This is a genomic window from Arthrobacter sp. P1_H7, from assembly GCF_056405215.1.
Map to the genome: position 1 here is coordinate 225,476 of NZ_JBFUCO010000005.1, position 57,042 is coordinate 282,517.

Sequence of the window (57,042 nt, forward strand, 5' to 3'; positions counted from 1 at the left end):
CGTAGGCCCAGTGCCGGGCCACGGGGTGGTCGAACTTGCCCAGCAGGTCGGCGGTGCTGGGCAGCGATTCGGGGTCCGGGATCCCGGCGGGCATCTCGGACTGGTGCTCGATCCCTTCGTCCTCGGCCTGGAAGGACGCGATCATCGACAGGATGGGCATGCCCTCCTGATAGGCGTGGACCCGGCGGGCCGAGAAGGACCGCCCGTCGCGCAGGCGCTGCACGCCGAAGGTGATCGGCTTGTTGGCGTCTCCTGGCCGGAGGAAGTAACCGTGCATGGAGTGCACGCTGCGGTCCGGATCGACGGTGCGGCTGCCTGCTATCAGGGACTGCGCCAGCACCTGGCCGCCAAAGACGCGCTGCTGGGGCTGCTGCTGGGAGGGACCCATGAAGATGTCCTCGTCCGTCCGGGCGCCCTCGAGCTCGCCGAGGTTGAGGAGTTGGATGAGCGAGGAGGTGGGGTCCTGGGTCGGGAGCCCCAACAGTCCGGCTTCGGCTTCAGTCATGGTTTGACTCTAGACGGCGCCCGGCGCCGCTCCAAAGAAGCGCAGCCGGTAGAGTCAGTAGTGTGTCTGATGTCCTAACCCAGCCCCTGCAGTTCACCGATCCCCGCGACCTCGACGACCTGCGCACCTTCGCCACCCGCGCCAAGTCCATTGACGACGGCGCCATCCGGCTTCAGGCCGCGGGCCCGGTCCTGGCCGCCTACGTCTGCGTGCTGCGGCCCCGGCTCCTGGGCGAATCCACCCCCACCATCCTGGGCCTGCGGACCATGGCGCTGGCACAGCCGGCGGACACTGACGTGACGGTGCCGCTGTCCGCGGTGCTGGACCGTTTGGCGCGGGCGGGGGAGCACGACGTCGAATTTCCCGTCCCGCCGGTGACCGTCAGCGAGTCGTGGGCCGGGATCGGCGCGCCGCGGGCCGGCTGGGAACTGCTCGGCACCGTCGAGGACGCCGCTCTGCGGACCGCAGCCGAGGCCGGCATCAGGGAGATCGCCGCGATCATCCCGGACAAGCCCGGCGCGTTGATCGTGAACAACGCCAGGGCAACGGTCTGGGGCCGGGAACTGCCCGACGCCGGCGGCCTGCCGGCCGGGGCCGCGTTCGCCGCGCTCACCCTGGGCTTCCTGGCAGAGGGCGAGCAACGGCTCTACCGGGCCGGGCGCTGGTTCCGGCTCAGCGGCACCCGCGGCCACGTGCTGGTCCGGACCGGTACCGGTCTCTAGGACGCTTCCGGCACCCTCCGCGCCCAGTCCTCCGCGCTCAGGCCTCCGACGGGCTGTTCACCATGGACAGGGCGGCCCGCTCCATGTAGTCCCAGAGCGTCCCCTCGTACAACGGCGGCAGCTCCAGGGCATCCACCGCGGCGCGCATATGGTACAGCCAGCGTTCCTTGGCCTCCGGCGTCACCCGGAACGGCATGTGGCGCATCCGCAGCCGCGGATGCCCGCGCTCCTCGCCGTACGTCGTCGGCCCGCCCCAGTACTGTTCCAGGAACATCAGGAAGCGCCGCTTGGCCGGGCCCAGGTCCTCTTCCGGGTACATGGCGCGCAACAGCGGATCTGTTGCGACGCCGTCGTAGAAGACATCGATGAGCTTCACAAAAGTCTCGTGGCCGCCCACGGCGTCATAGAAGTTGTCCGTGTAGCCGGGCTGGCTGAACGGATCGTTCTGCAGCAATTGCCTGGGCTGGCTGGGTTCGCTGGCGCTGGGAATCGTCATTTCACTATTCTCCGGCCTTCTGCTGAGGTGTGCTGTCGGCCTCGTCCGCCGGGGACGTCTCGGGCGGAATGTACGTGCCCTGGGAACGGTTGCCCACGCGCAGGATTTCGCCGTTGCGCAGGTACCAGATGGTGCCGTCGTCGGCCCGGACCCGGGTGATCCGCAGGTTCATGGCCTCGACCGTGCCCACCACCTCGGAAGTCTCGATGATGTCGCCAATGCCGTACTGGTCCTCGAAGGTGATGAAGATGCCGGCGAGGAAGTCGCGGATCAACTGCTGGGCACCGAAGCCGATGGCCACACCGAGGATCCCGACGCTCGTCAGGATGGGTGCCACGTCAACGTTCAGGTATTTGAGCACGTACACGATGGTGAGGACGGCGATCAGGACGCCGACCACGCTGCGGAGCAGTGCGCCGATTGTCTCTGCCCGCTGGACGCGGCGTTCGTGGTCCAGGGCGCGGAACGCCGGAGCCACCCAGCGGAAGTGTGACTTCTTGAAAAGTGTGCTGCCCGCCGCAACCCGTTTGGTGATTCCGGTGATCACGAAGGATGCCACCAGCCACACGGCGACGCCGATACCCAGGCTGATGAGGCCACCTGGCAGGTTGACGGCCGAGATATCCGGCGCGGTGATGGGTTCGATGGTGGTCAGGCTGATCATCGGTAAGGGAAAACTCCTTGTTTACTGCGTCCCTGCTGCTGGCGGCGGCAGGGCTGGTCGTCCGGACAGGCGGCCGGCGTTCGCCGGGCGCATAACACTCTGGTCTACTTCAACATTAGCGCCGTAGCGTGGCCCCATGCGCATCCTGGTCCTCGGCGGGACGGTCTTCCTGTCAGCAGAAATAGCCCGGCAGGCCCTGGCCGCCGGCCACGACGTCACCTGCCTGGCCCGCGGCGCCGCCGCCGCACCGCCCGACGGCGCCTCCTGGCTGCGCTCTGACCGCTCGCAGGGGAATGCCGCCTACGAGGCAGCCGCCGGCGGCGGCCGGTGGGACGCCGTCGTCGACGTCTCGCGGGACCCTGACCAGGCCCGGGAGGCCCTCGAGATGCTGGCCGGCTCGGCCCGGCACTGGACCTTTGTCTCCAGCTGTTCGGTCTACGCGGACAATTCCGTGGCGGGCGAGGCCGAGGACGCCCAGGTGCTCCCGCCGCTGGCTCCGGGCACGGAGCTGACCATGGAAAACTACGGCGAAGCCAAGTCCGCGATCGAACACCTGACCCGGGAACTGGCAGGGGACAAGGCGCACCTCTGCCGCGCCGGCCTGATCGGCGGACCCGGGGACGGCTCCGACCGCTACGGGTACTGGCCGGCCCGTTTTGCCCGCGACAATGATCCCGTCCTTGTCCCGGACATCCCCGCCGACGCCACCCAGGTCATCGATGTCCGCGACCTCGCAGCCTGGATCCTCACCGCCGCTGAAAACGGCACCACCGGGGCGCTGAACGCCGTCGGTGAGCCGGTGCCGTTTGCCGCCTACCTGGGGGAAGCGCGCCAGCTCGCCGACGCCGACTCCGAGGTTGTTGTCGCCCCCGAGGACTGGCTGGCGTCTCACGGCGCGAACTACTGGGCCGGCCCGGACTCGCTGCCGCTGTGGCTGCCGCCCGGCCACGAGGGCTTCGCGACCCGCAGTAACGACGCTGCCCGGACCGCCGGGCTGCGGCTGCGGCCCTGGATGGACACACTGCGGGACACCCTGGCGGATGAACGCCGCCGCGGACTTGGCCGTGAACGCAAGGCCGGGATGAGCCCGGAGGCGGAGCGCCGGATCGTATCGGCGTACCGGTCAGGGGCATCGTCCGGCCCGGCTGACGGCGCCGCCTGAATTATTCAGTCCGCCTGGCCCTCCACCACAGCCGTCGGCTCGTGCAGTACCGGGAAGTTGACGCTGCGGGCGATGAAACAGACCTTGTTGGCCTCGACGTGGAGTTCCTCGAGAACATCCGGTGCCGCCGGTTCCGCCACCGTCACCCGGGGCTTCAGCGTGACGGATTCGAACTGCCCGCTGCCGTCCCGGTTGGTCCGCATCAGGCCCTCGGCCCGGTCCTCGTAGGCCGTCACCACGATGCCGTGCTTCACGGCCACGTGCAGGAAGGAAAGCATGTGGCACTGCGAGAGGGCGGCCAGGAGCAGCTGTTCGGGGTTGTAACGCCCGCGGTCCCCGTGGAAGGTCGGATCGGCTGAGCCGTGCAACACCGGCAAGCCGGGGATCTCGACGTCGTGGTCGCGTGAGTAACCGCGGTACGTGGACGTCCCGGCCCCGAGGTTCCCGGTCCAGCGGACGGTCAGCGCATAGCGGTGTTCGTCAAGGTTCATGTCTCCAGCCTAGAACGACGGAACCCCGGCGCCGCACAGGGGCGGTGCCGGGGTTCCAGGCTGCCGGGGGTCCGGTGCCGCGGTCGTTAGCCGACGTCGGCCTGGCGGGCCCGCAGGGCACGGGCAACGCCGTCACGGTTCTCCAGCATCATCCGGCGCAGCGCCGAACTGCCCTCGGGCAGCGAGGCCAGGAACTCATCCGTGCGGTCCACCGTGGCCTGCGTGGTCAGCTGGGCCGGGTAGAGCCCGACGACGATCTGCGAGGCCAGCGCGTGGGTGCGGCTGGCCATGATGCCCGGGACGGCCTCGAAGTACTTCTCGGCGTACGGCTCGAGCAGGGACGTGTCCAGGACACGGGTGAAGCCGGTCACCGCGGAGCCCTGCAGGGCGTTGGAGAGATCGCCCTTGACCACAATCGATTCCCAGGCCTCGGCCTTGGCCTCCGGCGTGGGGATGGCGGCCTTGGCCAGGGCCGCCGCGTTCTGGCCGTTGGAGGTGTTGTCGTGCTCCAGTTCCTCGTCGATCCGCTCCTGCCCGGCGCGGCCGCCTGCCACGAGGGAGGCCAGCAGCTCCCACCGCAGGTCCTGGTCCACGCTCAGCCCGTCGAGGGTGAGTGAGCCGTCCAGCAGCCCGGATACCGTGTCCAGCTGCCCGGCGCTGCGGGCCAGCAGGGCGTAGGACTTCACGAACTGCAGCTGGGCGTCCGAGCCGGCAGGCACCGCCGAGGCGAGCTCCCAGAGCTTGTCGGCAGCGGCCACGGCTGTGGCCTCCTGGTGTTCCTCGGCCACATAGAAGGTCAGCGTGGTGGCCAGCTGCCGGAGCTGGACCAGGATCACGGAGGAATCGGATTCCTCGGCGATGTTGGCGAGGATCAGCTCCACGTACCCGCGGGCCGGGGATTCGCCGTCGCGCGCCGCGTCCCAGGCTGAGCCCCACACGAGCGTGCGGGGGAGGCTCTGGCTGAAGTCCTTCAGGTGCGCCGTTGCGGTGGCGAGGGACTTCGGATCCAGGCGGACCTTGGCATAGGCGAGGTCGTCGTCGTTGAGCAGGATCAGGTCAGGCTGGGCAAGGCCGGCCAGGGCCGGAACCACAGTGCGCTCGCCGTCGACGTCGAGCTCCTCGCGGTGCACCCGCTCCAGCTTGCCGGCGCCGTTGAGGTTGTAGAAGCCGACCGCGAGGCGGTGCGGGCGCAGGGTCGGCTCGCTCTCGATCGCCGACTGCACAATGGCGAACGACTCGATGGTGCCGTCCGCGGCCGCCGAGATTTCCGGTGTCAGGGTGTTGACGCCGGCGGTCTCCAGCCAGAGCTGCCCCCACCGTTCCAGGTCGCGGCCGCTGGCCTTCTCGAGTTCGGCCATGAGGTCGCTGAGCTCGGTGTTCTGCCAGGCGTGCTTGCTGAAGTACTCCCGCACCCCGGACATGAATTGCTCCGGGCCCACCCAGGCGACGAGCTGGCGCAACACCGAGGCGCCCTTGGCGTAGGTGATCCCGTCGAAGTTCACCTCGACGTCCTGTAGGTCGTTGATCTCGGCGAAGATCGGGTGGGTGGTGGGCAGCTGGTCCTGCCGGTAGGCCCAGGACTTCTCCACGGAGGCGAACGTGGTCCAGGCGTGGCCGAACTCGGTGTTCTCCACGGCGGCCAAGTGGGACATGTATTCGGCGAAGGACTCGTTGAGCCAGAGGTCGTTCCACCAGCGCATGGTGACGAGGTCGCCGAACCACATGTGCGCGAGCTCGTGCAGCACGGTGATGGCGCGGCGTTCCACCTGGGCGTCGGTGACCTTGCCGCGGAAGACGTAGCCTTCCAGGATGGTGACGGCCCCGGCGTTCTCCATGGCGCCGGCGTTGAACTCCGGCACGAAGAGCTGGTCGTACTTCTCGAACGGGTACGGGCAGCCGAATTGGGCCTCGAAGAACTCGAAGCCCTGCCGGGTGAGCTCGAAGATGTTGTCCGCATCGAGGTACTGCATGAGCGACTTGCGGGCGAAGATGCCCAGCGGGGTGACCTTGCCTGCCGCCGACGTGACCTCGCTGCGCACCGACTGGTACGGCCCGGCGATCAACGCGGTGACATACGAGGACAGCCGCGGAGTCGGCGTGAACTCCCAGACAGAGCGGGCGCTCCCATCCGCGCCGGGGATGGTCTCCACCGGCACCGGGGTGGGGGAGTTGGACACGACATCCCAGTGCGAGGGTGCGGTGACGGTGAACGTGAAGCTGGCCTTCAGGTCGGGCTGTTCGAAGACGGCGAACATGCGCCGCGAATCCGGGACCTCGAACTGGGTGTACAGGTAGACCTCGTTGTCCACCGGATCCACGAACCGGTGCAGGCCTTCGCCGGTGTTCATGTACGGGGCGTCGGCGACCACGATCAGGTGGTTCTCGGCTGCCAGGTCCGGGAGTTGGATCCGGACGCCGTCGGAGACCTCGGCCGGATCCAGTTCGCGGCCGTTGAGGCTCACGCTCTGCACGGCGTGGGTCACGGCGTCGATGAAGGTCGACGAGCCGGGCTTGGCGCGGAACTTCACGGCCGTGGTGGTGCCGAAGACCTTCTCGCCGCGGGTCAGGTCCAGGCTGACCTCGTAGGAGTCGACGTCGATCAGGGCGGCGCGCTCGCGGGCTTCGGCGCGGGTCAGGTTCATACCGGGCAAAGGGGCCTCCAGAAGAAGATGGATACTGCCGGCCGGCCGCAGCCGCCGGCGATACTGTGAAATTATTCTTTCACGTCAGCCGCCCTTGGCAAGTTAGCCCGATCACAATGTCCGACCCCAAGGCCTCTGCACGCAGTCCACGATTTGCCACGAATGGCCCCTGAGCCGATGCCCTTAGCGGCCATTCGTGTCAGATGGGTGCGGTGTGGGCGGGCACGTCCTGACCTGCGCGCACGTCCCCAGATCCCTCAAGGTGCGTCCGCGGTAGCGTTGGAGCATGGGAAAGATCCGTGACTCCGTCGATGCCAGGGCGCTGCGCTTTGCCATCGGGTTCCCCCTGATGCTGGCGGCAGGATTCGTGGTGTGTGCGCTTCTGGTGCGCCGGGATCTGCCCGAGCCGCTCGCCGTCCGCTGGACCGCCGCCGGTGCCGCCGACTTCGCGCCGTTCGGCACGGTCGTGGGAGCCGGGGCCTCGCTGATCGTGGTAATCGGCTGGGCCGTGCTGCTGCAGGCCGTGCCGCTGTCCCGCCCCGCAATGATGCGCCGCATCATGATGGGCGCCGGCTTGTCCATGAGCCTCTTCGTCACCACCGTCCTCGCCGCCGTGCTCGTGGGCCAGTTGGGCCTGCCCGATGCGCGGGGATCGCATGTGGACGCCTCGGTCCTGGCCCTCGGCAGCGGCGCGGCCCTCGGCCTGGGCATCGTGATGGGTTTCGTCTTCAAAGCCGACGAGCGCTGGTCCGTCGATGACGACCTCGCCGTCCGGCAGGCGCTCGAGCGCGAACAGGATCCGGATTTGGCCCGGGACCGGGTCAGCCTCTGGGTCCACGCCCGCAGCTCGACCTTCGTCATGCTCGGCATCGCGACGCTTCTGCCGGCCGCCCTCCTGACCATTGCCGTGCCGTGGCTGTCAGTCCTCCTGGTGGCGGCGGCCCTGGTGGCCGCGGCGTTCCTGGTGGCCCGGATCCGGGTTGACCGCAACGGCCTGCACGTCTTCGCGGCAGGCTTCGTCCGGGTCATGGAGGTTCCGGCCGCGGCCATCGACGCCGCGACGCCTAGGGACGTCACGGCGGCGGACTATGGCGGGTGGGGCTACCGGATCCACGGCAACACCACGGCCATGCTGGTCAGCAGCGGCCCCGCGGTGGTCATCGACCGCTCGGACGGGCGCCGGCTGGCGGTGAGCGGCGGAAGCGCCACCGCGGCCGACAACATCGCCCAAACACTGTCCCGGGTGGCGGACAGGGCCCGGCGGAACGGCGGGACCCCCGCCATATAGCGCGGCGGTGTCGCTCCGCGGTGTAGCACGGCGGTGCCGGTCCAAGGTGGAGTACGACAGTGGAGTACGACGGCGTGACCGGCCCGTGTAACACGACCGTCCAGTGCGGCGTCCGGCCCGCTGCAGCACCGTCCCGGAAGACCCGGCCTAGTACGCTTGGACCAGACCCCAACCGCCCCCGGCCGCCGCCCGGCGCCGCAACCGAACGGAACTGCCGTGACCATTTCTGACCTGCCCCGCGTGCACATTGCCACCGACCACGCCGGAATGGAGCTCAGCGCCCACCTGGTCAGCCACCTCAGCGCCAAGGGCTACGAGGTGGTGGACCATGGACCCAAGGTTTACGACGCCCTGGATGACTACCCGTCGTTCTGCATCAACGCCGCCCTCGCCGTCGTCGCGGACCAGGAAGCCGGAACCCACGCCCTCGGCATCGTCCTCGGCGGCTCGGGCAATGGCGAGCAGATCGCCGCCAACAAGGTCAAGGGCGTCCGTGCCGCGCTGGCCTGGAACCTGTCCACCGCTCAGCTGGCCCGCGAGCACAACGACGCCAACGTCGTAGCCGTCGGCGGCCGCCAGCACAGCGTCGACGAGGCCACGGAAATCATCGAGGCGTTCCTGGCCGAACCCTTCAGCAACGATGAGCGCCACGTCCGCCGGATCGGCAAGATCGCCACGTACGAGCGCACCGGCGAGGTTATCGACTAGTGCCGGAGGGGCATTCCGTCCACCGGCTGGCCCGCCAGTTCGGGGACGTTTTCACGGGGGAGCGGCTCGAGGTCTCCAGTCCGCAGGGCCGGTTTGCCCAGGGCGCGGCGCTGCTGGACGGCCACACCCTCGTCGGTTCCGTGGCGCACGGGAAGCACCTCTTCCTGGAGTTCGGCCACGGGCTTCTCTTGCACGTCCACCTGGGGCTCTATGGCGCCTGGGATTTCGGCGGCGACGCCACCTTCCGCGGCGCGTCCAGCATCGGCGCGCCCCGGAAGGTGGGGGAGCGGGAAGTCTATGACGACGGTGATGCGGCCGGTCCCGCCGCGTACGGGGGCCCGCCCGCGCCGGTCGGGGCCGTCCGCGTCCGGCTCGCCGGCGTGCACGGCTGGGCCGATCTCCGCGGCGCGACCACCTGCGAGGCGATCACGGACGCGGAAGCGGCGGCCGTACTGGCGCGGCTCGGCCCGGACCCGTTGCGGAACCTTCCGGGCGACCGGGAAGCCTTCACCGCCACCGTGGCGGGCAAACGTACACCGCTGGCTGCCCTGCTGATGGACCAAAAGGTGATTGCCGGCGTCGGGAACGTCTACCGGGCCGAACTGCTGTTCCGGCAGCGGCTCAACCCCTGGCTGCCCGGCGCTGAACTGTCACCGGACGCGGCCCGCCGGCTCTGGGACGACACCGCGGCCATGATGTCCGACGGCGTCCGGGACGGACGGATCATCACCACGACGCCGCAGTACTGGAACGGGGCCGGAGCCGGCGAAGCCCGCGGCGTGCTGCCCGCCCCGGAGGAGGCCCACTTCGTCTACCGGCGGCACGGACTCGACTGCCGCGACTGCGGAACACCGGTGGCGCTGACCGAGCTCGGCGCCCGGAAGCTTTACTGGTGCCCCGCCTGCCAGCAGGCCTGAGCCCGGACTGGTTGCCGGCGGTGTGAAGAAGCGTGAAGAAGGGCGTTGGTACGTCGGCACCGCCGGGGCCCGGAAGGGCATGAAAAAAGCCCCTCCGCGGAGGGGCTTTGTTTCGTCATATTTCCGAGGGGACGACGGGAATCGAACCCGCGTAATCAGTTTGGAAGACTGAGGCTTTACCATTAAGCTACGTCCCCGGGATCTCACTGGAACTCCAGTAAAACTTCCGGGCGGCTGTTCAAGCCGGATACAACTAAACCCAATTCAGGGCCCCGGTGTCAAATGTGCAAATCAGCACAGTATGACCGTAGACTGTTCTGTGCACTTACGGGGTGTAGCTCAGCTTGGCTAGAGCGCCTGCTTTGGGAGCAGGAAGTCGCAGGTTCAAATCCTGTCACCCCGACTCTGCAAGCACTGCCAGCACGTGGCAATGCAGAACCCCATACCCCCCACACCAGGAGTACTTAGACTGTGAAGAGCGCTGTCGAGAACCTCACCCCCACGCGGGTCAAGCTCAATGTTGAGGTCCCTTTTGAGGAATTGAAGCCCAGCATCGCAGAGGCATACAAGACTGTTGCTTCGCAGATCCAGGTCCCCGGTTTCCGCAAGGGCAAGGTCCCCTCCAAGCTCATTGACCAGCGCGTTGGCCGCGGCTACGTCCTGGAGACGGCCATCAACGAAGGCCTCAACGGCTGGTACCAGGCCGCCGTGCAGGAAACCGGCATCCGCCCCCTGAGCCGTCCCGAGGTCGAGATCACCGAGGTTCCGGACCCGTCCGCCACCGACGGCGAACTCAAGTTCCACGCCGAGGTTGACATCCGCCCCGAGATCGAACTGCCCGACTACGCCGGCATCAAGGTTGAAGTCGCCGCCGCCGAGTCTTCGGACGCCGACGTCGACAAGGCCCTGGACGAGCTCCGCGGCCGCTTCGGCACGCTGAAGTCCGTGGACCGCCCCGCCGCCGATGGCGACTTCCTGACCATCGACATCGCAGCCTCGATCGACGGCGCCGATGTTGACTCCGCCTCCGGCCTGTCCTACCAGGTTGGCGCCGGCACCATGCTCGAAGGCCTCGACGAGGCCGTCACCGGCCTCAGCGCCGACGAAGACGCCATCTTCGACACCACGCTGGTCGGCGGCGAGCACGCCGGCGAGTCCGCTCAGGTCAAGGTCACCGTCAAGGCCGTCAAGGAGCGCGAGCTCCCCGTCGCCGACGACGACTTCGCCCAGCTCGCCAGCGAATTCGACACCCTGGCCGAACTCCGTGAGGACCTTGCCAAGCAGGCCGCCGAGTCCAAGGTTGTTGACCAGGGCGTCGAGGCCCGCGACAAGGTCCTGGACAAGCTCGTTGAGCTCGTCGAGGTTCCCGTCCCGGCCTCGATCGTCGAAGAGCAGCTTGAGCAGCACTTCAACGCCGAAAACGCCCACGGTGAAGGCGAGCACGACACCGAGGAACACCGCGCCGAGGTTAAGGCCAACACCGAGCGCGCCTTCCAGAACGAGATCATCCTCGACGCCATCGCTGAGAAGGAAGAAGTCAACGTCAGCCAGAATGAGCTGATCGACTACATCGTCACCACCGCCAGCCAGTACGGCATGGACCCGAACCAGTTCGCCCAGATCATCGATCAGAGCGGCCAGGTGCCCATGATGGTTTCCGAGGTCCGCCGCCGCAAGGCACTGGCCGTTGTGCTGGGCCAGGCCGAGGTCACCGACTCCGAGGGCAACAAGGTTGACCTGAGCGACTTCGTCCGCCCCGGCGACGAGGCTGCCCCGGCCGCCGAGACCGTGGAGGACGAAGCAGCTTCGGAAGAAGCCACCACCGAGGCCACGCCTAGCGATGACCCCGCAGCAGTGAAGTTCTAGCAGTCCCTGAGACTTAGAACAGTCGGCCCCCGGATCACCGATCCGGGGGCGGCACGGTTGGTTCGGGGGCCACGAACGCCCCGCATCCGGGACCCGGCGCGAGGGCTTCCGGCAATCGTGCGCCGTCAGCGAACAGCCCGGCGCCAGCGAACAAAGCGGGCGTGAAAACGGTTAGTGTCGCTGTAGGAAAGTTCAGTGATGTCGTCCAGTGGCGTCACCGTCGCCAGCGAGAGGTAAGTACATATGTCACAGCAAGCAGGGGCGCCCCGGATGGCCACGGTCGATCCGGCAGCCCAGGATAACTACATTTACAACCGCCTGCTGAAAGAGCGCATCATCTGGCTCGGCTCCGAGGTCCGCGACGATAACGCCAACGCGATCTGCTCCCAGCTGCTGCTGCTCTCGGCGGAGAATCCTGAAAGGGACATCTACCTTTACATCAACTCACCCGGCGGCTCCGTCACCGCCGGCATGGCCATCTACGACACCATGCAGTTCATTCCGAACGATGTTGTCACGGTTGCCACCGGCCTCGCCGCGTCCATGGGCCAGTTCCTGCTCTCCTCCGGCACCAAGGGCAAGCGCTACGCCACCCCCAACGCCCGCATCCTCATGCACCAGCCTTCCGGCGGCATCGGCGGCACGGCATCGGACATCAAGATCCAGGCCGAACTGATCCTGCACATGAAGAAGGTCATGGCCGAACTGACCGCCGACCAGACCGGGCAGTCCGTGGAAACCATCCTCAAGGACAACGACCGCGACAAGTGGTTCACGGCCCCGGAAGCCCTCGAATACGGCTTCTTCGACAAGATCGCCGCGCACGCCGGATCCGTGGCCGGCGGCGGCGGAACCAACGCCAACGGCTCCGGCAACAGCGGCGGCGCTGCGACAGCCACCGAGAACTGACCGGCAGGTAGACAGCAATGAATTCAGGAGCAATGAACATGAACTACAACTTCGGTTCGACTGCCGGTAACCTGCCGAGCAGCCGCTACGTGCTGCCCCAGTTCGAAGAGCGCACCCCCTACGGCTTCAAGCGCCAGGACCCGTACACCAAGCTGTTCGAGGACCGCATCATCTTCCTCGGCGTGCAGGTCGACGACGCCTCGGCCGACGACGTCATGGCCCAGCTGCTGGTGCTCGAGTCCACCGACCCGGACCGCGACATCACGCTGTACATCAACTCGCCGGGCGGCTCCTTCACCGCCATGACCGCGATCTACGACACCATGACGTACATCCGGCCTGAGATCCAGACCGTCTGCCTCGGCCAGGCGGCCAGCGCCGCCGCCGTGCTGCTCGCGGCGGGCACGCCGGGCAAGCGACTCGCCCTGCCGAACGCCCGCGTACTGATCCACCAGCCCTCACTGTCCGGCGGCCAGGGCGGGCAGGCCTCGGACCTGGAGATCCAGGCCGCCGAGGTCATGCGCATGCGCTCCTGGCTCGAGGACACGCTGGCCAAACACTCCGGCCGCACGCCGGAGCAGGTCAACAACGACATCGAGCGGGACAAGATCCTCACGGCCGCCGAGGCCATGCAGTACGGCCTCATTGACCAGGTCCTGGATTCCCGCAAGATCAAGCCCCAGGCAATCTCGCGCTAATCAGCAATGCGTGGCGCCGGTGCGGCATTCTTACTTGGCCGCACCGGCGTCCGCTTTCCACCCAACGGGCCCAAAGTGACCTAGAGTGGAACATGTCACAGCCAGCAGCAAGCTACTAAAGGGGTTCACACATGGCTCGGATTGGCGAGAGCACAGATCTGCTGAAGTGTTCTTTCTGCGGAAAGAGCCAGAAGCAGGTCCGCAAGCTCATTGCCGGGCCCGGCGTCTACATCTGCGACGAGTGCATCGAACTCTGCAACGAGATCATCGAAGAGGAACTCGCGGAAGTAGCTGACCTGGGCAGTTTCGAGTTGCCCAAGCCCCGCGAAATCTTTGATTTCTTGCAGGAATATGTGATTGGCCAGGAGCCCGCCAAGCGTTCGCTCGCCGTCGCGGTGTACAACCACTACAAGCGGATCCAGGCCGGCCACGCGCCGAAGAGCGGCAGCCTCGCCGACGGCGTGCACCACGACGACGTCGAGATCGCCAAGTCCAACATCCTGCTGATCGGCCCCACCGGCTGCGGCAAGACCTACCTGGCCCAAACCCTCGCCCGCCGCCTCAACGTCCCGTTCGCCGTCGCCGACGCCACGGCCCTGACGGAGGCCGGCTACGTCGGGGAGGACGTGGAGAACATCCTCCTCAAGCTCATCCAGGCCGCCGACTACGACGTCAAAAAGGCCGAGCAGGGCATCATCTACATCGATGAGATCGACAAGATTTCACGCAAGAGCGAAAATCCGTCCATCACCCGGGACGTCTCGGGGGAGGGCGTGCAGCAGGCACTCCTGAAAATCCTCGAGGGCACGGTGGCCTCGGTCCCGCCGCAGGGCGGACGCAAGCACCCGCACCAGGAATTCATCCAGATCGACACCACCAACGTGCTGTTCATCGTGGCCGGCGCGTTCGCCGGGCTCGAGGACATCATCGGTTCGCGGTCCGGGCGCAAGGGCATCGGCTTCGGCGCCCCGCTCAACGAGGTCAAGAACACCACGGATTCCTACGGCGAGGTCATGCCGGAAGACCTGCTCAAGTTCGGGCTGATCCCGGAATTCATCGGCCGGCTGCCCGTCATCACGACCGTCTCGAACCTGGACCGCGCCGCCCTCATCCAGATCCTGTCCACGCCGAAGAATGCCCTCGTCAAGCAGTACCAGAAGATGTTCCAGCTCGACGGCGTCGAGCTCATCTTCGAGGACGAGGCCCTCAACACCATTGCCGACCAGGCGCTGGAGCGCGGCACCGGAGCCCGAGGGCTCCGCGCCATCATGGAGGAAGTCCTGCTCCCGGTCATGTTCGACCTCCCCAGCCGCGACGACGTCGCCAGCGTCGTGATCACGGAAGAGGTCGTGACCAAGAAGGCCGCGCCCACGATGATCGCCCACGACGAGGTCAAGCGCCGCAAGTCGGCCTGATCCGGAATATAAACGCGGCCAAGGTCGCTGTAATCTTTTGCGCGCCGTGTGTGTGATCTGCCCCGGCGCTGTCCCAAGCAGACTTTTTAAGGAGAACACCTGTGTCTGAAACCATGACCAACAAAGCCGACTTCTGGTTCGACCCGATGTGCCCCTTCGCCTGGGTCACCTCCCGCTGGATCGGCGAAGTCGAAGAAGTCCGCGACATTAAGACCGAGTGGCATGTGATGAGCCTCGCCGTGCTCAATGAGGGCCGCGAGGAACTGCCCGAGCAGTACCGCGAGTTCATGAAGAAGGCGTGGGCTCCGGTCCGCGTCATCACCGCCGCCGCTGAACAGCATGGTGCGGAATACATCAAGGCGCTCTATGACTCCATGGGCACCAAGATCCACAACGAAGGCATCGAGGATATCGACGAGGTCATCGCCAAGTCGCTGGCCGAGGCGGGACTGCCGGCCGAGCTTGCGGCCGCGGGCCAGGGCGACGAATTCGACGCCCAGCTGCGCGCCAGCCACGAGGCAGGCATCTCGCTGGTTGGACAGGACGTGGGGACACCCGTCGTCGCCTTCAACGGCACGGCCTTCTTCGGCCCGGTCCTGACGCGCATCCCGCGCGGCGAGGAAGCCGGACAGATCTGGGACGCCACGGTGACCCTGGCATCCTTCCCGTACTTCTTCGAAATCAAGCGCAGCCGTAGCGAAAGCCCGGTTTTCAACTAGGCCTGAACACACCGGGCCGGGCCCTCTGCCCGGCCTGCCAAGAGCCCCGGTAGAACTACTCCGATGTAGTTCTGCCGGGGCTCTTGTGCACGGCGGGCCGGGGGACAACAATAGAACTTACCCACTTCGAAAGAAGAGGGACGCAGGAACCAAAGATTCAGTGACACTCATCCGACGCAGCCTTCGGCAAAGTCAGATGATGGCTACCAGTGACGAGGTAGGAAGACCTGAAAGTCTAAGGATCCCGCCAGATTGTCTAAGACGTCACGTGACAATCGAAAAGTCGAAGCCCCACCAACGGCTAACGCTGATGGGGCTTCCCCTTTGCCCAAAAACAATGTGCCCAAAAACAGGATGCTCAAGAAACAGCGCCCAAAAAGAGTGTGACCAAAATTCGTCAGGTCGCTGTTCCAGGGCGCTTCCCCGGGTGGGGAGCGGGCATTGTGCAGGTGCGCATTACCCGGGGCGGGTCATGCGCACCTGCGTGTGCCCGGGGCTGGCTCCGTGGTGTCAGCCGCGGGTGCGTTAGTCACGGATGTTAATCGCGGCGGTCTTCCCGGCGGTCGCCGCGGTCGTCACGGCGGTCTTCCCGCCGGTCGCCGCGACGGTTGATCCCGTGGGCGACCACAACGGCACCGCCGACGGCGGCGGCGGTCCTGCGTCTGCGTCGTGCTGCCAGTGGCATGTCAGGCTCCTTCTATCGTTTGTTCGGCCTCGGCGTCGGCCTCGGCATCGGCATCGGCCTGGAAGGCGGCGATGACGGCCTGGGTCGGGATCCGGCCGCTGGCCACGAGTTGGCCGCCGGCCTTGCGGACTGCCGTGCCGAACGGGGCCGCCCACAGGTTCTCCCAGACGAGCACCGCGGCGGAGTGGCCGGGTGCGATCGTATCGGCCAGGTCCATGACGTCCTGCTCAGAGAGCACCATGGCCAGGTCGGCCTCGGCCGTGCGCACTTCGCCGAGCTCGCTCGGGTCGAGGTCGGAGATCTCCGCCGTCTCGAGTGTGCCGTCCTCCATCTTCCTCAGGAACACCATGTCGAGTACCCTGACGAGGTCACGCTGGACCAGGTCTTCCAGGAACGGGGCGATCTGGCCCTTGCCGAAGTCGGGTCCGGGGAATTCAACGACGATCCAGTCGACCGGCCCCAGTTCATCGAGTGTCTCAGTCATGCGTATGACCTCCGCTTCTTCTTGGGGTTCAAGGCGATCCGACGGACCGCTGCATCTTCATTCTGTGCCCCCGGTGAGGTGCGGCGCCTCACCCGTGCCGGGTGACCTCACGCCTCAGCGGTAGGACTGGCTTGTGCTTCCCCTGGTTCCGGGCCGAAGGAACAAGCCCGGCGGCCCGGCTGTTGCTTCCAATGACGGGGCAGCGGTCCCCGTGCCGTGATCTCCGGGCAACCCGCCTGGTTGTACCCGGTTTTGTCCTGTGCCCACCTGCGAACATTGGAGCGCCATGCCCGTTACAGCCCATCTTGACTTGAACCTCAAAGCCGAAGCCCTGCCCACGGCGCCCGCGGTGCTCCGCGATATTCTCTCCGATACGCGCACCTTTGACGGCTGCCTCGGGGTCGACGTGCTGGTCGACAGCGAGGATCCGGCGCATTTTCTCGTGGTCGAACAATGGGTATCGATGGAACACGACGCCGCCTATCGCGCTTGGCGCGCAGGCGACGGCGCGAGCGGGCTGGCAGAACTCCTGGCCGCCCCGCCGGTGCTGACGCACTTCGGGACGTCCTTCGCGGTCTGAGCCCCCCGCGACGCCGAAGGGGCCCCGCCGGGTCAGAATTGCTTCACTGAACCGGACCGAGGGCCCCTTCGTGTTGTTTCCGCGCAGGCTTTACGCCTGGACGGGCGGCTCGGCCGGTGCCAGCACGACGTCGCTGACGGCCAGTTCACCCTCGCCGGCGACGAGCGCCAGTTCACGGGCGTTGGCCGCGGCCTTGAGGTCGGCGAGGCCGGCCTTGAGCTGGGTCGTGAGGGATTCCGAGGCCGTGATCGTCGCGGACAGCACCTCGGTGCGCTGCTTGACCTTGGCCTCGGACTTGGCCTTGCGGATGCCGCTGAGCGCGGTGCCCACCGTGGCCAGGAGGGTCGTGTCGCCGTCGACCGCGATGGCCGAGGGCCACTGGGCGCGGTGCACGGAACCGGTGCGCCACCAGCTCCAGACTTCCTCCGTGGCGAACGGCAGGAACGGCGCGAAGAGCCGCAGGAGCGTGTCCAGGCTCGTCGCGAGGGCGGCCAACACGGACGCCTGCTGCTCCTCGCCGGCCGCACCGTAGGCACGGTCCTTGATGAGCTCCACGTAGTCGTCGGTGAAGTTCCAGAAGAAGCTCTCGGTGATCTGCAGCGCCCGTGCGTAGTCGTAGCCCTCGAATGCCTTGGTCGCCTGCTCGACGACGTCGGCGAGCTGGGCCAGGACGGCCCGGTCCAGCGGGTTGCTCAGCACGGACAGATCGCCGGAAACGACCGAGTCCTCGGTGGCGCCCAGGTTCAGGACGAACTTGGAGGCGTTGAGCAGCTTGATCGCCAGGCGACGGCCGATCTTCATCTGCGCGATCTCGTAGGCGGTGTCCGCGCCGAGTTTGGCCGAGGCCGCCCAGTAGCGCACGGCGTCGGAGCCGTACTCCTCCAGCACATCCGTGGGCACAATGACGTTGCCCTTGGATTTGGACATCTTCTTCCGGTCCGGGTCCAGGATCCAGCCGGAAATGGCCGCGTGCTTCCACGGTGCGGTCTTCTGCAGCGCGTCGGCGCGGACGGCGGAGGAGAACAGCCAGGTCCGGATGATGTCATGGCCTTGCGGGCGCACATCGAAGGGGTAGACCTTGGCGAAGAGCGCCTCGTCGGTGCTCCAGCCGCCCACAATCTGCGGGGTCAGCGAGGACGTGGCCCAGGTGTCGAGGACGTCCGCGTCGCCGGTGAAGCCGCCCGGCACGTCGCGCTGGGCTTCCTCGTAGCCGGGGGCCGCATCCGCCGCGGGATCCACGGGCAGCTGCGCGTCGGACGGAACGATCGGTGCGTCGTACTCGGGGTTGCCGTCGGCATCCAGCGGGTACCAGACCGGTACCGGCACGCCGAAGAAGCGCTGGCGGGACACGAGCCAGTCGCCGTTGAGCCCCGAAATCCAGTTCTCGTAGCGGGAGCGCATGAACGCCGGGTGGAACTCGATCTCGTTGCCGCGGCCAATCAGCCGTTTGCGGCGGTCCTCGTCGCGGCCGCCGTTGCGGATGTACCACTGGCGTGAGGTGACGACCTCGAGAGGCTTGTCACCCTTCTCGAAGAAGTTCACCGGGTGCATGATTTTCTTGGGCTCGCCGTCGAGCAGGTCCGCGGCGGCCAGGAGCTCCACCACGGACTCCTTGGCACTGAACACCGTCTTGCCGGCGATGGCCGCGAAGTTGGCGCGGCCTTCTTCGGTGGTGATCCACTCCGGAGTCTCGCCGATGATGCGGCCGTCGCGGCCCACGATCGCGCGGGTGGGCAGCTGCAGCTCGCGCCACCAGGTGACGTCGGTGAGGTCGCCGAAGGTGCAGACCATGGCGACGCCGGAACCCTTGTCCGCCTTGGCCAGCGAGTGGGCCTTGACCTCAACCTCGACACCGAACAGCGGTGAGGTGACCTTCTTGCCGAACAGCGGCTTGTAGCGCTCGTCGTCGGGGTTGGCCACGAGCGCGGCGCAGGCGGCCAGCAGCTCGGGGCGGGTGGTCTCGATGAAGATCTTTTCGCCGTCTTCGGTGAAGAACGGGTAGCGGTAGTAGGCGCCAGCGACCTCGCGGTCCTCAAGCTCGGCCTGGGCCACCGCGGTGCGGAACGTGACATCCCACAGGGTGGGGGCCTCGGCCATGTACGCGTCGCCGGCGGCCAGGTTGGCCAGGAAGGCCCGCTGCGAGATGGCGCGGGACTTGTCATCGATGGTCCGGTACGTCAGGTCCCAGTCCACGGACAGGCCCAGGGTCTGGAAGAGGTGCTCGAAGACCTTTTCGTCCTCGACCGCGAGCTCTTCGCACAGCTCGATGAAGTTCTTGCGGGAGATGACGTCGAAGTCGCGCTGGTTCTTTGCGGGCTCGGCCGGGGGGCGGTAGCCGGCGTCATAGGCGATTGCCGGATCGCAGCGCACGCCGTAGTAGTTCTGCACGCGGCGCTCGGTGGGCAGGCCGTTGTCGTCCCAGCCCATGGGGTAGAAGACGTTTTTGCCGGTCATGCGCTGGTAGCGCGCCAGGACGTCGGTCTGGGTGTAGGAGAACATGTGTCCGACGTGGAGGGATCCCGACGCGGTGGGCGGGGGAGTGTCGATCGAGTAGACCTGTTCCCGGGTGGTGTCCTGGGTGAACTTGTAGGTCCCTTCCTCAAGCCAGCGCCGCGTGAGCGCCTCTTCCAGCCCCTCCAGGGCGGGCTTGTCCGGAACGTTGATGGGGGCGGTGGTGGGCGTGTCTGTACCCTGATTGTCTTCAGCCATGGGCCAATTCTTCCACTAACTGCCATCCCCTTATGTACCGGAACGCACCGGCGGCGGGTTCTCCGGGTGCGGGAGCTGCCGAAGTAACGTGAAGTAGCATGCGCAGATGGGCAATTCTGAGGGAAATTCTGCCGGAACCTTCGCGATCAAGCGCATCTATGCGGATCCTTCCGACGACGACGGCTGCCGGGTCCTGGTGGACCGGCTCTGGCCGCGGGGAGTCAGCAAGGAACGGGCCCGGCTGGAGCTCTGGCTCAAGGACGCGGCGCCGTCCCCGCCGCTGCGCAAGGAATTCGGGCACATGCAGGAGCGGTTCGCGGACTTCCGGGCGGCCTACGAGGCCGAGCTCGAAACCAACCCCGCCGTGCAGACGCTGTACGGACTCGCGGCGGAGCATGGGAAAGTGACGCTGCTGTTCGGTGCACGGGACCCGGAGACCAACCATGCCCGTGTGCTGAAGGAGTTCCTGGAGCACAGCGGCAACAGCAGGAAATGAGCCAGGCATTGCCGTTAGGGTGGTGCCATGACTGAGGGAATCCATAACGCAGGAACTGCAAATACAGCACCCGTAACCAACTCCACAGCAGCCAAAGCAGCTGTCGTCACCGGCGCCAGCACCGGAATCGGCGAGGCCACGGTGCGTGCGCTCCGCAAGGAAGGCTGGACCGTGTTCGCCGTCGCCCGCCGTGCCGACCGGCTCGAAGCGCTCGCCGCCGAAACCGGCGCCATCGCCCTTCCCGCCGATGTGACCGACGACGCCGATGTGGCCCGGCTGCTCGATGAAGTGACCCGCGCCGGCGGCATCGACACGCTGATTAACATCGCGGGCGGTGCCCGCGGCGCCGACAAGGTTGCCGGGGCCAAGACCGAGGACTGGGAATGGATGTTCCAGGTCAACGTGCTGGGCAGCATGAAGCTGATCCGCGCGTTCCTGCCCATGCTGCGTGCCTGCGGCGAGGGCACCGTGCTGAACCTGACCTCCACCGCCGGGCTCGCGGCCTATGAGGGCGGCGGCGGCTACAACGCGGCCAAGTTCGCCCAGCACGCCCTGACCGGCGCCCTGCGGCTCGAAGAGGCCGAGCACAACCTCCGCGTGATCGAGGTGGCCCCCGGGCTGGTGCAGACCGAGGAGTTCGCCCTGAACCGCCTCGGCGACCAGGACGCGGCGGCCAAGGTGTACCAGGGAGTCGAGAAGCCGCTGACCGCCGAGGACGTGGCCGATGTGGTCCGCTACGCCGTCGTCGCGCCGCACCACATCAACCTGGACCAGATCGTGATCCGCCCGGTAGCGCAGGCGGCCAACTACAAGCTGATCCGCAAGAACCAGTAGCGCGGCGGCCCGGGGCCGGCGGGCCGGGGCAGGGGCCGGGCGCGGGGGACGGGACGTCCGGCGGCGACACCGGACGTTCACCGTGGCGTGGGGCGGAGGTCAGGCTGCGATGGTCCGGAGTTGGCCGGGGTTGGGCAAGGTGGCGCATGCAACTGCACACCACCAGAGTGGAGAACTTTCCCATGCGAACCCCGACGAAGCTCGGCGCTGCCGTACTCAGCGCAGCCCTGCTCCTCACCGCCGCCGCCCAGGCAAACGCGGCCGACACGAACCCCAACGGCCAGGACAACCACTTTGACCTCGAGGCCCATCGAGGCGGCATCGGCCTGAGCGTCGAGTCAACCCTGGCGTCGTTCGCGAAGGGGATCGAGACCGGCGTCTCCACCCTTGAACTTGACCTCCAGATCACCAAGGACGGCCACGAGGTCATCACCCACGACCGCAAGATCAGCGGCCAGAAGTGCCTGGACACGGCTCCTGTCACGCCGAACGACCCCCAGTTCCCTTACGTGGGCCAATACGTCAAGGACCTGACGTTCGCGCAGGTCCGGAGCCTGGACTGCGGCACCCTCACGCTGCCCCAGTTCCCGGGCCAGGCGGCCTCGCCGGGCGCCAAGATGCCCACGCTCGCCGAGGTCTTCGCGTTGGCGGACTCCCACCGCGCCAGCCGGGTTAAGTTCAATATCGAAACCAAGGTGGAGGCAGGTGCGCCGCAGGAAACCGCGCCGCGTGAGCAGTTCGTCGATGTCGCCCTCCGCGAAATCAAGGCCGCCCGCATGCAGAGCCGTGTCTCAATCCAGAGCTTCGACTGGGGTTCATTGCGCCTGGTGCAGCAGCAGGATCCCCAGATCCGCACCGTGGCCCTGACCAACAAGGACTTCCTCCAGGCAGGCCAGCCGGGCAAGTCGCCGTGGCTGGGCGGCATCGACGCCGATGACTTCGGCGGTGACCTCGTCGCCGCAGCCTCCTCCCTGGGCTTCGATGCCATCTCACCGGTGCACGGCACGCCGCAGAACGGCGCCGTGACGGATCCGGGCTATGTTCCCTACGTCACCGCCGACATGGTCCGCCGTGCCCACGCGGCCGGCATGCAGGTCATTCCGTGGACCGTTGATGACAAGCCCACCATGCGGGCGCTCATCGGTGCCGGCGTGGACGGGCTGATCACGGATTACCCGGACCGGCTCCGGGACGTGATGGCCGAGGCCGGCATGAAACTGCCGCGCAGCTAGTCCGCCGCCGGGACGGACAACGTGGCCAGGACCGCCGCGTGGTCCGTCCCGGCCACCGGCAGCACGGCATAGCCGCTGCTGCGCACCCGCGGGCCGGTCACGATGTGGTCGATCACCACGCCCGGCAGCGGGGGCCCGGCCATGGGCCAGGTCGGCACCAGCCGCGCCAGGGCGGCGGCGCCGGCGTCGACGCGGGGGCCATCGGGCCCGCTGCCGTCCGGGCCCTGAAGGATCTGGCGGAACTCCGCGTGGTCGAGGGTGGCGTTGAAGTCGCCCAGCAGCAGCATGCTGCCGGGACGGGCAGCAAGGCGGCCCAGGGCAGCCAATTCGCTCCGCCACTGCCCGGCCCGTCCCCACACAGGAGCCTTGGTGTGCACGTTGGTCACGGTGAGGGGGGCCGGCCGGCCGCCGGCGTCGAGCTCCAACTGCACCGTGGGCATGTGGAAGGCGGAACCGTCCACGGAGTCCACCGGAATCATCGGGCGGGAGGAATACATGGCGCCGCCGCCCGCACCGTCCCTCGAACGGCTGATCCGGTGCGGAAGCAGCGCGCCCAGCCCCTCCGCGTCCAGCCGTTTTTCCAGGGCCGGCGAGAGTTCCTGGACGGCAAGGAACCCGACGCCGTTTTCACGCACCAGCCGGACCACTTCCGCGGCGTCCGCCTGGCCTTTCCAGGCGTTGAGGCTCATGACCGTCAGTTCCGCCGCCGGTGCCGGGGCTGCGGCCTGTTCCTGGCCTGTGCTCTGTTGCTCGCCATGCGGCGGATCCGCCTCCCGGGCCAGGAATCGGTCAGCCACCCGGTCCGGCGGGAACAGCCACAGCAGCTGGAGGGCCAGGAGGGCGCCGGCCGGGAGGACCGCCCAAGGACGCCGCCCCGGCAGCGCGAGCAGCAGGGCCGCGCCGGCGGGGAGCACGAACCAGGGCGTGAAGGCCACGAGCTGGACCACAGGGGCCGGCCACGGCGCCGGGACCGCCCGGAAGATGGATACCACCGCAACGGGCGCGGCGCACAGGGCAGAGGACACGTGCCACCGCCGGCTGGCGCTGCGGCGCTTCACGGGTAGGCCCGGGGCGGCCGGGGGACGGTCATGGCAAGAGTCTATGCAGTCGGACCGCCGGCGTCGCCCCTCACAGCGGAGTTTGCCGCACCGGGAAACGCAGTGTCACTGCCCGTCTCTGCGTTTGGGGCAGTGAAACACAGTGATTCTCCGGTACCATCGACGTAGCAGCTTTGACCCGGCCATCACCGGTGAGCTTCCGGAAGAACACCCTCGCGGGCGGTGGAGACTCAGTCGCACACGCACGCAATGGCAAGTAGAACCGGACGGGTAAGCCCGTCACAGCAGTAATGAGCGGCCGACGCCGGTGCAGCGCCCTTCGCGAAGGGGAGAGGACCGGTGGCGGTAAGTGAGGTGGTACCGCGGTTCGTGGTGTCGGAAGACAACAGGGCCGTCCTCGCATCCTGAATGCATGTGTTCACCAGCTCAACCCAGGATGTCGAGATGACTTATTACCCCAAGGCCTCCGCCGCAGGCGCCGGCTCCACCACCTCTGCGTCAAACGCAACTTCCAACACAGTTTCCAACACCTCCGGTGTGTCTGCCTCCGTGAAGTTCCCGGAGATCGAAGAGCGCATCCTCAAATACTGGGACCAGGACGGCACCTTCCAGGCGAGCATCGACCAGCGGGATGCTGGTCAGGACGGGTCCAACGAATTCGTCTTCTACGACGGCCCGCCCTTCGCCAACGGCCTGCCGCACTACGGCCACCTCCTGACCGGCTACGCCAAGGACCTCGTGGGCCGCTACCAGACCCAGCGCGGCCGCCGCGTGGAGCGCCGCTTCGGCTGGGACACGCACGGCCTGCCCGCCGAGCTGGAAGCCATGAAGCAGCTGGGCATGACGGACAAGACCCAGATCGAGGCCATGGGCATCGACAAGTTCAACGACGCCTGCCGTGCCTCCGTCATGAAGTACGCCGACGAATGGAAGAGCTACGTCACACGCCAGGCGCGCTGGGTGGACTTCGAGAACGACTACAAGACGCTCAACGTCGAATACATGGAGTCCGTGCTCTGGGCCTTCAAGCAGCTGCACGAAAAGGGCCTGACCTACAACGGCTACCGCGTCCTGCCGTACTGCTGGAAGGACGAGACGCCGCTGTCCAACCATGAGCTGCGCATGGACGACGACGTCTACAAGAACCGCCAGGACCAGACCGTCACAGTCACTTTCCCCATCACGGCGGGGGAGTCGGAGCTGTCCAGGCAGCTCGCCGGGGTGCAGGCACTTGCCTGGACCACCACGCCCTGGACGCTGCCGACCAACCTGGCGCTCGCCGTCGGGCCCGACATCAGCTACGTGGTCCTGCCGGCCGGCCCGCACGGGATCAAGGCCGCCGCGGCCGACGCCCCCGTCACGGGCAGCTTCCTGCTCGCCGCTGACCTCCTGGGCGCCTACGCCAAGGACCTCGGCTACGGCGACGGGGCCGAGGGCGCCGCCGCCGCGGAAGCCGCCATCACCTCCCGCCACACCGGCGCCGAACTCAACGGCCTGAGCTACGAGCCGCTTTGGGACTACTTCCACGACGCCGAAAAGTACGGCACCGAGAACGCCTGGCGCTTCCTCGTGGCTGACTACGTCACCACCACCGACGGCACCGGCATCGTCCACCAGGCCCCCGCCTACGGCGAAGACGACCAGAAGATCTGTGAAGAGGCCGGCATCCCGGTGGTCCTCTCGGTCGACGAGGGCGCAAAGTTCCTGCCGCTCTTCGGCCACGGCGACCTCGCCGAAATCGCCGGACTGCAGGTGTTCGAGGCCAACAAGCCCATCACCCAGGTGCTCCGCGCCCAGGGCCGCCTGGTCCGCCAGGCGAGCTATGAGCACAGCTACCCGCACTGCTGGCGCTGCCGCAACCCGCTGATCTACCGCGCCGTGTCCTCCTGGTACGTCGAGGTCACCAAGTTCAAGGACCGCATGTCCGAGCTCAACCAGGACATCAACTGGATCCCGGGCAACGTCAAGGACGGCCAGTTCGGCAAGTGGCTCGCCAACGCCCGCGACTGGTCCATCAGCCGCAACCGCTACTGGGGCAGCCCTATCCCCGTCTGGCAGTCCACGGACCCGGACTACCCGCGCACCGACGTCTACGGCTCCCTGGCCGAGATCGAGGCCGACTTCGGCCGGCTGCCGCTGAACAACGACGGCCAGGTGGACCTGCACCGGCCGTTCATCGACGAGCTCACCCGCCCGAACCCGGATGACCCCCGCACCCCGGAAGAGGGCCAGTCCGTGATGCGCCGCGTCGAAGACGTCCTGGACGTCTGGTTCGACTCCGGGTCCATGCCCTACGGCCAGGTCCACTACCCGTTCCAGAACGAGGAATGGTTCGACACCCACAATCCGGCGGACTTCATCGTCGAGTACATCGGCCAGACCCGCGGCTGGTTCTACATGCTCCACATCCTCTCCACCGCGCTGTTCGACCGGCCGGCCTTCCGCAACGTCATCAGCCACGGCATCGTGCTGGGTTCGGACGGGCAGAAGATGTCCAAGAGCCTGCGCAACTACCCGGACGTCTCCGAGGTCCTGGACCGCGACGGCTCCGACGCCATGCGCTGGTTCCTGATGTCCAGCCCGATCCTGCGCGGCGGCAACCTCGTGGTCACCGAGCAGGGCATCCGCGACGGCGTCCGCCAGGTCATCCTGCCGCTGTGGAACGTGTACAGCTTCTTCACGCTCTACACGAACGCCGCGGGTGCAACCGGTGGAAAAGCGTCCGGCTACGACGCGAAGCTCCGCTACGACGGCTACGCCGACACCCTGGACCAGTACCTGATGGCCAACACCGGGGACCTGGTCCGGAACATGACCGCCCAGCTGGACAGCTACGACATCTCCGGCGCCTGCGACGAGCTGCGCAGCTACCTGGACATGCTCACCAACTGGTACGTCCGCCGCAGCCGCCAGCGCTTCTTCGACGAGAGCGTTGACGCCTTCGACGCGCTCTACACCGCGCTGGAAACCGTCACCCGGGTGGCCGCGTCCCTGCTGCCGCTGATCTCCGAGGAAATCTGGCGCGGCCTCACCGGCGGGCGCTCCGTGCACCTGGCCGACTGGCCGGACGCCGGACTGTTCCCGGCCAACCCGGGCCTGGTCGAGGCGATGGACCGCGTGCAGCAGATCTGCTCCACCGGCTCCTCGCTGCGCAAGGCCGCGAACCTGCGCGTGCGCCTGCCGCTGCAGGAACTCACGGTCGTGGCGCCCGGCGCGGACGCGCTGGGCGGATTCGCCGCCGTCGTCGCCGATGAACTGAACCTGCGCTCGGTCCGCCTGCTTGACGCCGAGAACGCCTCCCCGGAGGAGTTCGGCATCGAGCAGAAGCTCGTGGTCAACGCCCGGGCCGCCGGCCCGCGCCTGGGCAAGAACGTCCAGCAGGCCATCAAGGGCTCCAAGTCCGGGGACTGGTCGGTCAGCGACGCCGGGGTGGTCACCGCCGGCGGCCTTGACCTCGAGCCGCAGGAGTACACGCTCGAAACCGTCGTGGCCGAAGCCGCGGAAGGCGAAGGAGCTGGTCCTGCCACAAGGGCGGCCGCCGTCCTTCCCGGCGGCGGGTTCGTGGTCCTCAACACCGAGGTCACCCCGGAGCTGGAGGCTGAAGGCCTGGCACGTGACATGGTCCGCGCCATCCAGCAGGCCCGCAAGGACGCCGGGCTCAATGTCAGCGACCGGATCAGCACGTCCGTCACGGCGAAGCAGGACGTCGTCGAGGCACTGCTGGCCAACGCGGAACTGGTCAAGACCGAAACCCTGACCGTCGAGCTGGAAACCCTGGCGGCCGACGTCAAGGACCCGCAGGTCAGCGTCGCCAAGAAAGTTGGAGCCTAAGCCATGACCGACGAATTCTCCGTGGAAAGCGTCTACGCCGAGCTCCTGGGCCGGGCGCCGGAAAACAAAATGGAGCCGCGGCTCGCCCCGCTGCACCGGGCGATGGAAATCCTGGGGGAGCCGAACAAGGCGTTCCCGATCATTCACGTCACCGGCACCAACGGCAAGACCTCCACGGCCCGGATGATCGAGGCAGGGCTGCGCGCCCACGGCCTGAGCACCGGCCGCTACACGAGCCCGCACCTGTCCAAGGTCACCGAGCGGATCAGCATCGACGGCGCCCCGGTGCCGGATGAGACGTTCGTCCGGATCTGGGACGAGATCCGGCCCTACCTGCAGATCGTGGACGGCGAACTCGAGGCGGCGGGCCAGCCCCGGCTGACCTACTTCGAGTGCCTGACCATCCTGGGCTTCGCGGTCTTCGCGGACCAGCCGGTCAACGTCGCGGTCATGGAAGTGGGCCTGGGCGGCATCACCGACGCCACGAACGTCGGCGACGGCCAGGTGGCCGTGATCACCCCGATCTCCCTGGACCACACCGATTTGCTGGGCGACACCACCGGGGACATCGCCTATGAGAAAGCCGGCATCATCAAGCCCGGCGGCTTCCTCATCAGCGCGGCGCAGCCGGTCGACGCGGCCCAGGTCCTGCTGGAGAAGGCCAAGGAGGTCAACGTGCCGTTCCGCTTCGAGGGTGTGGAGTTCGGCGTTGAATCCCGCACCGTCGCGGTGGGCGGCCAGATGGTGACCATCCAGGGCATCGCGGGCCGCTACGAGGACCTGCTGGTACCGCTGCACGGCGCGCACCAGGCCGAGAACGCCGCCGTCGCCATTGCCGCGCTGGAAGCGTTCTTCGGCGGGGAAAAGGCGATCGACGCCGAGATCCTGCAGGAGGCCTTCGCCTCCGTCACCTCCCCGGGCCGGCTCGAGGTGGTCCGCACCGCGCCGACCATCATCGTGGACGCCGCCCACAACCCGGAGGGCATCCGGGTCTCCGCCGAGGCCATCCACGAGGCCTTCAACTTCACCAAGCTGGTGGTGGTGGTCGGTGTGCTGCGGGAAAAGGACGCCGAGGAGATCCTGCGCCAGCTCAAGGAATCCCTGGGCGGGCTCGCCACCGAATACTGCTTCACCCAGTCCAACTCGCCCCGGGCCGTCCCGGCCGAGGACCTGGCCGAGATCGCGGTTGACCTGGGCTTCGGCGAGGAGAACATCCACGTCGCCGAGAAGCTCGACGACGCCCTCGAATGGGCCGTGGAACGTGCCGAAGCCGACGACGAGCTCGCCGGCGGGGTCCTCGTGACCGGCTCGATCACGCTCGTCGCGGACGCCCGGATCCTGCTCGGAAAGGCGGACGCGTAAGCGATGGCGAAACTCACCAAAGCCCAGCGCGAATGGCGCCCGGGAATGCCCAAGAAACGACGTTCCACGAAGGTCATGTTCGCCTCCACGGTCCTGTTGCTGGAAGCGTTCGTGGTGCTCTTCGGGACACTGGCCGTTTTTGGACTGCACCGGAACGAATACCCTGCGGCCCTGGTCTTCTCGGTCGGGATCGGCCTGTGCCTGGTCTTCGTCTTCACCTGCGCGGTCCTCTCGAAGCCTTGGGGAGTGGCCCTGGGCTGGATCCTGCAGCTCGTGCTGATCCTGAGCGGCATCGTGGAACCGGCCATGTACCTCGTCGGCGCGCTCTTCGCCGTGGCGTGGTGGTACGGGATCCGGACCGGCATCCGGATTGACCGCGAAGCCGCCCAGCGGGAGCGCGAGCAGGCTGACTGGGATGCCGCCCACCCCCAGGGCCGCGCGCCCGGAAACAACGCCTGACCGTCCATCCCGGGCACCTGGCCCGAACCCCGTAGACTTGACCCGAATCCCACCCCAACACATTGGAGCAGCTGTGAGCATTGAGCGCACCCTCGTCCTGATCAAGCCCGACGGCGTCGCCCGCAACCTGTCCGGCGCCATCCTGAGCCGGATCGAAGCCAAGGGCTACACCCTGGCCGAGCTCAAGAAAGTCGACGCGAGCCGCGAACTGCTGGAGCAGCACTACGAGGAGCACGTCGGCAAGCCGTTCTACGAGCCGCTGGTTGAGTTCATGCTCAGCGGCCCCGTGGTCGCCGCGATCTTCGAGGGCCACCGCGTGATCGAGGGCTTCCGCACCCTCGCCGGCACCACGGACCCGACGACGGCGGCACCCGGCACCATCCGCGGCGACTTCGGCCGCGACTGGGGCCTGAAGGTACAGCAGAACCTGGTCCACGGCTCGGATTCGGCGGAATCCGCCGAGCGCGAGATCAAGATCTGGTTCTAGCCCAGGTTTCGGGACACCCTCAGCACCGAGGGGACAGTTAAGGCCAATGTTCGCACGCGTTCATTGGCCTTAACTGTCCCGCCGCGATCTGGCACCTCGCGGCGGAGGGGTTCGCTGCCTGCACCGGGCCTTCCGGGTCCGGTGCCCTCTCAACGGCTGGCGAGCCGCAACAGATTCGAGAACTGACGGGACTGCATGACCCAGTGCGCGGGCTCCAGCATGGCAATGCTCATGATGGGTTGCAGCCATTGTGGCCGTAGCGACCAGTACCCGCTGACGACCAGCCGGGTGCGCTCAGCAGGGGCCTCCCGCAACTCGAATCCCCAGAGCGAGTCAGTGTAATAGCGCGGCCCGGTTCGTGCCGGGTCGAATGGACGCCCCCGGAGATCGACCGACATCCGCAGGCCCAGGAACCTCTCGGGTTCAAGCGCCGCGACCGCCCACCACTCGCTGCCGTCGGGCTTCGCCGCCAGACGGTCACCGATGGCGATGTCCTGCCACTCCGGATGGATGCTCTCTGCGCTGCGGCGCCCGAAGTTGTCGAGACGGTCCCAGCTGTACCAGCCGGCGCGATCCGTTCCCATCTGCACCAGCCAGGGCCACACGCGGGAAGGGGGCGCATCGATGGTGACGGCCATGGTCGCGCTTCGGGTGCTGCCCGGAATCAACCCGGCGCCCGGGTAAGGTCCCCGCGCTTCGTCAACGGTCGCACCCCAGCGAAGCAGGCGTGGCCGCACAACGGCCAGGTAGCCGGTGGTGAAAACGGCCACGGCACCGGCTGCCAGCAGGGATCCCCTCGGTGCAGGGTGCATCATCGCGCTTCCCCCTCAGGGGTGGTCAGGTGTTCCCGGAAGAAGCCGAGGATGCGCAGGCGCGCGTCCTCGGCGGAGGGCTCGTGGTAACCGGCAGCGACCAGCTTCGCGAGCAACTTGTCCCCGAACGTGAGGTCCGACGGGCCATGCCTGTTGAGGAATCCGTGACCGGCGTCGGGATAGACCTTGATGTCATGGTCTATTCCGGCCTCGGCGAGCAGCGGCTCCAGACGGGCCGGGACCTTGCGCACTCCGGGCCAGCGGTCCCTGCCGCCGTAACTGCCAACGATGGGGCAGGCGCGGGGCATTGCACGGGCGGTTTCCTCATCGAGTCCACCGTAGTTGACGCTTGCCGCGGCGAAGTCATGGTCCGGGGCCAGCATGAGGGCGAACCCGCCGCCCATGCAGAAGCCGATCACGCCGATCCGGCCGGTACAGCCGTCCTGTCCGGCCAGCCAGGCGCGGGTGACGTCCAGGTCGCCGAGGGGCCGCCAGCCGCGGATGAGGGACCACAGGCAAGTCGCCCTGCTGCCCCAGTAAAACAAGTCGGGCGCCACGGCGAGGAACCCCTCGCTGGCCAGCCAGTCGGCCTGGCCTCTGGTGTCACGGCTCAGGCCGAGTGCGTCATGGATGACGACGACCCCGGGCCACGGACCGGCACCGGCCGGCGTCGCCGCGTAGGCAGGCATGTCCCCTCGTTCGGTGCGAATCCTCACAACCGTCATGGGGCCTCCCGGGCACGCTCCCCCCGCCAGGCGGTCGGACCGGACTGTGCAGTCTCGATGGCATTATCCTGTGATGCTGCCTGAAGATGTGGACGAAGCAGGTTTTGCGAGTTGGTCCGTAATCTGATCCGTCCAGTCGTCGACAGCCGCCCAGTCCCGCAAATCCCCAAAACGGCCGCCGACTAGCCGGAACACCATCCGGAGCGGTGCCGGCATCTGGCCGGCCTGGTAGACGCCGGAGAAGATTTTGTGGTCCCGAAGCGGAACTTCCTTGTTCAGGACTTCGGCCAGACGTTCCTGTTGCAGGGCCGCGCCGCGACGGCGAAACGGCTTGGGCAGCGCATCCGCCATGCCTACGCTGAAGGCCCAGACGGGTCGATTGGCCAGCTCGCGGGCATGGTGTTTGAAGAACAGCAAAGCCGGGGGCAGCCAGGCCTGGTTGTGGATGGCGCTGCCGACGACGACAGCCTCATAGCGGGAGACAGCCTCGACTTCCTCCACGGACCGGCACTCCACCTCGCCCAGTGCAACCGCCATCCGGGACGCCATATGTTGGGCTATCTCCCGGGTGGACCCCAAGGCGCTTGCATAGGCAACAAGAACAGTCACGATGAAGCCTCCTGTCTTCCTTTCTCCAGCCTTCTCCAACCTGTGCGTGCGGGGTCGTGCCATAAGTCCCGACATGGGCCCGGACCATGTCACGGAGATGACAGAAAAGGCCAATGCTCAGCGCGAGCATTGGCCTTAACTGTCACCTCGGTGCGGTGGAGGGCGCTCAGTAGCCGGAGGTCCCGATGAAGACCTGGATGAAGGCGAAGAAGATCGTCGCGATGACGGCGACGTACAGCAGCGCCGTAATGATCCAGCCGGAGTCGCCGATCACCTTGGCGGGGCCGGCAGGCAGCGCAATCACGCCGTGGGAGACGTTCCGGACGCTCACCCAGACGAACAGCGGGATCATCACGGCCCAGACGATCATGCAGAACGGGCACAGGATGTGGATGGAATACAGGGCCTGGGACCAGAGCCAGACCACGAACGCGAAGCCCAGCGTCACGCCCGCCTGCAGCCCCAGCCAGTACCACCGGGCGAACCGGGCGCCGGCGAGGATACCCATGGCCGTGGTGATGATCACGGCGAAGGCGACGATCCCGATGAACATGTTGGGGAAGCCGAACACGGAACTCTGCGGTGTCTGCATGACCTGCCCGCAGGAGATCCATGGGTTCACGTCGCAGACCGTGACGTGGTTCGGGTCCTTCAGGACCTCCAGCTTCTCCAGCACCAGGGCCCCGGATGCGAGCCAGCCGATGACACCGGTGATCAGCAGGAGCCAGGCGAACGGGCGGTCGCGGGTCATCGGGGGAAGGGACCGCTCCGCGGGCGCCGGGCCGGAACCCGGTTGGTGCACGGTCGCGTCGCCGGCAGTGCTGGAGATGCTGGGCATGGAAATTGAGTCCTTTTTTAGTCGTCTTGACCGGGTGCTTCTTGCCCCGATTGTAACGCCGCAGGCTGAACAGCGCCGGAGAATGGCCCCGTCCGCCGTGCCCGGCCGCATCTGATGCGCTTCCGGCCCCGCCTACGCCTGCTTTGACGGCTCCTGTGAGACAATGATCGTGGCTGGAACCCGATCCACATCCGGATTCCGGTCCGGCGATTTTGTTTCAAGACCGCCAATGATGAGCAGGGAGCTGCGGATCCTCTGATTCCAGCTGTCCCGCAATGCCATTGGACGGCACCTGGTTGTGGCGTGCAAGTCAACGGGTTCCAAAACAATCTCGCCGGCCCTCCAGGGCTGCCGCACCCCACTGCCGGTGCGAACCTGAGGGTATCCAATTGACTTCTGTCAATGCCTGCGGGTGTTGACGCATATTTGCCCCAAGGGGCGCCGAATGTGGCGGCGCATCAGGGGCAGGAGTGTCGCCACATATGGATAATGACCAGGTTGTAGCCGGAAACGAAGAAGTAGCAGTCGCCGGGGAAGCACAGGGAACTGCGGAAGCAGAGGCTCCGGCAGCGCCGAAGAGGGCCGTCCGGACCCGCCGGAAGGCGCCCGTCGCCAAGGTCAACGCCGCGGAGGCTGCGGAGGCTGTGGCCGAAGCCGCCGCCTTGGCCGACGCGGCCGGCTCAGATGAGCCCGTCCGGGGCCGCCGCAAGGCAGCCAGCGTCGAAGCCGCCGCACCCGAAGCAGCCGTATCTGAAGTAGCCGCATCTGAAACTGCCGCACCTGACACTGCGGCCAAGGCGCCCGCGCGGCGCACCCGGACCCGGAAAGCTGTAGCCGCCCCGGAACCGTTGCCTGCCTTCGCCGGCGACGCCGAAGCCGGCGCACCTGCCGCGGCTGAGGCCCCCGCAGCAGCCGGCACTGACGCAGCTGCCGCCGCAGAAACGGTTGCGGAGACGGTTGCAGAGAAGCCGGTCCGGCGCCGCGCCAGCCGTGCCAATGCCGCCCCGAAGGCCGAAGAAGCACCCGCTGCAGTACTCCCGGCTGAAGAAGCCGCCGCTACGGAAGCACCCGCTGCGGACGCCACCGCAGCCCAGCCCGCCGCAGCCCAGCCCGAAGAGCCGGAAGCCCGGCCCGAGGAAAGCCCGGCCGCGTCGCTGTTCATGGAACCGGGTGCCCTCACTTCCGTGATCTTCCAGGCCCCGGACCTGAGCACCGTGGTGCGTCAGGCCCCCGTCGCCGCGGCAGCAGCTGAGCCCGAGGACGAAGAAGGCGACGAGGACGAGGACGCCGGCAACCGCCGTCGGCGCCGCAGCCGCGGCCGGCGCGGCCGCACCCGCACGTCTGCCGAGTCCGACACCGAGACCGAAGGCACCGAGGAGGGTGATGAAGGCTCCGAGGTGATCCTCGAAGACGGTGTGACCTCCCGCCGCCGCCGCCGCCGTCGTCGCGGTGACCAGGACCTGGAGCTGACCGGCGGGGAAGGCGACGATCCGCCCAACACGGTGACCCGCGTCCGTGCGCCGCGGGCGATGGCCGAGGCGCCGGTCAACAACCGCGTCACGTCCGTCAAGGGCTCCACCCGCCTGGAAGCCAAGAAGCAGCGCCGCCGCGAATCCCGCGACACCGGCCGCCGCCGCACCGTCATCACCGAGGCCGAGTTCCTGGCCCGCCGCGAGTCCGTGGACCGCCAGATGATCGTCCGCCAGCGCGACGACAGAATCCAGATCGGTGTCCTCGAAGACGGCGTCCTCGCCGAGCACTTCGTGTCCAAGACCCAGCAGGATTCCCTGATCGGCAACGTGTACTTGGGCAAGGTCCAGAACGTGCTGCCCTCCATGGAAGCCGCTTTCGTCGACATCGGCCGCGGCCGCAACGCCGTGCTCTACGCCGGTGAAGTGAACTGGGAGTCCGTCAACCTCGAGGGCAAGCAGCGCCGGATCGAGAACGCGCTGAAGTCCGGCGACTCCGTGCTCGTCCAGGTCACCAAGGACCCGGTTGGCCACAAGGGCGCCCGCCTCACCAGCCAGATCTCGCTGCCCGGCCGGTACCTCGTGTACGTGCCCGGCGGTTCCATGACCGGCATCTCCCGCAAGCTGCCCGACGTCGAACGCAACCGCCTCAAGCGGATCCTCAAGGACCGCCTGCCCGAGGACGCGGGCGTCATTGTCCGCACCGCGGCCGAGGGTGCGTCCGAGGAAGAGCTGACCCACGACATCAACCGCCTCCGCGCGCAGTGGGAAGGCATCGAGAGCCAGTCGACGTCCACCAAGATCCTCGCCCCCGAGCTGCTCTACGGCGAACCTGACCTGACCATCAAGGTGGTCCGGGACGTCTTCAACGAGGACTTCTCCAAGCTGATCGTCTCCGGCGAGGAAGCCTGGGACACCATCGAGGCCTACGTCACCTACGTCGCACCGGACCTCGTGGGCCGGCTCGAGAAGTGGACCAAGGACACGGACATCTTCGCGGCCTGGCGCATCGACGAGCAGATCCACAAGGCCCTGGACCGGAAGGTCTTCCTGCCCTCTGGCGGTTCGCTCGTGATCGACCGCACCGAAGCCATGACCGTGGTGGACGTCAACACCGGCAAGTTCACCGGCTCCGGCGGCAACCTCGAGGAAACCGTCACCAAAAACAACCTGGAAGCGGCCGAAGAAGTCGTCCGGCAGCTGCGCCTGCGCGATATCGGCGGCATCATCGTGATCGACTTCATCGACATGGTGCTCGAATCCAACCGCGACCTCGTGCTGCGCCGCATGGTGGAGTGCCTGGGCCGGGACCGGACCAAGCACCAGGTGGCCGAGGTGACCTCGCTGGGCCTCGTGCAGATGACCCGCAAGCGGATGGGCACCGGGCTGCTGGAAGTCTTCGGCGAGCAGTGCGAAACGTGTGCGGGCCGCGGCATCGTCACCCACGACGAGCCGGTGGAACACCGCCGCGCCAACACGGTCGCCGCGGAGCACTACGTGCCGCGCACCGAGGCGCAGCCTGCTGCCCGCACGGAACGCAAGAGCCGTCGCCGCGGCAGGGGAGGCCAGGGCGCGGAGACCGCGCCGGCCGCACCCGCACCCGCCCACGCCGAGCCCACCGAGGCCGAACGCCACGCCAAGGCCGAAGCCACCCGTGCCGCGCTGGCCAACATCGCTGCCGCGGCGCACGCCGCGCACCTGCACGACGGGGAGGCAGCCGCAGCCAGCGACGCCGGGGCCCGCCAGGCCGCCGTCGACGCCGTCACGCAGCTCGCAGCCGCCGACGAGGCAGCCGGCCGCCCCGCAACGGTGCTGACGTTTGGCGGCGAGCAGGTGGCCCTGCCCTTCGTCGAGCACGCCGAGGACGCGCCGTCACCTGCCCTGACCCTGGACCTGCTGACCGAGGCCTTCGCCAACCTGGGCGAGGCCGAGGCCGGCAAGCAGGCCGAGGACTTGACGGCCGGCCAGGCAGCGGCTGTTGCCGCCCCGGAAGCCACGGCGCCCGAGGCGCCGTCGGCCGTGCGCGTTGCGGAGGCGCCGGCGTCACGCACAGCCGACACCACGCGCGGCCGCCGCGGGCGCCGCAACCGGAGTGCAAGCCGCGCCCAGGGCGCGGCCAACGAAACCTCCGTGGAACACCGCGAGGCAACCCGGCCGGCCGCGGCCGGATCGGTTCACGAGGCCAAGGCTCCCGCTGCGGCCAGGCCTGCGTCCGTCCCGGCCGGCAACGAGCCGATCATCCTCGGCGTCGGCGTGCCGGCGTCGGAGCTGTAGTCCTCCGCGACTGACCACGTCCCCGACCGGTCACCCTTTCGACTGGTCGGGCTGCGGGTCCGGGTCCAAGCGGGCGTAACAAACGTCCGCCCAGGCCCGGGCCCGCCCGTGCGTTAACGGGGCCACAGGGTGGCAGCGGCTAGGCTGGAACACTGACACGGGGTGCCGGGCATCGGGCCGGCTGAGATCCAGACCCGTTGAACCTGTCCGGTTAGCACCGGCGAAGGGATGTCTGCCTTGTCCGCGAGATCGAATCCGTCCGAGTTCCTGCCCGGCGAGTTTCTGCCGGCCAATTTTCTGCACAGCGAGCCTCTGCCGGCGCCGCCGCGCATTCCCCGCGTGCTGGCCATCGCCGGCTCCGATCCCTCCGGCGGGGCCGGAATCCAGGCCGACCTGAAGAGCATCGCGGCGAACGGCGGCTACGGCATGGCCGCCATCACCGCCCTGACAGCGCAGAACACCCAGGGCGTGCGCGCCGTCCACGTCCCCCCGGCAGCGTTCCTCACGGCGCAGCTGGACGCCATCAGCGACGACATCGGCATCGACGCGGTCAAGATCGGCATGCTCGGTGACGCGGCCGTGATCGACGCCGTCCGCAGCTGGCTGGAAAAGGTGCGCCCCGCCGTCGTCGTCCTGGACCCGGTGATGGTCGCCACCAGCGGTGACCGGCTCCTGCAGGAATCGGCCGAGGCCGCCCTGAAGTCCCTCCTGCCGCTGGCGGACCTCATCACGCCCAACCTCGCTGAACTCGCCATCCTGCTCAAGGAACCCGTCGCGGCCGACTGGGCCGAGGCCCTGGCGCAGGGCAAGCGGCTGGCCGCCCTGACCGGCACCACCGTCCTGGTTAAGGGCGGCCACCTCCAGGGCGGCGAGCCCGGGGACTCCGACGCCGCCGCCGCAGGCAACGACGCCGCGGACGGCTGCCCGGATGCGCTGGTCAACACCGGCGGCGTGCTCGGCCAGGAAACGGTGGTGGTGCCGGGGGAGCGGATCGCGACGCGCAACAGCCACGGCACCGGCTGCTCCCTGTCCTCGGCCATGGCCACCGTGCAGGCCCGGGTGGGGGACTGGGAAGCGGCGCTGCGGGAAGTCAAGCCGTGGCTGCTGGGCGCGCTCCGCGAAGCCTCGGTCCTGGACGTCGGCACCGGCAACGGCCCGGTCCACCACTTCCACCACCTGCAGCAACTCCAGGACGGGCAGCAACTCCGCGACGGGCAGTGCCGCCCGGCCGGACACGTTCCGGCAGCGGGGGAGTTCGCCGCAGCCCTGCGCGCAGGAGCCGCGGGCGATCTTGAAGCCATCTACGCCCTGGACTTCGTCCGCGGACTGGCCGACGGGTCCTTGCCCGAGCACGAGTTCGCGTACTACCTCGCCCAGGACGCCATCTACCTCAACGGCTACTCCCGGGTCCTGGCCCGGGCCGCCGCGATTGCCCCCACCGAGGCCGAGCAGCTGTTCTGGGCCCGCTCGGCGCAGACCTGCCTGGAAGTCGAATCCGAGCTGCACCGTTCCTGGCTCAGCACCCGCCCCACGGACTCCACCCTGGGCCCGGTCACGAAATCGTATGTGGACCACCTGCTGGCCGCCTCGGTGTCCGGCAGCTACGGGGTCCTCGTGGCGGCGGCACTGCCGTGCTTCTGGCTCTACGCCGAGGTCGGTTCCACGCTGCACCGGGAATTCCTGGCCGGCGGCGCCCCCGGGGAGCACCCCTACGCCGACTGGCTGAAGACGTACGCCGATGAGGACTTCGCCGCCGCGACCCGGCAGGCCATCGCTTACACGGACACGGCGGCCAGGCGGGCATCGGAGAGCGAGCGGGTGGCCATGGCGCTGGCTTTCCGGCAGTCATCGCGCTACGAAGTGGACTTCTTCGACGCGCCGCGGCTGTACGCCTGACACGAGCTGGCCCGGACTACCGGTACGATGGTGGGGCACGGTTCCGGAAGTCGTTGCGGCAACACAGCTCAGGATGGTCAAGATCCCGGCCAAGAACATTGGCAGGGTCTTTGCATCAGGAGGTTGTGGCGCCTATCACGGACTACCCGCCGGAACCAGCCTCATTTGCGGCCGAAGGCAAAATTAGCGTATTCTAGATCTTCGGTGCTTACGCCAACACTTGGGTTATGACCCTGAGAACAGTCCGCTTGGAATTCCAAATGGATTTGTTCCGGGGATAGCTCATGGGTTCCCCCGGGGAATCCACCGGCGTTGAGGCACAGCGTGAGCCGGTCCAAACAATTTGGCCCCTGGTTCCGCACGCAAATCTAGTAATAAACGTCGAGAGAAGTGAGTTCCCCAGTGGTGTACGCGATTGTCCGCGCAGGCGGCCGCCAAGAGAAGGTTTCCGTTGGAGACTTCGTTACCCTGAACCGCGTCCCCGGTGGAGCCGGCAGCACCTTTGAGTTGCCCGCACTGCTCCTGGTGGACGGTGACAAAGTCACGTCTGCTGCTGCGGACCTGGCCAAGGTAACGGTTACGGCTGAGATCCTCGAAGACCTCCGTGGTCCGAAGATCGTCATCCAGAAGTTCAAGAACAAGACCGGTTACAAGAAGCGTCAGGGCCACCGTCAGGAACTGACCAAGGTCAAGATCACCGGTATCAAGTAACTCTTCGTTACTGTTCAGGTTCCAGCAGATTCCCCAGAATTTTTGAAGGCAGGCATTTCAAATGGCACATAAAAAAGGCGCGAGTTCCACTCGCAACGGTCGTGACTCCAACGCCCAGTACCTCGGCGTCAAGCGCTTCGGTGGCCAGGTAGTTTCCGCAGGCGAGATCATCGTCCGCCAGCGCGGCACCCACTTCCACCCGGGCGCCGGCGTAGGCCGCGGCGGGGACGACACCCTGTTCGCCCTGACCCCCGGTGCTGTCGAGTTCGGCACCCGCCGTGGTCGCCGCGTTGTGAACATCGTGGCTGCTGCAGCTGCAGAGTAACAATAAGTTCTAAATCGGTGGGGCGGGCCATTAGGTCCGCTCCACCGGTGTTTTAACCGCATTACAATCATCTTGGGCCTCTTTGGGGGTCCGGGGAACAGCACTGAGGAGATCCACGTGGCGAGCTTTGTAGACCGGGTAGTACTGCACGTATCCGGCGGTACCGGCGGCCACGGCTGTGTCTCCGTCCACCGCGAGAAGTTCAAGCCCCTCGGCGGTCCCGACGGCGGCAACGGCGGCAACGGCGGCGACGTCATCCTGCGCGTGGACCCCCAGACCACCACCTTGCTCGACTACCACCACGCGCCCCACCGGCACGCCACCAACGGCGGCCCCGGCATGGGCGACTGGCGCGGCGGCAAGAACGGCGAAACCCTGATCCTTCCGGTCCCGGTGGGCACCGTGGTGAAGTCCAAGTCCGGCGAAGTCATCGCCGACCTCGTGGCCGAAGGCGACGAATACATCGCCGCCGCCGGCGGCATTGGCGGCCTCGGCAACGCCTCACTGTCCTCCCAGAAGCGCCGCGCGCCCGGCTTCGCGCTGCTCGGCATCGAAGGCGAATCCAGCGACGTTGTCCTGGAACTGAAGTCCATCGCCGACATCGCCCTGGTCGGCTTCCCCTCCGCCGGCAAGTCCAGCCTGATCGCCGCCATGTCCGCCGCCCGGCCCAAGATCGCGGACTATCCCTTCACCACCCTCATCCCCAACCTGGGCGTCGTCCAGGCCGGCGAGGTCCGCTTCACCATTGCCGACGTCCCCGGCCTGATCGAGGGCGCCAGCGAAGGCAAGGGCCTCGGCCACCACTTCCTGCGCCACGTCGAGCGGTGCGCCGCCCTGGTGCACGTGCTGGACTGCGGCACGCTCGAATCGGACCGCGATCCGCTCTCCGACCTCGCCATCATCGAGGCCGAGCTGGAGAAATACGCCGTGGACATGAGCTACAGCGGGTCCGACGGCGAAGTCGTTCCGCTGAACCACCGCCCCCGCCTCGTGGCCCTGAACAAGGTCGACCTGCCCGACGGCAAGGACATGGCCGAGTTCGTCCGCCCGGAACTTGAATCCCGGGGCTACAAGGTCTTCGAAATCTCGGCGACGAGTCACGAAGGCCTCCGCCAGCTCGGCTTCGCCATGGCCGAAATCGTCAAGGCGGCCCGCGACGCCGTCGCCGCGACCCCGCCGAAGGTGCACGCCCCGGTCCTGCGCCCCCGCGCCGTCAACGAGACCGGCTTCACGATCCGCCGCGAGGAAAAGAACCTCGAGCCGCTCTTCCGCGTCCTGGGCGACAAGCCCGTGCGCTGGGTCAAGCAGACCGACTTCACCAACGAGGAAGCGATCGGCTACCTCGCCGACCGCCTGGCCAAGCTCGGCGTTGAAAATGAACTGTTCAAGCAGGGCGCCAAGCCGGGCGACATGGTGGTCATCGGCGAGGACGACGGCGTCGTCTTCGACTGGCAGCCGACCATGATGGCCGGTGCCGAGCTGCTCGCCTCGCCCCGCGGCACCGACGTGCGCTTCGCCGACATCGGCGACCGCCCGACGCGTGGCCAGAAGCGCGACGAACAGCAGGAACGCCGCGACGCCAAGGCCGCCGCCCGCGCCGAGCTCGAAGCCGAACGCAAGGCCGGCATCTGGACCGAATCCGTCAGCAGCCGCCGCGCGCGGCAGCCGCTCAAGGAGAGTGGACTGGGCGAAGCCGATGACGAGTAAGACCGTCGTCGAGCACCGGTCCCAGCCGCTCAAGGCCCAGACCATCACCGCCCCGGACCGCACCGCGCTGTCCGGGGCCCGCCGGATTGTGGTCAAGGTCGGCTCGTCCTCGCTGACCTCCATCAAGGGCGGGATCTCCGAAGAGGCCCTGACCGGGCTCGCCGACGCCCTGGCGCACAAGCGCAATGCGGGCGCGGAGATCATCCTGGTGTCCTCCGGTGCGATCGCCGCCGGCCTCGCCCCGCTCGGCCTCGAGAAGCGCCCCCGCGACCTCGCCACCCAGCAGGCTGCGGCCAGCGTAGGCCAGGGCCTGCTGATGGCCCGCTACACCCACGCCTTCGGCGCGCACGGGGTCACCGTCAGCCAGGTGCTGCTGACCGCCGATGACTTCATGCGCCGCAGCCAGCACACCAACGCGTTCCGCGCGCTGGACCGGCTGCTGAACCTCGGCGTTGTCCCGGTGGTCAACGAAAACGACACCGTAGCCACGCACGAGATCCGCTTTGGCGACAACGACCGCCTCGCGGCCCTGGTGGCACACCTGGTCCGCGCCGACGCGCTCGTGCTGCTCTCCGACGTCGACTCCCTGTACGACGGCCCGCCGTCGCACGGCGCCAAGCGGATTCCGCACGTCTCCGGCCCCCACGACCTCGACGGCGTCTCGATCGGCAGCACCGGCAAGGCCGGCGTGGGCACGGGCGGCATGGTCACCAAGGTCGAAGCCGCGAGCATCGCCGCCGGTTCGGGCATCCACGCCCTCGTAACATCCACGGCCAATGCGGCCGCCGCGCTGGCCGGCGAGGACGTGGGCACGTGGTTCTCCGTCAGCGGCGCGCGCAAGCCGATCCGGCTCCTGTGGCTGGCCCACCTGGCATCCGTGCGCGGCACCCTGGTGCTCGACGACGGCGCGGTCAAGGCCGTCCGCGACCGCCGCACCTCGCTCCTGCCGGCCGGAATCGCCGCGGTGAAGGGCGACTTCGAGGCCGGTGACGCCGTGGAGATGGTGTCAGTGGACAACACTGTGATTGCCCGCGGGCTGGTCAACTATTCGGCCGCCGAGCTGCCCCAAATGCTGGGCCGGTCCACCCATGAGCTCGGCAAGGCACTGGGCCGCGGATATGACCGCGAAGTTGTTCATGTTGACGACCTGGTGCTGGTCTAGGTTCCCCCGACGCCTAAACTGGAAGCATGACTGAGGCCCTGACTTCCGCTGCCGTGACTGATGTGCCTGCCGGCACCGTTCCCGCCGGTAACACCGCGCCCGCCCAAGGGTTCGCCGCGGCCCCGGATCCGGCGGCGGCCCCTGGCACGGCAACAGAGACCGAGGCGGCCGTCCACGCGATCGCAGACCGCTCGCGGAACGCTGCCCACAAGATGGCGCGTGCCAACCGGGCCTGGAAGGACCGGGGCCTGCGCGCCATCGGCAAGGCGTTGGTGGAACACAAGCACCAGATCCTGGCCGCCAACGCCAAGGACGTCGCGGCCGGCCGGGCCGCCGGCACCAGCGCCGCCCTGCTGGACCGCCTGACGCTGACCGACTCACGCATCACGGCCCTCGCCGCCGCACTCGAAAACCTCGCCACCCTGCCCGATCCCGTAGGAAACGTCGTGCGGGGCCAAACCCTCCCCAACGGTCTGCGCCTGCGCCAGATCAACGTACCCATGGGCGTGGTGGCCGCGATCTATGAGGCCCGCCCGAACGTCACGGTCGACATCGCCGGGCTGGCCCTCAAGAGCGGCAACGCCGTCATCCTGCGCGGCGGATCCGCCGCCGCTGCCACCAACGCCGCCCTGATCACCATCCTCCGGGATGCGCTGGAATCGGTTGGCCTGCCCGCCGACGCCGTCCAGACCGTGGACCAGTACGGCCGCGACGGCGCCAACGCGCTCATGCGGGCGCGCGGCCGGGTGGACGTGCTCATTCCCCGCGGCGGCCGCGAGCTCATCCAGGCCGTTGTGACGAACTCCTCCGTACCGGTCATCGAGACCGGTGAAGGCAACGTCCATATCTTCCTGGACGCTTCCGCCAGCGAGGAAATGGCCGTGGACATCCTCCTCAACGCCAAGACCCAGCGGCCCAGCGTCTGCAACACCGTCGAAACGCTCCTGGTGCACTCCAAGTCCACCGTTCTTCCCGCGGTCGCCGCCGCGTTGCGGGCCGCCGGGGTCACCCTGCACGTGGACCAGCGGATCCGCGCCGCCCTGCCGGCCTCGGTCCAGACCGTGCCGGCCACGGAGGATGACTGGGCCACCGAATACATGAACCTGGACCTGGCGGTGGCCATGGTGGACAGCCTGGACGAGGCCGTCAGGCACATCCGCAAGTGGTCCACCGGCCACACCGAGGCGATCCTGACCAACGACCTCGCCAACGCCGAGCGCTTCATCGCCGATGTCGATTCGGCCGCCGTGATCGTGAACGCCTCCACCCGCTTCACCGACGGCGGCGAGCTCGGCCTCGGCGCCGAAGTGGGGATTTCCACCCAAAAACTCCATGCCCGCGGCCCCATGGGACTGACCGAGCTGACCACGACCAAGTGGATCGTGCAGGGCGAGGGCCAGATCCGGGGCTAGCAACGCTGTAACATGGAACGGAAGACCGGAACGGCGGACACCTCCGCCGTCGTCACATTTTGAACTCACTAGGGGAGAACATGCTGTCGCAGCAGATCGCCACTTTCGTCGCCGCCGCCGGCGAATCGGGCCACGAGGAACTCGCACCGCTCATTGCACCGCCGTTTGTCATTGGCGGCACCATGTTCGCGATCCTGGTGGTTCTGCTGCTGATCACGCTGTCCTACTCCAACCTGGGCCGGCGCCACGCGGCCGTCGAGGAGCACGCGGACCCGCACCGCCAGCACCCGAACAAGCACGATCACGGCCAAGGTCACTAATATTTCCGCCCCCACGAAGCAGCGCGGCGCCCAGCGCCGCCTGCGTCTGGGTGTGATGGGCGGCACGTTCGATCCCATCCACCACGGACACCTTGTCGCGGCCAGTGAGGTCGCGGCCAAGTTCGACCTCGACGAAGTCGTGTTCGTGCCCACCGGCCAGCCCTGGCAGAAGATGGCCAAGAAGGTCAGCGAAGCCGAGCACCGGTATCTCATGACAGTCATCGCCACGGCCTCGAACCCGCGCTTCACCGTGAGCCGGGTGGACGTGGACCGTCCGGGACCGACCTATACGATCGACACCCTGCGTGACCTGCGGACCCTGCGTCCGGACGCCGATCTGTTCTTCATCACCGGCGCGGACGCCCTGGCCCAGATTTTGTCCTGGAAAGACATCGATGAACTCTGGTCCCTCGCGCACTTCGTGGGCGTTACCCGGCCGGGCCACGTCCTGGACGGCATGGGCCGCAAGGACGTCAGCCTCCTGGAGGTCCCGGCCATGGCCATTTCCTCCACGGATTGCCGCACGAGGGTGGCCGAAGGAAACCCGGTCTGGTACCTCGTGCCGGACGGGGTGGTCCAGTACATCGCCAAGTACGGCCTGTACCACGCCAGCCCCGACGCCGACCGCCTTGAAGCCGGACATGCCGGGACCGCCAACGCCGGAAACAGCGCGGCAGGAACTGACCCCGCACAGCACGATCCAGCCTTTGAGATAACCCAACCAGCCAGCACTGAATGAGTTTGCTATGAGTCAGGAACAGCCTCCCATCCGCAGCCGCCGCGAATTGCGGCAGGCCAGAGATGAACGCCTGGAAACTCCAGGCCCGGGCGAGCCGACGGAGGCCGAAATCACTGGCCGGAGCCGTCGCGTCGCCGACGCCCCGGTGGACTCTGTGCGCGCTGACTCTGTGTCTGCCGGCACGGAGCGGTCTTCCCAGGTCCGGGCGCGGGACCGCGCCGCACTGCGCACCATCAAGGAACTCGCAGAAAAGGAAGGCCAGCTGGCCGGCGGCGGGCCGCCCACGCGACGCCAGTTGAGGCTTTTGGAGCTGGCGACCGAAACCGCCCCGGCCACCCAGGCCAACACCATTGTTCCGGTGTCGCCGCGGACGCGGGCCACCCCGGTGGTTTCCCCGGCCGGGAAGGACACCGCACCTACTGACGCCGCCTCGAAGGGCGCTGCTTCGAAGGATGCTGCCCCGAAGGGCACGTCCCCGGCTGTGTCGGCTGCCCCGGCGCCCAATGCGCCCGCTGCACCCAAGGCCCCCGCGGCCGACGGCGCCGGACCGGGCGGCACGACGCCCGAGGGCATGACCGTGGAGCAGGCGCTGGCCGCCCGCGAGCTCCTCGCGGAGCAGGCCAAGAACCAAGTGGCCAAGATGGAACACATTGCGGCCACGGATCCGGATGCCGTTGATCCGGCCGTCCTGGCCGAGCAGATCGCCCTCGCCGAGCGCGCCGCGATCCTGAACCGCCGCGCCGCCGCCAAGCAGAAGCTTGCCGAACAAAACAGCCAGCCGGCGGCGCCTCGCAACGATCCGACCACGGCCAACAACCTGGCCATGGTCACCCCCTTGGAATTTGAGAAGATCCCCGGCGTGGAGCGGCCCGTCATGAAGCGCCCTGCCACGTCGTATGTCCCGGTTGTCACCAACCCGGGTCCTCGCGTGGACGCGCCACGGAAGCCCGGCCTGCGGCGGCCGGGCAGTTCCCGCCAGAAGGCCGCAGGTCCTGCTACGGGTTCTGCCGCTGGCAGATCCGGCGTCCTGGCCCGGGCGGAAGCAGCCGCCAAAGCCGGAACGGCTAGGCCTGCAAACGCGGCAAGCGCAGCAATTTCCGCGGGGGAGGCCGACGAACGATTCGTGGGCGGGGAACCCGTAGCCGCGAATGCCGCCTACGGGCTGGAACCCCTGGATGCCGACACCGCCGGGCTGGGCCGTGCGCGCCGCCTGCGCATGCTCCAGCTCGGCGTCCTGGCGCTGGGGATTGTTGCCCTCATCGCCGGCATCACGCTGATCGTCACCGGGCTGGCCCACTAGGTCTCAGGCCGCCACCGGCGCCCACATTTTCATCACCATAGTTTTTCATCACTACAAGGAGTCCCGTGACTGCAACCGATTCATCCATCACTACCGCCCGCCACGCAGCCCGCGCTGCCTCGGAGAAGCTTGCCGAGGACATCGTGGCCCTGGACGTCAGCGAACGGCTGGCCCTGGCCGACGTCTTTCTGATTGCCTCGGCCCCGAGCGAACGCCAGGTCAACGCGATCGTGGACGGCATCGAGGACGAACTCTCCAAGTTTGACCAGAAGCCTGTCCGCCGCGAGGGCCGCTCCGGCGGTCGCTGGGTGCTGCTGGACTACTCCAACGTCGTCATCCACGTCCAGCACGAGGAAGACCGCGTGTTCTACGCCCTCGAGCGCCTGTGGAAGGACTGCCCCGTCGTCGATCTGCAGCTCGGCGACGACGCCTCCGCCAAGGCCACCGCCGGCACCGACACGGAGTAGCCACCCGCGCTCAGACCACGTCCGGACGCTAAAAGAGCCGAATATGCCCGATTTGGAATTTTCCGAAGGACTGGTCTAAGATATTTGAGTTGCTTCGGAGAGATCCGGACAAAAAAACCAGAGCTTGGCACGTCAGCAGACATGCTCGGAGCAACGAAAATTCGGGGCTGTGGCGCAGCTGGTAGCGCACCTGCATGGCATGCAGGGGGTCAGGGGTTCGAGTCCCCTCAGCTCCACCGGATAATCCGCCGGAATCGAAAGATTCCGGCGGATTTTTTGTGCCAGGATCCGGGCCAGGACCTGGAAGTCAACGAACCTTTTCCATGAGCCTTCGCGCCGATTAGCGCGAACGCGATTTGTGGTTTAGGCTATTCAGGTTGCTTCAGGGAGGACGAAACTTCCGGGCAAATGAGGGGCTGTGGCGCAGCTGGTAGCGCACCTGCATGGCATGCAGGGGGTCAGGGGTTCGAGTCCCCTCAGCTCCACCAGAAAGGGAATCACCGCGAGGCGGTGGTTCCCTTTTTCGTGCCCCGCACAGGTGCCTGCCTTCAGAAGTTGCATCCGTCAAGACCGTCTCATGACCCGACGTCATAAACTGTCATTTAGGCTCTCCACCCTGAGCGGGACCTTGCTATCGTCGCTAGGAGACAGCCGCCATGCGGCATAGCTGGAAGGCCATTTCCGGCTCCACGACTAAGGAACATCATGAAGCGCACACGACTTTCCGTTATCGGCCTCATTGCTGCCGCAGGACTCGCCCTGGCAGGCTGCGGGTCGGCGTCGACCACCCCGGCCAGCTCAGCGCCGGCAGCGGGTGCGGACACCTCCCTCAGCGACGTCAAGAGCGCAGGCGTGCTCAAGGTCGGCACGGAAGGCACCTACAAGCCCTTCACGTTCCATGCCAACGGCAGCGGTGAGCTGACGGGCTACGACGTCGAGATCATCAACGCCGTTGCCGGGAAGCTGGGCGTCAAGCCGGCCTTCCAGGAGACGCAGTTCGACGCCATCTTCGCCGGCCTCGACGCCAAGCGGTTCGACGTCGTCGCGAACCAGGTTTCCATCACCGATGAGCGCAAAGCGAAGTATGACTTCTCCACCCCCTACACGGTGAGCACCGGCGTCGTCGTCACCAAGTCGGACAACGACAGCATCCACTCCTTTGAGGACCTCAATGGCAAGACCACGGCGCAGTCCCTGACGAGCAACTGGTACAAGCTGGCGCAGCAGAGCGGCGCGAACGTCGAGGCCGTCGAGGGCTGGGCGCAGGCGATCACACTGCTCAAGCAGGGCCGTGTCGATGCCACCATCAACGACAAGCTGACCTACTTGGACTACCAGAAGACCGACCACGACACCGGCATCAAGATTGCTGCCGAGACCACTGACAAGTCGCTGAGCGCGTTCGCCCTGCGCAAGGGATCGACCAGCCTGACCGACGCCATCAACAAGGCCCTCGGCGAGCTGGCGGCCGACGGCACCCTGACGAAGATCTCCCAGAAGTACTTCGACGCCGACGTCTCGAAGTAGCCCTGTGCACGCCGCAGAGAAACGCCGCGTCCGGGCATGAGCATCAACTGGGAACTCGTGTGGTCATCGCTGGGCCCCCTCCTGACGGGTGCGATCTTCGGCACCATCCCCTTGGCGCTGGCATCCTTCAGCCTGGGCCTCCTGCTGGCGCTGGTGGTGGCCCTCATGCGGCTGAGCCGCAACCGCCTGGTTTCCGCGGTGGCGCGGACCTACATCTCCGTCATCCGCGGAACCCCGCTCCTGGTCCAGCTGTTCGTCATTTTCTACGGGCTGCCCTCCGTCGGAATCACCATCAGCCCCTGGCCCAGCGCCATCATCGCGTTCTCCCTGAACGTCGGCGGCTATGCCGCTGAGGTCATCCGGGCGGCCATCCTGTCCGTTCCGAAGGGCCAGTGGGAGGCCGGCCACACCATCGGAATGTCGCGCCGGCAGACGCTCGTGCGGATCATCCTGCCGCAGGCCGCCCGGGTCTCGGTTCCGCCACTGTCCAACACCTTCATCAGCCTGGTCAAGGACACCTCGCTGGCGTCGCTGATCCTCGTCACCGAACTGTTCCGCGTGGCGCAGCAGGTGGCAGCCTTCAGCCAGGAGTTCATGCTGCTGTATCTGGAAGCAGCCGTGATCTACTGGATCATCTGCCTCGTTCTCGCCAGCGGACAGTCCGCCCTGGAGAAGAGATTGGACCGCTATGTCGCCCACTGAACCGCAACCCTCCGATGTTCCTGTCCCGGACGAGCCGCTCCTGACCGTCACGGGCCTGCGCAAGGCGTTCGGCCAGCACGAAGTGCTCAAATCCATCGACCTTGAAGTCCGCCGCGGCGAAGTGGTCACGTTGATCGGGCCGTCCGGATCAGGAAAAACGACAGTCCTGCGCTGCCTGAACGGCCTCGAAGTGCCCGACGCCGGCGTCGCCGAATTCGCGGGGCAACTGACCGTGGACTTTGCCACACCGGTGGCGAAGAAGCAGGTGCTCGCCTTGCGGGACCGCAGCGCCATGGTGTTCCAGCACTACAACCTCTTCCCGCACAAGACCGTCCTGGAGAACGTGATCGAGGGCCCGGTCCAGGTGCAGAAGCGGCCCAAGGCGGAGGCGATCCAGGAGGCCAGGGACCTGTTGGCCCGGGTCGGCCTGACCGGCAAGGAGAACAGCTACCCCTTCGAGCTCTCCGGCGGCCAGCAGCAGCGCGTCGGCATTGTGCGTGCCCTCGCCCTGCGCCCGCAGTTGCTGCTCTTCGACGAGCCCACCTCTGCGCTGGACCCCGAGCTCGTGGGCGAGGTCCTGGCCGTCATCAAGGAACTCGCCGACGAAGGCTGGACCATGGTGGTGGTCACCCACGAGCTCGCGTTCGCCCGTCAGGTGGCCGACGAGGTCATCTTCATGGACGGCGGCGTGGTGGTCGAACGCGGCCACCCCGACACTGTGCTGCGGGACCCGCGGGAGGAACGCACGCGGCAGTTCGTGGACCGCCTGCTGAACCCGTTCTAAGGCACTCCACCCGCGGTGGACAATACGACGGACACTACGGGCGAGAAAAGGCGGCCAGCACGGGCGGGCACCAGCGGCGACTAAACTTGGTCGGGTGAACGACTCCCTGCCCCCGTGCCCCGAATGCTCCAGCGAATACACCTACGAAATGGGGGCGCTCCTGGTCTGCCCGGAGTGCGCGCACGAATGGTCCGCGTCCGCGACGACTGACACAGAAGCCGACGCCCCAGCGGCCGCCGTCATCAAGGACGCGGTAGGTAACGTCCTCGCCGACGGCGACACCGTCACCGTGGTCAAGGACCTGAAAATCAAAGGAAGCTCCACCGTCATCAAGGTCGGCACCAAGGTCCGCGGCATCCGCCTGGTCAACGGTGTCGGCGACCACGACATCGACTGCAAGGTGGACGGCGTGGGCCCCATGCAGCTCAAGTCCAGCGTCGTCAAGAAGATCTGACCGGGAACGCGACCGTGACCGTGACCGCGGAGACGGTGCGGGCGGCCGACGTCGTCGTGGTCGGCGCCGGCCAGGCGGGCCTGTCGGCGGCCTACCACCTTCAGCGCCGCGGCTTCGTCCCGGCCGCCGCTGACGCTGCCGGCCCTGACCCGGCCGGCCCGGCCCCGGCCGGGACCTACATCGTGCTCGACGCCGAGGACGGGCCCGGCGGGGCCTGGCGGCACCGGTGGAAGAGCCTGCTCATGGCCACCGTGAACGGCATCAGCGACCTCCCGGGAATCCCGCAGCCCGACGTGGACCCCGCCGAGGCCAGCTCCAGTTTCCTCACCCGCTATTTCGGCGGGTACGAACACGACCTCGGCCTCGCGATCGAGCGGCCGGTGAAGGTGCAGTCGGTGAGCCGGGAGGACGATGATCCGGCCGGGCGGCTGAGCATCGCAACCTCCCGCGGACGGTTCTCTGCCCGCGCCCTCATCAACGCAACCGGCACCTGGACCCGGCCGTTCTGGCCCATATATCCGGGCAGGGCCAGCTTCCGCGGTCGGCAGCTGCACGTCGCCGACTACGTGTCCGCCGACGAATTCCGCGCTCAGCATGTCATCGTGGTCGGCGGCGGGATCTCGGCCGTCGGGCTGCTCGACGAGATCTCCAAAGTCACCACCACCACATGGTTCACGCGCCGGGAACCGGTCTGGCGCGAGGCCGCCTTCGACCGGCAGGCCGGCCACGACGCCGTCGCCCTGGTCGAGGAGCGGGTGCGGCAGGGCCTGCCGCCGCAGAGCGTCGTCTCCGTGACGGGCCTGATCTGGACTCCTGCCCTGCGCGCCGCCGCCGCGCGCGGCGTCCTGGACCGGCACCCCATGTTCACCGCGATCGAACCCGACGGCGTCCGGCTGGCCGACGGCAGCTTCCTCGCCGCCGGGGTCATCCTGTGGGCCACGGGATTCCGGGCAGAACTCGAACACCTCGCCCCGCTGCACCTGCGCGGACCAGGCGGCGGCATCGCGATGGACGGCACCCAGGTCGCGGCCGAGCCGCGGGTCCACCTCGTCGGCTACGGGCCTTCCTCGTCCACAATCGGCGCCAACCGGGCCGGCCGGGCCGCCGTCGCTGGAATCGTCACACTGCTGGCCCGGTCCGGGATAACGTAATAAAGCAACGCGGGGTCACTTACGGCCCATCCAGGCGCTCAGGACGGGCCGTAAGTGACCCCGCGTTGCAGTGCAGTACCAAAGTTCCAAACACCCCAGCTAAATTCCAAGCCCGAGAAGAAACGGCGGCACAACGCGCGTGGCGGACAACAGCTTCGAATCCCTCTTTGCCCGGCTGCGTAGATTCCCGGATGTGGAAGCCGACAACCTGCAGGCCTGGGACGCCACGGACAGGCTCCTGCTGGACTCTGCCCTTGAGATGCGCGCGGCCGGCCTGCTGCAGCCCGGCGGACGGCTCGCGGTGGTGGGGGACCGGTACGGTGCCCTGACCCTCGGCGCCCTGACGCTCGGGGCGGAGGCCGTGCGGGTCCAGCAGGACCTCATCACCGGTGAACGGGCGCTGCGGGCCAACGCCGAGGCCCTGGGCATCGACGGCGGCTTCGAGCACCTCCCGTTGGGCGCCGAACTGCTGCAGGGAGCCTCCCTGGTCTTGCTGCAGTTGCCGCGGTCCCTGGCGGAACTTGAGGAAATCGCCGACGCCGTGGCCCGCTACGCGGCGCCCGAGGTGGTGCTGGTCGCGGGCGGACGCGTCAAACACATGAGCCTGGGCATGAACGCCGTCCTGGCAAGCTACTTCGGCGACGTCCAGCCCCAGCTGGCGCGACAGAAATCAAGGCTCCTGCTGGCCCGGAGCCCGAAGCCGGTCCCGGCCGCGCTGCCCTTCCCGGTCACTGAGGTCAACGACGGACTGGGGCTCACGGTCTGCGCCCGGGGCGCCGTCTTCGCCGGCACCGGGCTGGATATCGGGACCAGGTTCCTGCTGGACTTCCTGCCCCGGATGCCGCACGCCACCCATGCCGTTGACCTTGGCTGCGGCACCGGAATCCTCGCCGCGATGTACGCCCGCGCCAACCCCGGTGCCCGCGTCACCGCCACCGACCGGTCCGCCGCCGCCGTCGACTCAGCCTTGGCCACCTCCCGGGCGAACGGCCTGGACGGACGGATCGACGTGCTCCAGGACGACGCCATGAGCTCCCTCCCGGACGCCAGCGCGGACCTGGTCCTGCTCAACCCGCCCTTCCACCTGGAAGCGGCGGTCCACTCCGGCGCGGGGATCAAGCTGATCGAAGCGGCCGGCAGGGTGCTCGCCCCGGGCGGGGAGCTCTGGACCGTGTTCAACAGCCACCTGCACTACCGGCCGGCCCTGGAACGGCTGATCGGGCCCACACGCGAGGCCGGCAGGAATCCAAAATTCACCGTCACGGCCAGCACCCGGCGGCCTTGACGAAAGAAACTTTGTGTCAGTAAAGCGCAAGTGTGGGCGCACGCCTGCACGTAACGTACGATTCTGACAACTGCTGTGCGTGGCCAAAACGTTTAGAGGTATCAGTGACCGAGTTCCGGCAACCCTCGCCGAGGCGAGGGACCAACCTACCGAAGATGGGCGACTTCAACCTCACGGTCATCTTGGACGCCATCCGCCGCACGCCGGGCGGGCTGAGCCGGGTGGAACTCGCCCAGATTGTCGGACTCTCGCCGCAGACTATCTCCAACATTTCCCGCCGCCTGCTGGACCAGCACCTGATCGTCGAGGCAGGCAAGGAAGGCAGCGGGCCGGGCAAGCCCAGGACCATGCTCCGGCTGAATCCCGCAGGGATGTATGCCGTGGGCGTCCACCTGGACCCGGCCGTCCTCACGTTCGTCGTGCTGGACCTGCTCGGCGCCGTCGTCCGGCACTCACGGATCACCACCCCGCCCGGCACCGACCCCAGGGCTGTCATCGAAACCATCGCGGGCGAAATCAAGAGGCTCATCCTGGACTCCGGGGTGGACCCGGACCGGATCGCCGGGCTCGGGGTTGCGTCGCCGGGCCCCATCGACCTCAACGAGGGCGCCGTCGTGGACCCGCCGCTGCTGCCGGGTTGGGACCACGTGGGGCTGCGGGATGCCCTCGCGGAAGCCACGGGCCTGTCCACGCTCATGGACAAGGATGTCACCAGCGCAGCCGTGGCCGAAACCTGGGCCGGCGGCCCCAGCGGAGAGGGCAGTTTTGTCTTCATGTACATGGGGACCGGGATCGGCTGCGGGATCGTCCTTAATGACGAAGTCGTCCGCGGGACCTCGGGCAACGCCGGGGAAATTGGGCACATCGTCGTCGACCCGGGCGGCGCCCTCTGCGACTGCGGGCAGCACGGATGCGTGAAGTCCTCCGCCATCCCGCAGGTCCTCGTGGCGCAGGCCGAAGCGGCCGGGATATTGGATGGTTCACTCCAGGACAGGAGCGCACCGGCAGTTCAGGAACGGTTCGCCGAGTTGTGCGCGATCGCCGACGCCGGCAACCACGAAGCCAGGGAAATCATTCGAGGGTCCGCAGTGCTCGTGGCCCGTGCGGTGTCGGTCGTCACCAACGCCCTGGACGTGGACCGGGTAGTGTTCGGCGGCCCGTTCTGGACATGCCTCTCAGCGGCCTACCTCGAGCTAATTCCCGGCCTGGTCGAGGCGAACAGTGCCACCCGGAGGATCCATGGGATCGAAGTCGTGGGCACAGGGGTAGGCGAGGACGTCGGCGCGGTCGGCGCGGCCTGCCTGGTGCTTGAACACACGCTGGCCCCGCGCTCCCAGCGGCTGCTCCTGGGGGACTAGGCAGGGGCTGACCGGGCGTCAGTCGATGTCCTCAACCACCGTCCCATACGGGATGGTGTCATCCAGATGCGCCTGGTGGCCATGCGGAAGCACGAGAATCCGGACCCCGTGCAACCTCTCTGCGGCCGACTGCATGAGGACGGGCCGGACGGTGTTGATGAAGCTCTCGCTCTTGCCGGCGAGGTACTGCTGGTAGCTGGCTGGAAGCTGAATCATGGCAACAGGATAGTCCTGACCGGGTGCGTTGGGGAGAGCGGGCCGCGCGGGGCTAAAACGGCGCCTTGGGCGAACATTATTCTGCCCGGTACCGCAAACGGCCGTAAAGGTGCGTCTTAATTCGGGCGCCGACTTGAAGGGCCCCCCGGCCGGGTCTTAGAGTTCTATACAAGTTACCTCAGTAACGTGTCAGCGATCCTCCGCTGAAAGCTGCCCCCGGGCGGCCCAGGAGGGTGTGGGTGCCCCCATGTGGGCCTGACATTTGCTCACGGACAACTTCGTATCAGGCGTAACAGTCGCGGCTGCGCCCTGCTGAAGTTCCCTCCGTGTTCCCCAAACTCAATTCACTGACGACGGAGTTTCCGTTTCTGGTTCCGGTCCTCCGGGATTCCGGATCTCCCGGCGGCAGTGTTCAAAGCCAAGGACGCAAATGTCACCTCCAAGCCTTATCGATACCCATCCCAATCTTGCCGGCGCGGCCCCTGTTGCGCTTTCCTACGAGCTGTTCCCGCCGCGGTCGCCCGCAGCCGCCGAATCCCTCTGGACCACCATCGGCGAACTGGAAGCCACGGACCCGGACTACGTGTCCGTGACCTACGGGTCCAACGGCTCGAACCGCAGCACCGCCGTCGATCTCGTCAACCGGCTCGTGCAGGAAACGACGCTGCGGCCCCTGGCCCACCTGACCTGCGTGGGGAATTCCCCGCAGGAGCTGGCGGAGATCATCGGCGAACTGCTCGACGTCGGTGTCCGCGGCATCCTCGCCCTCCGCGGCGACCGGCCCAAAGACGGAGAAACCCCGCCGCCGGGATCGCTCCGGTACGCCCAGGACCTGATCGAGCTCATCCGCCGCGTGGAGCAGCGCCGCTCGGCACTGCTGTGCGCCGGCAGGGTCGCGGTCGGCGTCGCCGCCTACCCGACCCGGCACCCGGAATCCCCGAGCGAGGCGCACGACGTCGAGGTCCTGCTGGCCAAGCAGCGCTCCGGCGCCGACTTCGCCATCACCCAGGTCTTCTTCCACACCGAACAGTACGCCGACCTCCTGACCCGGGCCCGCCGGGCCGGGGTGACCATCCCGATCATTCCCGGGGTCATGCCGCTGACCAGCCTCCGGCGGCTCGCCCGGCTCGGCGAACTGACCGGCGTGGAACCGGCCCCGGAACTCATCGAACGCCTCGCGGCTGCCGATACCGACGCCGACCGGACCCGGATCGGGGTCAGCGCCACCGTTGATCTCGCCAACGCAGCCCTGGACGCCGGAGCCCCCGGCATCCACCTCTACACGTTCAATGAGCACGCCGCGGCCCTGGACGTGCTGGACAAACTCGCCCTGCCCCGGCCGCACCGCGGCAACAAGAACAGCGGCAACAAGAACAGCGGCAACCGGCACGGCGCCGGCCGCATCAACGCATCCCGGAGCGCCGCCAGCGGCCAGCTCGCCAGCTAGGCACAACAACTTCCCCCCGTACAGAACCACCAACACCAAGGACTTCCCATGACTGAACTTCCCATCACCCCCTTCCCGTCCGCCTCGATCCTCGGCTACCCGCGCATCGGCCGCCGCCGCGAACTCAAGAAGGCCGTCGAGGCCTACTGGGCCGGCAAAATCGACGCCGCAGCCCTGGACGCTGCCGCCAAGGAAATCCAGCTCGGCACGGCCAAGCGCCTCCAGGGCCTGGGCCTGACCGAAGCCGCCGCCGTCCCCGGCACCTTCTCCTACTACGACCAGGTGCTCGACGCCGCCGCCCACCTCGGCGCCGTGCCGGCCCGCTTCGGGAACCTCCTCAACGCGCAGGGCCAGCTCGACATCGACGGCTACTTCACCCTGGCCCGCGGCAATAAGGACCAGCAGCCGCTGGAAATGACCAAGTGGTTCGACACCAACTACCACTACCTCGTGCCGGAAATCGGCCCGGAAACCAGCTTCGCGCTGACCTCCAACCGCATCGTGGAGGAATTCGAATACGCCCTCGCCAACGGCGTCGAGACCCGCCCGTACATCGTCGGCCCGGTCACGTTCCTGCTGCTAAGCAAGGCCTCCGACGAAGCCCCGGCCGGCTTCAGCCCGCTGTCCCGCCTGGAGGACATCCTCCCCGTCTACACCGCGCTGCTTCAGAAGCTCGCCGCCGCCGGCGCCAGCTGGGTCCAGCTCGACGAGCCCGCCCTCGTGGTGGACCAGGACACCCCGGCCGTGGAAATCCAGGCCGCCGTCGCCCGCTCCTACGAGGCCCTGGCCGCCGCGGCCCAGCGCCCGCAGCTTTTCGTCTCCACCCCGTACGGCGCGCTCAACGGCCAGCTCGGCACCCTTGCCGCCACCGGCATCGACGCCCTGCACCTGGACGTCTTCAAGGGCGAGGTCCCGTCCGCCGCGGCCCTGGCCGCGCTGGGCAACAAGACCCTCGTCGCCGGCGTCGTGGACGGCCACAACATCTGGCGCAACGACCTCGCCGCCTCCGCGAAGAAGATCGCCGAACTGAAGAAGTCGGTGGCCAAGCTGGCCATCAGCACCTCCACCTCCACCCAGCACGTCCCGCACGACGTCGACGAGGAAGTCCAGCTCTCCGAGCAGCTGCGCAGCTGGCTGGCCTTCGCCGACCAGAAGGCCGTTGAAGTCGTCAACCTCGCCGGTCTGCTGGGCGACGAGGCAGCCGTCCAGCCCGCCATCGACGAGGCCACCCGCGTCATCGCCTCCCGCGCCGAGGCCGAAGGCGTCCGCCGCGGCGACGTGCGCGCCCGCACCGCCGCCCTGACCGGCGCCGACTTCAACCGCTCCGCCTACGCCGTCCGCGAGGCAGCCCAGGAGAAGGCGCTGCACCTGCCGCCGCTGCCCACCACCACCATCGGCTCCTTCCCGCAGACCTCGGAAATCCGCACCGCCCGGGCCCGCGCCAACCGCGGCGACCTCACCACGGAGCAGTACGAGCAGCTCATGAAGGACGAGATCAAGCGCGTCGTTCAGCTGCAGGAAGAGCTCGGCTTCGACGTCCTGGTCCACGGCGAGCCCGAGCGCAACGACATGGTCCAGTACTTCGCCGAGAACCTCGAAGGCTTCGACGTCACCGTCCACGGCTGGGTCCAGTCCTACGGCTCGCGCTGCACCCGCCCGTCCATCCTGTGGGGCGATGTCACCCGCAGCGCCCCGATCACGGTGAAGTGGGCCGAGTACGCGCAGTCCCTGACCAGCAAGCCGATGAAGGGCATGCTTACCGGCCCGGTCACCATCCTGGCCTGGTCCTTCGTCCGCGATGACCAGCCGCTCGGCGAGACCGCCAACCAGGTGGCGCTGGCCCTCCGCGACGAGATCGCCGATCTCGAAGCGGCCGGCATCAAGGTCATCCAGGTGGACGAGCCGGCGCTCCGCGAGCTCCTGCCGCTGCGCA

Annotated in this window: 52 protein-coding genes, 4 tRNA genes and 1 riboswitch (2 of these 57 only partly in view); of the genes, 41 read left to right on the top strand and 15 right to left on the bottom strand. The window is 67.6% G+C overall.

Annotated elements, in window-relative coordinates:
• Positions 1-505, bottom strand: partial view of an acyl-CoA thioesterase gene (locus tag AC1DXI_RS07455; protein ID WP_476938071.1) — the 5' portion only. 473 nt of this gene lie to the left of the window's left edge; only the first 505 of its 978 coding nucleotides appear in the window; the start codon lies at positions 503-505; its stop codon lies off the left edge, out of view.
• Positions 506-567: 62 nt separating this feature from the next.
• On the opposite strand from AC1DXI_RS07455, the gene AC1DXI_RS07460 reads away from it, so the two are divergent.
• Positions 568-1,227, top strand: coding sequence for a DUF8185 domain-containing protein (locus tag AC1DXI_RS07460; protein ID WP_476938072.1), 660 nt, complete (start codon positions 568-570; stop codon positions 1,225-1,227).
• Positions 1,228-1,264: 37 nt separating this feature from the next.
• On the opposite strand, the gene AC1DXI_RS07465 is transcribed toward AC1DXI_RS07460, so the two are convergent.
• On the bottom strand, positions 1,265-1,723 hold the full coding sequence (locus AC1DXI_RS07465; protein ID WP_476938073.1) for a globin: 459 nt from the start codon (positions 1,721-1,723) through the stop codon (positions 1,265-1,267).
• 4 nt (positions 1,724-1,727) lie between these two features.
• Positions 1,728-2,387 (bottom strand): mechanosensitive ion channel family protein, encoded by a 660-nt coding sequence (locus tag AC1DXI_RS07470; RefSeq protein WP_476938074.1) that lies wholly within the window; start codon positions 2,385-2,387, stop codon positions 1,728-1,730.
• Positions 2,388-2,523: 136 nt separating this feature from the next.
• On the opposite strand from AC1DXI_RS07470, the gene AC1DXI_RS07475 reads away from it, so the two are divergent.
• Positions 2,524-3,549 (top strand): NAD-dependent epimerase/dehydratase family protein, encoded by a 1,026-nt coding sequence (locus AC1DXI_RS07475; RefSeq protein WP_476938075.1) that lies wholly within the window; start codon positions 2,524-2,526, stop codon positions 3,547-3,549.
• A gap of 5 nt (positions 3,550-3,554) precedes the next feature.
• On the opposite strand, the gene AC1DXI_RS07480 is transcribed toward AC1DXI_RS07475, so the two are convergent.
• Positions 3,555-4,040 carry an OsmC family protein gene (locus tag AC1DXI_RS07480; protein ID WP_476938076.1) on the bottom strand — a complete coding sequence of 162 codons (486 nt, stop codon included), beginning with the start codon at positions 4,038-4,040 and terminating at the stop codon, positions 3,555-3,557.
• Positions 4,041-4,126: 86 nt separating this feature from the next.
• A complete protein-coding gene (gene pepN, locus AC1DXI_RS07485) occupies positions 4,127-6,682 on the bottom strand; it encodes an aminopeptidase N (RefSeq protein ID WP_476938077.1) in 2,556 nt (851 codons plus the stop codon).
• A 286-nt stretch (positions 6,683-6,968) separates the two neighbouring features.
• On the opposite strand from pepN, the gene AC1DXI_RS07490 reads away from it, so the two are divergent.
• The 3 genes from AC1DXI_RS07490 (at position 6,969) to AC1DXI_RS07500 (ending at position 9,595) form a co-directional block, all read left to right on the top strand.
• On the top strand, positions 6,969-7,970 hold the full coding sequence (locus tag AC1DXI_RS07490; protein WP_476938078.1) for a hypothetical protein: 1,002 nt from the start codon (positions 6,969-6,971) through the stop codon (positions 7,968-7,970).
• A gap of 216 nt (positions 7,971-8,186) precedes the next feature.
• Entirely contained in the window at positions 8,187-8,678 is a 492-nt protein-coding gene (locus tag AC1DXI_RS07495) for a ribose-5-phosphate isomerase (RefSeq protein ID WP_018773378.1), read from the top strand.
• Positions 8,678-9,595, top strand: coding sequence for an Fpg/Nei family DNA glycosylase (locus tag AC1DXI_RS07500; RefSeq protein WP_476938079.1), 918 nt, complete (start codon positions 8,678-8,680; stop codon positions 9,593-9,595). Before AC1DXI_RS07495 ends, AC1DXI_RS07500 begins: the two co-directional genes overlap by 1 nt.
• Before the next feature lie 126 nt (positions 9,596-9,721).
• Here AC1DXI_RS07500 and AC1DXI_RS07505 read toward each other — a convergent pair.
• A tRNA-Gly gene (locus tag AC1DXI_RS07505) sits at positions 9,722-9,792 on the bottom strand.
• Between the two features lie 131 nt (positions 9,793-9,923).
• On the opposite strand from AC1DXI_RS07505, the gene AC1DXI_RS07510 reads away from it, so the two are divergent.
• The 6 genes from AC1DXI_RS07510 (at position 9,924) to AC1DXI_RS07535 (ending at position 15,202) form a co-directional block, all read left to right on the top strand.
• Positions 9,924-9,998: transfer RNA gene (locus AC1DXI_RS07510), tRNA-Pro, on the top strand.
• A 68-nt stretch (positions 9,999-10,066) separates the two neighbouring features.
• The gene (gene tig / locus AC1DXI_RS07515; protein WP_476938080.1) at positions 10,067-11,461 is read left to right on the top strand and encodes a trigger factor; all 1,395 of its coding nucleotides are present in this window, start codon (positions 10,067-10,069) and stop codon (positions 11,459-11,461) included.
• Positions 11,462-11,731: 270 nt separating this feature from the next.
• Entirely contained in the window at positions 11,732-12,370 is a 639-nt protein-coding gene (locus AC1DXI_RS07520; RefSeq protein ID WP_476938122.1) for an ATP-dependent Clp protease proteolytic subunit, read from the top strand.
• Positions 12,371-12,408: 38 nt separating this feature from the next.
• Positions 12,409-13,068, top strand: coding sequence for an ATP-dependent Clp protease proteolytic subunit (locus tag AC1DXI_RS07525; RefSeq protein WP_264357398.1), 660 nt, complete (start codon positions 12,409-12,411; stop codon positions 13,066-13,068).
• A 131-nt stretch (positions 13,069-13,199) separates the two neighbouring features.
• Positions 13,200-14,483: an ATP-dependent Clp protease ATP-binding subunit ClpX gene (gene clpX / locus AC1DXI_RS07530; RefSeq protein WP_243177221.1), complete on the top strand. Its 1,284-nt coding sequence runs from the start codon at positions 13,200-13,202 to the stop codon at positions 14,481-14,483.
• A 113-nt stretch (positions 14,484-14,596) separates the two neighbouring features.
• Positions 14,597-15,202 carry a mycothiol-dependent nitroreductase Rv2466c family protein gene (locus AC1DXI_RS07535; RefSeq protein WP_476938123.1) on the top strand — a complete coding sequence of 202 codons (606 nt, stop codon included), beginning with the start codon at positions 14,597-14,599 and terminating at the stop codon, positions 15,200-15,202.
• A gap of 538 nt (positions 15,203-15,740) precedes the next feature.
• On the opposite strand, the gene AC1DXI_RS07540 is transcribed toward AC1DXI_RS07535, so the two are convergent.
• Both AC1DXI_RS07540 and AC1DXI_RS07545 read right to left on the bottom strand, forming a co-directional pair.
• Positions 15,741-15,887: a hypothetical protein gene (locus tag AC1DXI_RS07540; RefSeq protein ID WP_155855732.1), complete on the bottom strand. Its 147-nt coding sequence runs from the start codon at positions 15,885-15,887 to the stop codon at positions 15,741-15,743.
• A 1-nt stretch (position 15,888) separates the two neighbouring features.
• Entirely contained in the window at positions 15,889-16,371 is a 483-nt protein-coding gene (locus AC1DXI_RS07545; RefSeq protein WP_476938081.1) for a DUF6325 family protein, read from the bottom strand.
• 286 nt (positions 16,372-16,657) lie between these two features.
• Between AC1DXI_RS07545 and AC1DXI_RS07550 the strand changes: the two genes are divergently transcribed.
• Positions 16,658-16,951 carry a putative quinol monooxygenase gene (locus tag AC1DXI_RS07550; RefSeq protein WP_476938082.1) on the top strand — a complete coding sequence of 98 codons (294 nt, stop codon included), beginning with the start codon at positions 16,658-16,660 and terminating at the stop codon, positions 16,949-16,951.
• Between the two features lie 90 nt (positions 16,952-17,041).
• Here AC1DXI_RS07550 and valS read toward each other — a convergent pair whose 3' ends face one another.
• Complete coding sequence (gene valS, locus AC1DXI_RS07555) at positions 17,042-19,660, bottom strand: valine--tRNA ligase (protein ID WP_476938083.1); 2,619 nt, start codon at positions 19,658-19,660, stop codon at positions 17,042-17,044.
• A 106-nt stretch (positions 19,661-19,766) separates the two neighbouring features.
• Between valS and AC1DXI_RS07560 the strand changes: the two genes are divergently transcribed.
• The 3 genes from AC1DXI_RS07560 (at position 19,767) to AC1DXI_RS07570 (ending at position 22,222) form a co-directional block, all read left to right on the top strand.
• Positions 19,767-20,156, top strand: coding sequence for a DUF488 domain-containing protein (locus AC1DXI_RS07560; protein WP_476938084.1), 390 nt, complete (start codon positions 19,767-19,769; stop codon positions 20,154-20,156).
• A 27-nt stretch (positions 20,157-20,183) separates the two neighbouring features.
• Entirely contained in the window at positions 20,184-20,990 is an 807-nt protein-coding gene (locus AC1DXI_RS07565) for an SDR family oxidoreductase (protein WP_476938085.1), read from the top strand.
• A gap of 182 nt (positions 20,991-21,172) precedes the next feature.
• On the top strand, positions 21,173-22,222 hold the full coding sequence (locus AC1DXI_RS07570; RefSeq protein WP_476938086.1) for a glycerophosphodiester phosphodiesterase: 1,050 nt from the start codon (positions 21,173-21,175) through the stop codon (positions 22,220-22,222).
• Here the strand turns inward: AC1DXI_RS07570 and AC1DXI_RS07575 are convergent.
• The gene (locus AC1DXI_RS07575; RefSeq protein WP_476938087.1) at positions 22,219-23,280 is read right to left on the bottom strand and encodes an endonuclease/exonuclease/phosphatase family protein; all 1,062 of its coding nucleotides are present in this window, start codon (positions 23,278-23,280) and stop codon (positions 22,219-22,221) included. The two genes, AC1DXI_RS07570 and AC1DXI_RS07575, sit on opposite strands and share 4 nt — an antisense overlap.
• Before the next feature lie 444 nt (positions 23,281-23,724).
• On the opposite strand from AC1DXI_RS07575, the gene ileS reads away from it, so the two are divergent.
• The 4 genes from ileS (at position 23,725) to ndk (ending at position 29,419) form a co-directional block, all read left to right on the top strand.
• The gene (gene ileS / locus AC1DXI_RS07580) at positions 23,725-27,111 is read left to right on the top strand and encodes an isoleucine--tRNA ligase (RefSeq protein ID WP_476938088.1); all 3,387 of its coding nucleotides are present in this window, start codon (positions 23,725-23,727) and stop codon (positions 27,109-27,111) included.
• Between the two features lie 3 nt (positions 27,112-27,114).
• A complete protein-coding gene (locus tag AC1DXI_RS07585; RefSeq protein WP_026537123.1) occupies positions 27,115-28,473 on the top strand; it encodes a bifunctional folylpolyglutamate synthase/dihydrofolate synthase in 1,359 nt (452 codons plus the stop codon).
• A 3-nt stretch (positions 28,474-28,476) separates the two neighbouring features.
• Entirely contained in the window at positions 28,477-28,932 is a 456-nt protein-coding gene (locus AC1DXI_RS07590; protein ID WP_476938089.1) for a DUF4233 domain-containing protein, read from the top strand.
• 73 nt (positions 28,933-29,005) lie between these two features.
• Positions 29,006-29,419: a nucleoside-diphosphate kinase gene (gene ndk / locus AC1DXI_RS07595; RefSeq protein ID WP_018773361.1), complete on the top strand. Its 414-nt coding sequence runs from the start codon at positions 29,006-29,008 to the stop codon at positions 29,417-29,419.
• A gap of 149 nt (positions 29,420-29,568) precedes the next feature.
• On the opposite strand, the gene AC1DXI_RS07600 is transcribed toward ndk, so the two are convergent.
• From AC1DXI_RS07600 to AC1DXI_RS07615, 4 genes are all read right to left on the bottom strand, one after another.
• Positions 29,569-30,057: a hypothetical protein gene (locus tag AC1DXI_RS07600; RefSeq protein WP_476938090.1), complete on the bottom strand. Its 489-nt coding sequence runs from the start codon at positions 30,055-30,057 to the stop codon at positions 29,569-29,571.
• A 173-nt stretch (positions 30,058-30,230) separates the two neighbouring features.
• Complete coding sequence (locus tag AC1DXI_RS07605; protein WP_476938091.1) at positions 30,231-30,920, bottom strand: dienelactone hydrolase family protein; 690 nt, start codon at positions 30,918-30,920, stop codon at positions 30,231-30,233.
• Positions 30,921-31,019: 99 nt separating this feature from the next.
• Positions 31,020-31,565 carry a flavodoxin domain-containing protein gene (locus AC1DXI_RS07610; RefSeq protein WP_476938092.1) on the bottom strand — a complete coding sequence of 182 codons (546 nt, stop codon included), beginning with the start codon at positions 31,563-31,565 and terminating at the stop codon, positions 31,020-31,022.
• Positions 31,566-31,731: 166 nt separating this feature from the next.
• The gene (locus tag AC1DXI_RS07615) at positions 31,732-32,403 is read right to left on the bottom strand and encodes a vitamin K epoxide reductase family protein (protein ID WP_476938093.1); all 672 of its coding nucleotides are present in this window, start codon (positions 32,401-32,403) and stop codon (positions 31,732-31,734) included.
• A 482-nt stretch (positions 32,404-32,885) separates the two neighbouring features.
• Here AC1DXI_RS07615 and AC1DXI_RS07620 point away from each other — a divergent pair, with 482 nt between their 5' ends.
• From AC1DXI_RS07620 to AC1DXI_RS07715, 20 genes are all read left to right on the top strand, one after another.
• A complete protein-coding gene (locus AC1DXI_RS07620; RefSeq protein WP_476938094.1) occupies positions 32,886-36,146 on the top strand; it encodes an Rne/Rng family ribonuclease in 3,261 nt (1,086 codons plus the stop codon).
• 148 nt (positions 36,147-36,294) lie between these two features.
• Positions 36,295-36,392: riboswitch (TPP riboswitch) on the top strand.
• Entirely contained in the window at positions 36,375-38,042 is a 1,668-nt protein-coding gene (locus AC1DXI_RS07625; protein WP_476938095.1) for a bifunctional hydroxymethylpyrimidine kinase/phosphomethylpyrimidine kinase, read from the top strand. (Overlaps the previous riboswitch by 18 nt.)
• A gap of 402 nt (positions 38,043-38,444) precedes the next feature.
• Complete coding sequence (gene rplU / locus AC1DXI_RS07630) at positions 38,445-38,753, top strand: 50S ribosomal protein L21 (protein ID WP_018773353.1); 309 nt, start codon at positions 38,445-38,447, stop codon at positions 38,751-38,753.
• A gap of 61 nt (positions 38,754-38,814) precedes the next feature.
• The gene (gene rpmA / locus AC1DXI_RS07635) at positions 38,815-39,078 is read left to right on the top strand and encodes a 50S ribosomal protein L27 (protein WP_009372867.1); all 264 of its coding nucleotides are present in this window, start codon (positions 38,815-38,817) and stop codon (positions 39,076-39,078) included.
• A gap of 117 nt (positions 39,079-39,195) precedes the next feature.
• Positions 39,196-40,785 carry a GTPase ObgE gene (gene obgE / locus AC1DXI_RS07640; RefSeq protein WP_476938096.1) on the top strand — a complete coding sequence of 530 codons (1,590 nt, stop codon included), beginning with the start codon at positions 39,196-39,198 and terminating at the stop codon, positions 40,783-40,785.
• The gene (gene proB / locus AC1DXI_RS07645; RefSeq protein ID WP_476938097.1) at positions 40,775-41,947 is read left to right on the top strand and encodes a glutamate 5-kinase; all 1,173 of its coding nucleotides are present in this window, start codon (positions 40,775-40,777) and stop codon (positions 41,945-41,947) included. Before obgE ends, proB begins: the two co-directional genes overlap by 11 nt.
• 26 nt (positions 41,948-41,973) lie before the next feature.
• Positions 41,974-43,359 (top strand): glutamate-5-semialdehyde dehydrogenase, encoded by a 1,386-nt coding sequence (locus AC1DXI_RS07650; RefSeq protein ID WP_476938098.1) that lies wholly within the window; start codon positions 41,974-41,976, stop codon positions 43,357-43,359.
• 80 nt (positions 43,360-43,439) lie between these two features.
• Positions 43,440-43,679, top strand: coding sequence for a hypothetical protein (locus AC1DXI_RS07655; protein WP_476938099.1), 240 nt, complete (start codon positions 43,440-43,442; stop codon positions 43,677-43,679).
• A 55-nt stretch (positions 43,680-43,734) separates the two neighbouring features.
• Positions 43,735-44,418 (top strand): nicotinate-nucleotide adenylyltransferase, encoded by a 684-nt coding sequence (gene nadD / locus AC1DXI_RS07660; RefSeq protein WP_476938100.1) that lies wholly within the window; start codon positions 43,735-43,737, stop codon positions 44,416-44,418.
• 7 nt (positions 44,419-44,425) lie between these two features.
• Positions 44,426-45,718: a hypothetical protein gene (locus tag AC1DXI_RS07665; RefSeq protein WP_476938101.1), complete on the top strand. Its 1,293-nt coding sequence runs from the start codon at positions 44,426-44,428 to the stop codon at positions 45,716-45,718.
• A gap of 65 nt (positions 45,719-45,783) precedes the next feature.
• Positions 45,784-46,185, top strand: a complete 402-nt coding sequence (rsfS, locus tag AC1DXI_RS07670) for a ribosome silencing factor (RefSeq protein ID WP_018773346.1) — start codon at positions 45,784-45,786, stop codon at positions 46,183-46,185.
• Positions 46,186-46,348: 163 nt separating this feature from the next.
• A tRNA-Ala gene (locus AC1DXI_RS07675) sits at positions 46,349-46,421 on the top strand.
• 176 nt (positions 46,422-46,597) lie between these two features.
• A tRNA-Ala gene (locus AC1DXI_RS07680) sits at positions 46,598-46,673 on the top strand.
• A 217-nt stretch (positions 46,674-46,890) separates the two neighbouring features.
• Positions 46,891-47,712 carry an amino acid ABC transporter substrate-binding protein gene (locus AC1DXI_RS07685; protein ID WP_026537135.1) on the top strand — a complete coding sequence of 274 codons (822 nt, stop codon included), beginning with the start codon at positions 46,891-46,893 and terminating at the stop codon, positions 47,710-47,712.
• A 36-nt stretch (positions 47,713-47,748) separates the two neighbouring features.
• Positions 47,749-48,414 (top strand): amino acid ABC transporter permease, encoded by a 666-nt coding sequence (locus AC1DXI_RS07690; RefSeq protein WP_018773344.1) that lies wholly within the window; start codon positions 47,749-47,751, stop codon positions 48,412-48,414.
• A complete protein-coding gene (locus AC1DXI_RS07695; RefSeq protein ID WP_018773343.1) occupies positions 48,401-49,198 on the top strand; it encodes an amino acid ABC transporter ATP-binding protein in 798 nt (265 codons plus the stop codon). Before AC1DXI_RS07690 ends, AC1DXI_RS07695 begins: the two co-directional genes overlap by 14 nt.
• Before the next feature lie 94 nt (positions 49,199-49,292).
• Positions 49,293-49,652, top strand: a complete 360-nt coding sequence (locus tag AC1DXI_RS07700; protein ID WP_476938102.1) for a zinc ribbon domain-containing protein YjdM — start codon at positions 49,293-49,295, stop codon at positions 49,650-49,652.
• 20 nt (positions 49,653-49,672) lie between these two features.
• Entirely contained in the window at positions 49,673-50,803 is a 1,131-nt protein-coding gene (locus AC1DXI_RS07705; protein ID WP_476938124.1) for an NAD(P)-binding domain-containing protein, read from the top strand.
• A 139-nt stretch (positions 50,804-50,942) separates the two neighbouring features.
• Positions 50,943-52,088, top strand: a complete 1,146-nt coding sequence (locus AC1DXI_RS07710; RefSeq protein ID WP_476938103.1) for a class I SAM-dependent methyltransferase — start codon at positions 50,943-50,945, stop codon at positions 52,086-52,088.
• A 155-nt stretch (positions 52,089-52,243) separates the two neighbouring features.
• Entirely contained in the window at positions 52,244-53,446 is a 1,203-nt protein-coding gene (locus tag AC1DXI_RS07715) for an ROK family transcriptional regulator (RefSeq protein ID WP_476938104.1), read from the top strand.
• A gap of 18 nt (positions 53,447-53,464) precedes the next feature.
• Here the strand turns inward: AC1DXI_RS07715 and AC1DXI_RS07720 are convergent, their stop codons facing one another.
• Positions 53,465-53,662, bottom strand: coding sequence for a hypothetical protein (locus AC1DXI_RS07720; RefSeq protein WP_018773338.1), 198 nt, complete (start codon positions 53,660-53,662; stop codon positions 53,465-53,467).
• A gap of 430 nt (positions 53,663-54,092) precedes the next feature.
• On the opposite strand from AC1DXI_RS07720, the gene AC1DXI_RS07725 reads away from it, so the two are divergent.
• On the top strand, positions 54,093-55,109 hold the full coding sequence (locus AC1DXI_RS07725) for a methylenetetrahydrofolate reductase (protein ID WP_476938105.1): 1,017 nt from the start codon (positions 54,093-54,095) through the stop codon (positions 55,107-55,109).
• Between the two features lie 48 nt (positions 55,110-55,157).
• Positions 55,158-57,042: the 5' portion of a 5-methyltetrahydropteroyltriglutamate--homocysteine S-methyltransferase gene (metE, locus tag AC1DXI_RS07730; protein WP_476938106.1), read on the top strand. Its footprint extends 449 nt past the window's final position; 1,885 of the gene's 2,334 nt are visible here — the first part of the coding sequence; it begins with the start codon at positions 55,158-55,160; its stop codon lies beyond the right edge, outside the window.

Coding starts and splice junctions, on each gene's coding strand:
- AC1DXI_RS07465 (WP_476938073.1), bottom strand. CDS start 1,723: ATGACGATTCCCAGCGCCAGCGAACCCAGCCAGCCCAGGCAATTGCTG.
- AC1DXI_RS07470 (WP_476938074.1), bottom strand. CDS start 2,387: ATGATCAGCCTGACCACCATCGAACCCATCACCGCGCCGGATATCTCG.
- AC1DXI_RS07475 (WP_476938075.1), top strand. CDS start 2,524: ATGCGCATCCTGGTCCTCGGCGGGACGGTCTTCCTGTCAGCAGAAATA.
- AC1DXI_RS07480 (WP_476938076.1), bottom strand. CDS start 4,040: ATGAACCTTGACGAACACCGCTATGCGCTGACCGTCCGCTGGACCGGG.
- pepN (WP_476938077.1), bottom strand. CDS start 6,682: ATGAACCTGACCCGCGCCGAAGCCCGCGAGCGCGCCGCCCTGATCGAC.
- AC1DXI_RS07490 (WP_476938078.1), top strand. CDS start 6,969: ATGGGAAAGATCCGTGACTCCGTCGATGCCAGGGCGCTGCGCTTTGCC.
- AC1DXI_RS07520 (WP_476938122.1), top strand. CDS start 11,732: ATGGCCACGGTCGATCCGGCAGCCCAGGATAACTACATTTACAACCGC.
- AC1DXI_RS07525 (WP_264357398.1), top strand. CDS start 12,409: ATGAACTACAACTTCGGTTCGACTGCCGGTAACCTGCCGAGCAGCCGC.
- clpX (WP_243177221.1), top strand. CDS start 13,200: ATGGCTCGGATTGGCGAGAGCACAGATCTGCTGAAGTGTTCTTTCTGC.
- AC1DXI_RS07535 (WP_476938123.1), top strand. CDS start 14,597: ATGACCAACAAAGCCGACTTCTGGTTCGACCCGATGTGCCCCTTCGCC.
- AC1DXI_RS07540 (WP_155855732.1), bottom strand. CDS start 15,887: ATGCCACTGGCAGCACGACGCAGACGCAGGACCGCCGCCGCCGTCGGC.
- AC1DXI_RS07545 (WP_476938081.1), bottom strand. CDS start 16,371: ATGACTGAGACACTCGATGAACTGGGGCCGGTCGACTGGATCGTCGTT.
- AC1DXI_RS07550 (WP_476938082.1), top strand. CDS start 16,658: ATGCCCGTTACAGCCCATCTTGACTTGAACCTCAAAGCCGAAGCCCTG.
- valS (WP_476938083.1), bottom strand. CDS start 19,660: ATGGCTGAAGACAATCAGGGTACAGACACGCCCACCACCGCCCCCATC.
- AC1DXI_RS07560 (WP_476938084.1), top strand. CDS start 19,767: ATGGGCAATTCTGAGGGAAATTCTGCCGGAACCTTCGCGATCAAGCGC.
- AC1DXI_RS07565 (WP_476938085.1), top strand. CDS start 20,184: ATGACTGAGGGAATCCATAACGCAGGAACTGCAAATACAGCACCCGTA.
- AC1DXI_RS07570 (WP_476938086.1), top strand. CDS start 21,173: ATGCGAACCCCGACGAAGCTCGGCGCTGCCGTACTCAGCGCAGCCCTG.
- ileS (WP_476938088.1), top strand. CDS start 23,725: ATGACTTATTACCCCAAGGCCTCCGCCGCAGGCGCCGGCTCCACCACC.
- AC1DXI_RS07585 (WP_026537123.1), top strand. CDS start 27,115: ATGACCGACGAATTCTCCGTGGAAAGCGTCTACGCCGAGCTCCTGGGC.
- AC1DXI_RS07590 (WP_476938089.1), top strand. CDS start 28,477: ATGGCGAAACTCACCAAAGCCCAGCGCGAATGGCGCCCGGGAATGCCC.
- AC1DXI_RS07600 (WP_476938090.1), bottom strand. CDS start 30,057: ATGGCCGTCACCATCGATGCGCCCCCTTCCCGCGTGTGGCCCTGGCTG.
- AC1DXI_RS07605 (WP_476938091.1), bottom strand. CDS start 30,920: ATGCCTGCCTACGCGGCGACGCCGGCCGGTGCCGGTCCGTGGCCCGGG.
- AC1DXI_RS07615 (WP_476938093.1), bottom strand. CDS start 32,403: ATGCCCAGCATCTCCAGCACTGCCGGCGACGCGACCGTGCACCAACCG.
- AC1DXI_RS07620 (WP_476938094.1), top strand. CDS start 32,886: ATGGATAATGACCAGGTTGTAGCCGGAAACGAAGAAGTAGCAGTCGCC.
- AC1DXI_RS07625 (WP_476938095.1), top strand. CDS start 36,375: ATGTCTGCCTTGTCCGCGAGATCGAATCCGTCCGAGTTCCTGCCCGGC.
- rpmA (WP_009372867.1), top strand. CDS start 38,815: ATGGCACATAAAAAAGGCGCGAGTTCCACTCGCAACGGTCGTGACTCC.
- proB (WP_476938097.1), top strand. CDS start 40,775: ATGACGAGTAAGACCGTCGTCGAGCACCGGTCCCAGCCGCTCAAGGCC.
- AC1DXI_RS07650 (WP_476938098.1), top strand. CDS start 41,974: ATGACTGAGGCCCTGACTTCCGCTGCCGTGACTGATGTGCCTGCCGGC.
- AC1DXI_RS07655 (WP_476938099.1), top strand. CDS start 43,440: ATGCTGTCGCAGCAGATCGCCACTTTCGTCGCCGCCGCCGGCGAATCG.
- nadD (WP_476938100.1), top strand. CDS start 43,735: ATGGGCGGCACGTTCGATCCCATCCACCACGGACACCTTGTCGCGGCC.
- AC1DXI_RS07665 (WP_476938101.1), top strand. CDS start 44,426: ATGAGTCAGGAACAGCCTCCCATCCGCAGCCGCCGCGAATTGCGGCAG.
- AC1DXI_RS07685 (WP_026537135.1), top strand. CDS start 46,891: ATGAAGCGCACACGACTTTCCGTTATCGGCCTCATTGCTGCCGCAGGA.
- AC1DXI_RS07690 (WP_018773344.1), top strand. CDS start 47,749: ATGAGCATCAACTGGGAACTCGTGTGGTCATCGCTGGGCCCCCTCCTG.
- AC1DXI_RS07695 (WP_018773343.1), top strand. CDS start 48,401: ATGTCGCCCACTGAACCGCAACCCTCCGATGTTCCTGTCCCGGACGAG.
- AC1DXI_RS07715 (WP_476938104.1), top strand. CDS start 52,244: ATGGGCGACTTCAACCTCACGGTCATCTTGGACGCCATCCGCCGCACG.
- AC1DXI_RS07720 (WP_018773338.1), bottom strand. CDS start 53,662: ATGATTCAGCTTCCAGCCAGCTACCAGCAGTACCTCGCCGGCAAGAGC.
- AC1DXI_RS07725 (WP_476938105.1), top strand. CDS start 54,093: ATGTCACCTCCAAGCCTTATCGATACCCATCCCAATCTTGCCGGCGCG.